Annotated in this window: 58 protein-coding genes and 1 riboswitch (1 of these 59 only partly in view); of the genes, 41 read left to right on the top strand and 17 right to left on the bottom strand. The window is 57.6% G+C overall.

Going from position 1 to position 55049, the window contains the following annotated elements; translation table 11 throughout:
• From ACR0DK_RS05600 to ACR0DK_RS05590, 3 genes are all read left to right on the top strand, one after another.
• On the top strand, window positions 1–1039 hold the 3' portion of the coding sequence (locus tag ACR0DK_RS05600) for a TRAP transporter substrate-binding protein (RefSeq protein WP_170393770.1). The gene continues 11 nt to the left of window position 1, outside the view; the window shows 1039 of its 1050 coding nt (coding positions 12–1050); the start codon falls outside the window, past its left edge; the stop codon is at window positions 1037–1039.
• 160 nt (window positions 1040–1199) lie between these two features.
• Window positions 1200–2507 (top strand): TRAP transporter large permease, encoded by a 1308-nt coding sequence (locus ACR0DK_RS05595; protein WP_170393768.1) that lies wholly within the window; start codon window positions 1200–1202, stop codon window positions 2505–2507.
• 13 nt (window positions 2508–2520) lie between these two features.
• Window positions 2521–2931 carry a universal stress protein gene (locus ACR0DK_RS05590; protein WP_170393765.1) on the top strand — a complete coding sequence of 137 codons (411 nt, stop codon included), beginning with the start codon at window positions 2521–2523 and terminating at the stop codon, window positions 2929–2931.
• Window positions 2932–3001: 70 nt separating this feature from the next.
• Here the strand turns inward: ACR0DK_RS05590 and ACR0DK_RS05585 are convergent, their stop codons facing one another.
• Window positions 3002–3301, bottom strand: coding sequence for a CcdB family protein (locus ACR0DK_RS05585; protein WP_170406924.1), 300 nt, complete (start codon window positions 3299–3301; stop codon window positions 3002–3004).
• Complete coding sequence (locus ACR0DK_RS05580; RefSeq protein ID WP_170406922.1) at window positions 3301–3531, bottom strand: type II toxin-antitoxin system CcdA family antitoxin; 231 nt, start codon at window positions 3529–3531, stop codon at window positions 3301–3303. The genes ACR0DK_RS05585 and ACR0DK_RS05580 overlap by 1 nt, the downstream gene beginning before the upstream one ends.
• Window positions 3532–3710: 179 nt before the next feature.
• Window positions 3711–3816: riboswitch (TPP riboswitch) on the top strand.
• 32 nt (window positions 3817–3848) lie between these two features.
• On the opposite strand from ACR0DK_RS05580, the gene thiB reads away from it, so the two are divergent.
• The 3 genes from thiB to ACR0DK_RS05565 are packed head-to-tail and all read left to right on the top strand — an operon-like array spanning window position 3849 to window position 7031.
• Window positions 3849–4829, top strand: a complete 981-nt coding sequence (thiB, locus tag ACR0DK_RS05575) for a thiamine ABC transporter substrate binding subunit (protein WP_170422511.1) — start codon at window positions 3849–3851, stop codon at window positions 4827–4829.
• Window positions 4805–6352 (top strand): thiamine/thiamine pyrophosphate ABC transporter permease ThiP, encoded by a 1548-nt coding sequence (locus ACR0DK_RS05570; protein ID WP_480568022.1) that lies wholly within the window; start codon window positions 4805–4807, stop codon window positions 6350–6352. Before thiB ends, ACR0DK_RS05570 begins: the two co-directional genes overlap by 25 nt.
• Window positions 6339–7031 (top strand): thiamine ABC transporter ATP-binding protein, encoded by a 693-nt coding sequence (locus tag ACR0DK_RS05565; RefSeq protein ID WP_480735108.1) that lies wholly within the window; start codon window positions 6339–6341, stop codon window positions 7029–7031. Before ACR0DK_RS05570 ends, ACR0DK_RS05565 begins: the two co-directional genes overlap by 14 nt.
• Here the strand turns inward: ACR0DK_RS05565 and ACR0DK_RS05560 are convergent.
• The 4 genes from ACR0DK_RS05560 to ACR0DK_RS05545 form a co-directional block, all read right to left on the bottom strand.
• Window positions 7019–7537: a putative molybdenum carrier protein gene (locus ACR0DK_RS05560; RefSeq protein ID WP_170732602.1), complete on the bottom strand. Its 519-nt coding sequence runs from the start codon at window positions 7535–7537 to the stop codon at window positions 7019–7021. The genes ACR0DK_RS05565 and ACR0DK_RS05560 overlap by 13 nt on opposite strands.
• Window positions 7534–8466, bottom strand: coding sequence for a 4-hydroxyproline epimerase (locus tag ACR0DK_RS05555; protein ID WP_480735106.1), 933 nt, complete (start codon window positions 8464–8466; stop codon window positions 7534–7536). Before ACR0DK_RS05555 ends, ACR0DK_RS05560 begins: the two co-directional genes overlap by 4 nt.
• A complete protein-coding gene (locus ACR0DK_RS05550) occupies window positions 8457–9416 on the bottom strand; it encodes a dihydrodipicolinate synthase family protein (protein WP_223118457.1) in 960 nt (319 codons plus the stop codon). The genes ACR0DK_RS05555 and ACR0DK_RS05550 overlap by 10 nt, the downstream gene beginning before the upstream one ends.
• 62 nt (window positions 9417–9478) lie before the next feature.
• Window positions 9479–10081, bottom strand: coding sequence for a helix-turn-helix domain-containing protein (locus ACR0DK_RS05545; RefSeq protein WP_170393747.1), 603 nt, complete (start codon window positions 10079–10081; stop codon window positions 9479–9481).
• Window positions 10082–10228: 147 nt separating this feature from the next.
• On the opposite strand from ACR0DK_RS05545, the gene glyA reads away from it, so the two are divergent.
• The 11 genes from glyA (at window position 10229) to ACR0DK_RS05490 (ending at window position 24050) form a co-directional block, all read left to right on the top strand.
• Window positions 10229–11482: a serine hydroxymethyltransferase gene (gene glyA, locus ACR0DK_RS05540; RefSeq protein WP_223118458.1), complete on the top strand. Its 1254-nt coding sequence runs from the start codon at window positions 10229–10231 to the stop codon at window positions 11480–11482.
• 11 nt (window positions 11483–11493) lie between these two features.
• Window positions 11494–12873 (top strand): dihydrolipoyl dehydrogenase, encoded by a 1380-nt coding sequence (gene lpdA, locus ACR0DK_RS05535; RefSeq protein ID WP_480735102.1) that lies wholly within the window; start codon window positions 11494–11496, stop codon window positions 12871–12873.
• Between the two features lie 14 nt (window positions 12874–12887).
• The gene (gene lipA / locus ACR0DK_RS05530; protein ID WP_170511646.1) at window positions 12888–13832 is read left to right on the top strand and encodes a lipoyl synthase; all 945 of its coding nucleotides are present in this window, start codon (window positions 12888–12890) and stop codon (window positions 13830–13832) included.
• Window positions 13833–13857: 25 nt separating this feature from the next.
• Complete coding sequence (locus tag ACR0DK_RS05525; protein WP_170393738.1) at window positions 13858–15231, top strand: alanine/glycine:cation symporter family protein; 1374 nt, start codon at window positions 13858–13860, stop codon at window positions 15229–15231.
• A gap of 75 nt (window positions 15232–15306) precedes the next feature.
• The gene (locus ACR0DK_RS05520; protein ID WP_170393736.1) at window positions 15307–15729 is read left to right on the top strand and encodes a universal stress protein; all 423 of its coding nucleotides are present in this window, start codon (window positions 15307–15309) and stop codon (window positions 15727–15729) included.
• Between the two features lie 16 nt (window positions 15730–15745).
• Window positions 15746–16840 (top strand): glycine cleavage system aminomethyltransferase GcvT, encoded by a 1095-nt coding sequence (gene gcvT / locus ACR0DK_RS05515; RefSeq protein ID WP_480735098.1) that lies wholly within the window; start codon window positions 15746–15748, stop codon window positions 16838–16840.
• Window positions 16841–16857: 17 nt separating this feature from the next.
• The gene (gene gcvH, locus ACR0DK_RS05510; protein ID WP_170393732.1) at window positions 16858–17223 is read left to right on the top strand and encodes a glycine cleavage system protein GcvH; all 366 of its coding nucleotides are present in this window, start codon (window positions 16858–16860) and stop codon (window positions 17221–17223) included.
• Window positions 17224–17334: 111 nt separating this feature from the next.
• The gene (gene gcvP, locus ACR0DK_RS05505; protein WP_480735693.1) at window positions 17335–20190 is read left to right on the top strand and encodes an aminomethyl-transferring glycine dehydrogenase; all 2856 of its coding nucleotides are present in this window, start codon (window positions 17335–17337) and stop codon (window positions 20188–20190) included.
• A gap of 198 nt (window positions 20191–20388) precedes the next feature.
• Window positions 20389–21543 carry a phosphoserine transaminase gene (locus ACR0DK_RS05500; protein WP_480735096.1) on the top strand — a complete coding sequence of 385 codons (1155 nt, stop codon included), beginning with the start codon at window positions 20389–20391 and terminating at the stop codon, window positions 21541–21543.
• A gap of 58 nt (window positions 21544–21601) precedes the next feature.
• Window positions 21602–23197 carry a phosphoglycerate dehydrogenase gene (serA, locus tag ACR0DK_RS05495; protein ID WP_170406884.1) on the top strand — a complete coding sequence of 532 codons (1596 nt, stop codon included), beginning with the start codon at window positions 21602–21604 and terminating at the stop codon, window positions 23195–23197.
• A 124-nt stretch (window positions 23198–23321) separates the two neighbouring features.
• The gene (locus ACR0DK_RS05490; RefSeq protein WP_170509011.1) at window positions 23322–24050 is read left to right on the top strand and encodes a metallophosphoesterase family protein; all 729 of its coding nucleotides are present in this window, start codon (window positions 23322–23324) and stop codon (window positions 24048–24050) included.
• 3 nt (window positions 24051–24053) lie between these two features.
• Here the strand turns inward: ACR0DK_RS05490 and ACR0DK_RS05485 are convergent, their stop codons facing one another.
• The 3 genes from ACR0DK_RS05485 to ACR0DK_RS05475 form a co-directional block, all read right to left on the bottom strand.
• Window positions 24054–25571 (bottom strand): malonate--CoA ligase, encoded by a 1518-nt coding sequence (locus ACR0DK_RS05485; protein ID WP_480735093.1) that lies wholly within the window; start codon window positions 25569–25571, stop codon window positions 24054–24056.
• Between the two features lie 78 nt (window positions 25572–25649).
• Window positions 25650–26354 (bottom strand): GntR family transcriptional regulator, encoded by a 705-nt coding sequence (locus ACR0DK_RS05480; RefSeq protein WP_480735091.1) that lies wholly within the window; start codon window positions 26352–26354, stop codon window positions 25650–25652.
• A 6-nt stretch (window positions 26355–26360) separates the two neighbouring features.
• A complete protein-coding gene (locus tag ACR0DK_RS05475; RefSeq protein WP_480735089.1) occupies window positions 26361–27716 on the bottom strand; it encodes a formimidoylglutamate deiminase in 1356 nt (451 codons plus the stop codon).
• Window positions 27717–27797: 81 nt separating this feature from the next.
• Between ACR0DK_RS05475 and hutI the strand changes: the two genes are divergently transcribed.
• The 8 genes from hutI (at window position 27798) to ACR0DK_RS05435 (ending at window position 35085) form a co-directional block, all read left to right on the top strand.
• Window positions 27798–29003 (top strand): imidazolonepropionase, encoded by a 1206-nt coding sequence (gene hutI, locus ACR0DK_RS05470; protein ID WP_480735088.1) that lies wholly within the window; start codon window positions 27798–27800, stop codon window positions 29001–29003.
• Window positions 29000–30535, top strand: coding sequence for a histidine ammonia-lyase (gene hutH, locus ACR0DK_RS05465; RefSeq protein WP_480735085.1), 1536 nt, complete (start codon window positions 29000–29002; stop codon window positions 30533–30535). Before hutI ends, hutH begins: the two co-directional genes overlap by 4 nt.
• Entirely contained in the window at window positions 30535–31326 is a 792-nt protein-coding gene (gene hutG / locus ACR0DK_RS05460) for an N-formylglutamate deformylase (RefSeq protein WP_223117171.1), read from the top strand. The genes hutH and hutG overlap by 1 nt, the downstream gene beginning before the upstream one ends.
• 1 nt (window position 31327) lies before the next feature.
• Window positions 31328–33010: a urocanate hydratase gene (gene hutU / locus ACR0DK_RS05455; protein WP_010440659.1), complete on the top strand. Its 1683-nt coding sequence runs from the start codon at window positions 31328–31330 to the stop codon at window positions 33008–33010.
• A 68-nt stretch (window positions 33011–33078) separates the two neighbouring features.
• Window positions 33079–33957, top strand: a complete 879-nt coding sequence (gene serB / locus ACR0DK_RS05450; RefSeq protein WP_480735083.1) for a phosphoserine phosphatase SerB — start codon at window positions 33079–33081, stop codon at window positions 33955–33957.
• A 39-nt stretch (window positions 33958–33996) separates the two neighbouring features.
• Window positions 33997–34326 carry an ArsR/SmtB family transcription factor gene (locus ACR0DK_RS05445; RefSeq protein WP_223117169.1) on the top strand — a complete coding sequence of 110 codons (330 nt, stop codon included), beginning with the start codon at window positions 33997–33999 and terminating at the stop codon, window positions 34324–34326.
• Window positions 34314–34742 (top strand): SRPBCC family protein, encoded by a 429-nt coding sequence (locus ACR0DK_RS05440; protein ID WP_480735081.1) that lies wholly within the window; start codon window positions 34314–34316, stop codon window positions 34740–34742. The genes ACR0DK_RS05445 and ACR0DK_RS05440 overlap by 13 nt, the downstream gene beginning before the upstream one ends.
• A 22-nt stretch (window positions 34743–34764) precedes the next feature.
• Window positions 34765–35085 (top strand): YciI family protein, encoded by a 321-nt coding sequence (locus ACR0DK_RS05435; RefSeq protein ID WP_170732582.1) that lies wholly within the window; start codon window positions 34765–34767, stop codon window positions 35083–35085.
• 3 nt (window positions 35086–35088) lie between these two features.
• Here the strand turns inward: ACR0DK_RS05435 and ACR0DK_RS05430 are convergent, their stop codons facing one another.
• Complete coding sequence (locus ACR0DK_RS05430; RefSeq protein ID WP_223117168.1) at window positions 35089–36087, bottom strand: asparaginase; 999 nt, start codon at window positions 36085–36087, stop codon at window positions 35089–35091.
• A 179-nt stretch (window positions 36088–36266) separates the two neighbouring features.
• On the opposite strand from ACR0DK_RS05430, the gene ACR0DK_RS05425 reads away from it, so the two are divergent.
• From ACR0DK_RS05425 to ACR0DK_RS05405, 5 genes are all read left to right on the top strand, one after another.
• Window positions 36267–36800 carry an invasion associated locus B family protein gene (locus ACR0DK_RS05425; protein ID WP_170399079.1) on the top strand — a complete coding sequence of 178 codons (534 nt, stop codon included), beginning with the start codon at window positions 36267–36269 and terminating at the stop codon, window positions 36798–36800.
• 176 nt (window positions 36801–36976) lie between these two features.
• On the top strand, window positions 36977–37147 hold the full coding sequence (locus ACR0DK_RS05420; RefSeq protein WP_480735079.1) for a hypothetical protein: 171 nt from the start codon (window positions 36977–36979) through the stop codon (window positions 37145–37147).
• Window positions 37148–37304: 157 nt separating this feature from the next.
• Window positions 37305–37625 (top strand): lysozyme inhibitor LprI family protein, encoded by a 321-nt coding sequence (locus ACR0DK_RS05415; RefSeq protein ID WP_170636411.1) that lies wholly within the window; start codon window positions 37305–37307, stop codon window positions 37623–37625.
• A 77-nt stretch (window positions 37626–37702) separates the two neighbouring features.
• Window positions 37703–38890, top strand: a complete 1188-nt coding sequence (rlmN, locus tag ACR0DK_RS05410; protein WP_170399071.1) for a dual-specificity RNA methyltransferase RlmN — start codon at window positions 37703–37705, stop codon at window positions 38888–38890.
• 224 nt (window positions 38891–39114) lie between these two features.
• Entirely contained in the window at window positions 39115–39738 is a 624-nt protein-coding gene (locus tag ACR0DK_RS05405) for a cytochrome P460 family protein (RefSeq protein ID WP_170425939.1), read from the top strand.
• A 3-nt stretch (window positions 39739–39741) separates the two neighbouring features.
• Here the strand turns inward: ACR0DK_RS05405 and ACR0DK_RS05400 are convergent, their stop codons facing one another.
• From ACR0DK_RS05400 to ACR0DK_RS05390, 3 genes are all read right to left on the bottom strand, one after another.
• Window positions 39742–41400 carry a U32 family peptidase gene (locus ACR0DK_RS05400; protein ID WP_480735076.1) on the bottom strand — a complete coding sequence of 553 codons (1659 nt, stop codon included), beginning with the start codon at window positions 41398–41400 and terminating at the stop codon, window positions 39742–39744.
• Window positions 41401–41463: 63 nt separating this feature from the next.
• Window positions 41464–41808, bottom strand: a complete 345-nt coding sequence (locus tag ACR0DK_RS05395; RefSeq protein WP_170406831.1) for a hypothetical protein — start codon at window positions 41806–41808, stop codon at window positions 41464–41466.
• Window positions 41805–42722, bottom strand: a complete 918-nt coding sequence (locus ACR0DK_RS05390) for a DnaJ C-terminal domain-containing protein (RefSeq protein ID WP_480735074.1) — start codon at window positions 42720–42722, stop codon at window positions 41805–41807. Before ACR0DK_RS05390 ends, ACR0DK_RS05395 begins: the two co-directional genes overlap by 4 nt.
• 157 nt (window positions 42723–42879) lie before the next feature.
• Between ACR0DK_RS05390 and ACR0DK_RS05385 the strand changes: the two genes are divergently transcribed.
• Window positions 42880–43263 (top strand): hypothetical protein, encoded by a 384-nt coding sequence (locus tag ACR0DK_RS05385; RefSeq protein WP_170399056.1) that lies wholly within the window; start codon window positions 42880–42882, stop codon window positions 43261–43263.
• On the opposite strand, the gene ACR0DK_RS05380 is transcribed toward ACR0DK_RS05385, so the two are convergent.
• Both ACR0DK_RS05380 and ACR0DK_RS05375 read right to left on the bottom strand, forming a co-directional pair.
• The gene (locus tag ACR0DK_RS05380; protein WP_480735072.1) at window positions 43264–44361 is read right to left on the bottom strand and encodes a cystathionine gamma-lyase; all 1098 of its coding nucleotides are present in this window, start codon (window positions 44359–44361) and stop codon (window positions 43264–43266) included. It lies immediately after the preceding gene.
• A gap of 3 nt (window positions 44362–44364) precedes the next feature.
• Window positions 44365–45207 carry an LOG family protein gene (locus ACR0DK_RS05375; RefSeq protein ID WP_170732575.1) on the bottom strand — a complete coding sequence of 281 codons (843 nt, stop codon included), beginning with the start codon at window positions 45205–45207 and terminating at the stop codon, window positions 44365–44367.
• Window positions 45208–45285: 78 nt separating this feature from the next.
• Between ACR0DK_RS05375 and ACR0DK_RS05370 the strand changes: the two genes are divergently transcribed.
• From ACR0DK_RS05370 to dapD, 5 genes are all read left to right on the top strand, one after another.
• Window positions 45286–46197, top strand: a complete 912-nt coding sequence (locus ACR0DK_RS05370; protein ID WP_480735069.1) for a threonine/serine dehydratase — start codon at window positions 45286–45288, stop codon at window positions 46195–46197.
• A 44-nt stretch (window positions 46198–46241) separates the two neighbouring features.
• On the top strand, window positions 46242–46841 hold the full coding sequence (locus tag ACR0DK_RS05365; protein ID WP_480735067.1) for a GntR family transcriptional regulator: 600 nt from the start codon (window positions 46242–46244) through the stop codon (window positions 46839–46841).
• A gap of 122 nt (window positions 46842–46963) precedes the next feature.
• Window positions 46964–47551, top strand: coding sequence for a biotin transporter BioY (locus tag ACR0DK_RS05360; RefSeq protein ID WP_480735065.1), 588 nt, complete (start codon window positions 46964–46966; stop codon window positions 47549–47551).
• Complete coding sequence (gene bioB, locus ACR0DK_RS05355; protein ID WP_480735063.1) at window positions 47544–48509, top strand: biotin synthase BioB; 966 nt, start codon at window positions 47544–47546, stop codon at window positions 48507–48509. Before ACR0DK_RS05360 ends, bioB begins: the two co-directional genes overlap by 8 nt.
• Before the next feature lie 92 nt (window positions 48510–48601).
• On the top strand, window positions 48602–49429 hold the full coding sequence (dapD, locus tag ACR0DK_RS05350; RefSeq protein ID WP_170399035.1) for a 2,3,4,5-tetrahydropyridine-2,6-dicarboxylate N-succinyltransferase: 828 nt from the start codon (window positions 48602–48604) through the stop codon (window positions 49427–49429).
• Window positions 49430–49481: 52 nt separating this feature from the next.
• On the opposite strand, the gene ACR0DK_RS05345 is transcribed toward dapD, so the two are convergent.
• Complete coding sequence (locus tag ACR0DK_RS05345) at window positions 49482–50663, bottom strand: aromatic ring-hydroxylating oxygenase subunit alpha (protein WP_480735061.1); 1182 nt, start codon at window positions 50661–50663, stop codon at window positions 49482–49484.
• Between the two features lie 142 nt (window positions 50664–50805).
• Here ACR0DK_RS05345 and ACR0DK_RS05340 point away from each other — a divergent pair, with 142 nt between their 5' ends.
• The 3 genes from ACR0DK_RS05340 to ACR0DK_RS05330 are packed head-to-tail and all read left to right on the top strand — an operon-like array spanning window position 50806 to window position 52023.
• Window positions 50806–51048, top strand: a complete 243-nt coding sequence (locus ACR0DK_RS05340) for a hypothetical protein (RefSeq protein ID WP_255611946.1) — start codon at window positions 50806–50808, stop codon at window positions 51046–51048.
• On the top strand, window positions 51048–51641 hold the full coding sequence (locus tag ACR0DK_RS05335; RefSeq protein ID WP_170406810.1) for a TetR/AcrR family transcriptional regulator: 594 nt from the start codon (window positions 51048–51050) through the stop codon (window positions 51639–51641). The genes ACR0DK_RS05340 and ACR0DK_RS05335 overlap by 1 nt, the downstream gene beginning before the upstream one ends.
• A 37-nt stretch (window positions 51642–51678) precedes the next feature.
• Entirely contained in the window at window positions 51679–52023 is a 345-nt protein-coding gene (locus tag ACR0DK_RS05330; protein ID WP_170399025.1) for a hypothetical protein, read from the top strand.
• Here ACR0DK_RS05330 and ACR0DK_RS05325 read toward each other — a convergent pair.
• Window positions 52020–53078: a transporter substrate-binding domain-containing protein gene (locus tag ACR0DK_RS05325; RefSeq protein WP_480735057.1), complete on the bottom strand. Its 1059-nt coding sequence runs from the start codon at window positions 53076–53078 to the stop codon at window positions 52020–52022. The two genes, ACR0DK_RS05330 and ACR0DK_RS05325, sit on opposite strands and share 4 nt — an antisense overlap.
• 207 nt (window positions 53079–53285) lie before the next feature.
• Here ACR0DK_RS05325 and dapE point away from each other — a divergent pair, with 207 nt between their 5' ends.
• Entirely contained in the window at window positions 53286–54425 is a 1140-nt protein-coding gene (gene dapE / locus ACR0DK_RS05320) for a succinyl-diaminopimelate desuccinylase (RefSeq protein ID WP_480735055.1), read from the top strand.
• A gap of 3 nt (window positions 54426–54428) precedes the next feature.
• Complete coding sequence (locus tag ACR0DK_RS05315) at window positions 54429–55004, top strand: TIGR04282 family arsenosugar biosynthesis glycosyltransferase (protein WP_480735052.1); 576 nt, start codon at window positions 54429–54431, stop codon at window positions 55002–55004.
• The last annotated feature ends 45 nt before the right edge of the window (window positions 55005–55049 follow it).

The raw sequence follows: 55049 nt of genomic DNA, 5'->3' as shown, positions 1-55049 counted from the left end.
CAGGTTTGTGCACACAACCATGTGGGCAGGCGCCATAGCCGTGACCGCAAGCATTGCCGTCGCACAAGATGGGCCGCCGGATGAAGTAACCGAGTGGACCTTCCAGCCCGCATTTGACCAGACCGATGCCGGCTGGGACAATGGCCTGATCCCTTGGGTTGAAGCAGTTGAAAAAGCGACTGAAGGCACGGTCAAAATCCGTGTTGAGCCCGCAGGGGCGCTGGTCAGCGGTGCAGAGGCCTTTGGCGCAGCGGCGGCTGGTCTGACCGATGGCTACGCGGGCTGGGGTTCAGTCTATGGTGGCGACATGCCCGAAGGCATGCTGGCGTTTGGCATGGCCATGGGCGCCGACAACACCGAAGAAGCGTGGGAAGTGATGTGGGGCAACCCCGACTACCGCGTTGGGGACATCGTGCAAGAGGCCGCCAACGCGCGGAACCTGCAGTGGGCAGGCTGGACCAACCAGGGACCGAACGCAATGTTCACCAAGTTCCGTGTCGAAAAACTGGAAGATCTGGAAGGCCGCAAGATGCGCGCCGGTGGACCCCAGGCCATCTTCCACTCGACCATGGGCGGCGCGCCGGTCTCGATGAACGGTGGTGAGATTTACACCGCAATCAAACTGGGCACCATCGAAGGCACCTACTGGGATACAGGCGGCATCGATGACATGTCGTTCCAGGAAGTTATCGACTATGCGATCATGCCCGGCTGGAACCCTGCTCAGCACCAGGAGATCTTCATCAACCTGCAGAGCTGGAACGCCCTGACCGACTGGCAGCGCGAAAAGATCAACGGAGTTTTTGAAGAAACCTATTTCGAAACCAGCCGCATGCATGCGGAAGGTGTCGAAGAAGCGCTTCAAATCCTGCGCGATGCCGGTGGTGAAGTAATCGAGCTGAGCGATGAAGAAGTTGCTCGTATGCGCGAGAAATCCATTGCCGAAGTGTGGCCGCAGGTTGCAGCCGCATCCGAGGGCAACGCCAAAGGCGTGGAAATCTTCAAGAGGTTCCTGGAAGACAAGGCGAACGCGCAATAATCCCGCGCAATGTCATCTTTCCAATATAGCTAAAACTCTTTCGCTGGCCTGATCGTCGGGCCAGCGGACCAGACGGGCGCATGTCAGTGTTAAAAGCACTGCTGACACACAACCCGGCAAAGACCGCGCGAACGGCCACTAGGTAGGGAAACTAAAGATCATGAGCCTCGAACTAATTACAGCGCTGTATTTCTTAATACTGTTTGGGATCCTTTTCATGGGGCTGCCGGTTGCGTTCGGCTTGGGCGGAACAGCGGTTCTATTTGCCCTGGTTTTCGAACCTCGCGCGCTGTTGTCCGTGCCCAGTGCATTCTATTCAACGCCTTGGAATTCGGTACTGGTCACAGTGCCATTGTTCTTGTTCATGGGCTCACTCATAAGATTTTCGGGGATAGCCGAAACGGCCTATGACGCCGTTTACAAGCTGATCGGCCACATTCATGGTGGTCTCGCGATGGGTACAGTTCAGGTCTGTACTGTTTTTGCTGCAATCACCGGCATCACACCACCGGCGACCACCACAATGGGTCAGATCGCCTATCCTTCGATGATGCGCTACAAATATGATCGCCGTATCGCGATCGGTTGTATCGCGGCAGGCGGTGCATTGGGTGCGCTGATCCCACCAAGCGTTCCGTTCATCTTCTATGGATTGCTGGCCAAGGTTTCGATCGGTGACCTGTTCATGGCGGGGTTGCTGCCCGGCCTGATGCTGGCAACTTTCTACACGATCTATATCGGCGTACGTTGTAAAATCCAGCCCGAGCTGGGCCCCGCCCTGCCCGCTGATCAGAAATTCACCCGCACCGAAAAACTGACCGCCGTTCTCAGCATCTGGCCGTTTGCCTTACTCATCATCATCGTTCTGGGCGTCATCTGGGGCGGTATCGCGACGCCGGCGGAAGCTGCCGCATTTGGTGCCGCAGGCGCCTTTGTCATCAACCTGATCTACGGCAAACTGACCTGGGAGGTGCTGAGGGAATCGTTGGTGTCCACCTTGAAGCTCAGCGGTATGGGGCTTTGGATTCTGATTGGTGCCACCGTCTATCTTAATGTGTTCAACACGCTTGGCAGCCAGGACCTGCTGACCAATCTGGTTCTTTCCATGCCCGGCGGTGCAACCGGCATCCTGCTGATGATGATGCTGATCATCCTCGTCCTGGGTATGGTGATGGATGATTGGGCCATCATCATGCTGTGCACACCACTGTTCATCCCGATTATCGACGAATTGGGGATCGACAAGCTGTGGTTTGGCGCGCTGTTCATCGTGAACATCCAAATCGCTTACCTGACACCTCCGTTCGGTTTTGTGCTGTTCTGGATCAAAGGGGTTCTGCCCAAGGATGTCAGCATGGGGGATGTCTACAATTCGGTTGGCCCGTTTGTGGCACTCCAGTTCGTTGGCCTGACCCTGATCTTCATCTTCCCGCAGATCGCCACCTGGTTGCCCAACATCCTGAAATAATCCGGAGGTACAGATGTATAACCATATCCTCGTTCCAGTCGCCCCTGATCACATCAACGACTGTGCCAAATCTCTGGATGCAGCAAGCCGCTTGCTGTCGGATGGCGGTACAGTATCGGTGCTGTCCGTTCTCGAAGAACTACCTTCGTATATCGGGTCGTACTTTCCGCCCGAGCAGGTTCAGAAAAGCGTTTCTGATTTTGAGGACAAACTGAACGCATCGATGGAGTCTCCGAAGATCGGCACTCATGTTGTTACAGGTCATCCAACAAATTCCATTCTGGATTGGGCCGAGGAACACAAAGTGGACTGCATAGTGGTTGCGTCACACCAACCGGGCCTTTCGGACTATCTGATCGGTTCAACGGCTGCACGTGTGGTCCGTCATGCACATTGCAGTGTCGTGGTACTGCGCGACAAGTAGAGCAGAAGCATAACACCTGACAGGTGTTATGCGCGCAAAGTGGCTGGCCAATGAGGCCAGCTATTGTCGTTCAGAACCCTTGCATCAGCATGTCTACAGCCACGGTGATCTGCTCGAAATCATCTTTCAGATGACCCACTGGTGATTTGAGGAGTCCCACAGGAACAGCAGCCATGAACTGGGTCATCATTACAACCAGCACACCATCTATCAGGAACTCAGGGTTGAGGCGGGTCGCTGGTTTCGGCGCATGTGCTTTTGGTAAAAGCGGCACCACCATGCGGGTATTCAGATCGCTCAAAAGATCGGTTTGCACATCCAGAAGATAGCCATCGCCGGATGGGTTGGGGAATACATCGTATTTCGGCATCAGAACTGACGAAAGCGGTCCAAGGGCAACCCGTGCCGTTCAACATACGAGTTTGAGCTTTGCAGTGCCTCCGCGTTTTCGGCCCTCCACTGTGCTGCCTTCGCAGCGGCAACGGCGGCACGCACTCCTTCTTCGGCGGCACGCGACAGGTTCACGTTCAGCGCTCTGGCCTCGGTGAGCAAAGCGCTATCAAGTGATAGATTGGTCGGTTTGCGTGGTTGAGCGTTCATTCTGTCTTGGTCTCCATGTGCCTGAGAATATCAATATACTATATGCGCGTCAAATATGCGCATATCTCCTAAAGGAATTCTCTGGCTTCGTGGCTCGTTCTTATGGTATTTCATTCAATGCTTATTGAACGAGAACCTAACGATTTCGGTTGAAATCGTCCTCTCATCCCCCTAATCACGACCCTACCTCGGGGTGCGCTAAAGACCGCGCTGAGATGCCAATTGGCAAACCCGTTGAACCTGAACCGGCTAGAACCGGCGGAGGGAAAGGTACAGGTTTCATCCATCCTTACCCTCTCGCCGCATTGGAGGATGATATGAAACATCTGGCAATTGCTGCGGGAATACTGACTGCGACTTCGGCTGTGGCAGCCGATAAGCCCACGTTGACCGTGTATACTTACGACAGCTTCGTTTCGGACTGGGGCCCCGGCCCGAAGGTCGAAGAGGCGTTTGAAGCGCAATGCGAATGCGACCTGAACCTTGTCGGCGTCGAAGATGGCGCGGCACTGCTGTCACGCATTCGGCTGGAAGGCGAAAACAGCGACGCCGATATTGTATTGGGTTTGGATACCAACTTGATATCGGCAGCTAAAGAAACCGGCCTGTTTGCACCTCATTCAGTCACTGCCGAGTATGCACTGCCCATCGAGTGGACCGACACAGTTTTTGCCCCCTACGACTGGGGTTACTTTGCATTTGTTCACAATGCAGATTTTGCCGCTCCTACCAGCTTCCGAGAGTTGGCAGATAGTGACATCAAGATCATCATTCAGGATCCGCGTTCATCGACACCGGGGCTGGGTCTTCTGCTGTGGGTCAAGGCCGCGTATCGCGATGAAGCCCAAGAAATCTGGGCTGACCTTGCTGACAATATCGTGACGGTGACCAAGGGCTGGTCCGAGTCATATGGCTTGTTCCTTGAAGGTGAGGCCGACATGGTTCTAAGCTATACGACCTCGCCAGCCTATCACCTGATTGCCGAGGAAGATGCCAGCAAAGCAGCGGCAGCCTTTGACGAAGGCCATTATATGCAGGTCGAGGTTGCGGCCAAGCTAGCCAATTCCGATCAGCCCGAGCTGGCAGATCAGTTTCTGAACTTCATGGTGTCTGACGCGTTTCAGACGATCATTCCAACGACCAACTGGATGTACCCTGCCGTAACTCCATCTTCCGGTCTGCCCGAAGGTTTTGAAACTCTAACGATCCCTCAGAAGTCTCTGCTGTTTGATCAGGACCAAGCCGCCATTGCGCGGGAACAGGCGCTTTCGGAATGGTTGGGCGCACTCAGCCAGTAAACCCACTCCCCGGTGTCAGTGCGGCGGCCATCGTTGCCGCACTGATATTGGGCACGTTGTTCATGGTGGCGGTGCGGGCAGATGCAGGCGGCGGGTTTGGTCCAGCCGACTGGGCAGCCTTACGCTTCACCCTGTTGCAAGCAACACTCTCTGCAGTGTTCAGCGCTGGTCTGGCTATTCCGGTCGCCCGCGCGCTGGCCCGCCGCCGGTTCACCGGCAGGCGCGTCCTGATCACGCTGTTGGGTGCACCTTTCATCCTGCCGGTCATCGTCGCCATTCTGGGATTGCTTCAGGTCTTTGGCCGGGCAGGATGGATCTCGGACGCGTTGGGCTATTTCGGTCTGCCGCCCATTCGAATCTATGGGCTGCACGGTGTCGTTCTGGCCCACGTATTTTTTAATCTACCTCTGGCAACACGCCTGATCTTGCAGGGTTGGCAGGAGATCCCTGCCGAGCGTTTCCGGCTAGCGGCCCAACTTGGGTGCGAAGGAATGGCAATGTTCCGTTTGATCGAACTGCCAATGCTTCGCCGCATTCTGCCCGGAGTGTTGGCCGTGATCTTCGCCATTTGCCTGACCAGTTTTGCTGTTGCCCTGACGCTGGGTGGAGGGCCGCGCGCCACCACGATTGAACTCGCGATCTATCAGGCCTTTACATATGATTTTGACTTAGGGCGCGCCGCCTTATTATCCGCTTTGCAACTTGTCCTGACTGCAGCGGCTGCGTTGGCAGCCTTAAAGTTCTCGCGCGGCGACGGGTTCGGTACCGGCCTGAATCGTGAGATCCGGCGCTGGGATGGCCGAGGACCGCTGCTGGATGCGTTTTGGATTATCACCGCCGCCGCGTTCCTGCTGCTACCTCTGGCATCCGTCACGATTTCGGGTATCGCTGGGCTGTTTGAGATGCCGGTTTTGGTGTTCCGTGCCGCTATAATTTCAATCTGTGTTGCCGCCGCCAGTACCATCCTCCTATTACTGCTGGCCCTGCCCATGGCGACAGCCGTCGCGACAGGCCGGTTCGGCATCGTCGAACTTGGCGGACTTCTTGGCCTCGCCGCCTCGCCCTTGGTCATTGGTACGGGTCTCTTTATTCTGATCCGCCCGCTGGCCAATCCTACAACTCTTGCGTTGCCGGTAACCGCGCTTGTGAACGCGGTCATGGCCTTGCCCTTCGCCCTTCGAATTTTGGTTCCCGCAGCGCGCGATGTGTTGGAACGGCACGGGCGGTTGGCACTGGCCCTGAACATGAACAACTGGTCCTTTTTCTTGCGTGTCATGCTTCCACGCCTGCGCCCCCAGATCGGTTTTGCCGCGGGCCTGACGGCGGCACTGTCCATGGGTGATCTGGGTGTGATCGCTCTGTTTGCGGATGCGCAGATCGCGACGTTGCCTCTGCAGATTTATCGACTTATGGGCGCATACCAGATGCAGGCCGCAGCAGGAGGCGCGCTGCTGCTGCTTATACTATCGATGGGTGTTTTCTGGGTTCTGGATCGAGGGGGGCGCTGGCATGCTGAAGCTTGACAATTGCATCATTGCAAATGGCAATTTCCAGTTAAGCGCTGACTTTGAGGTCAAGGCCGGATCCAGCGTTGCGATCATCGGTCCGTCGGGGGCGGGAAAATCAACGCTTCTTGAAACTATCGCCGGTTTTCGAGACCTGAGAAGTGGGCACATCCACTGGAAGGATCATGACCTATCGACATTACCACCAGGCAGTCGACCGATTGCAATGCTGTTTCAGGACGGAAACCTGTTTCCTCACCTGAGCGCCGAACAGAATGTCGCCCTGGGCCTAAGGCCCAATGGAGGTTTGACTGCAGACGACCAACACCACATTCAATCGGCCCTCGGCCGCGTTGGCCTGCAGGAAATGGCGGCCAGAAAGCCCGCCGAATTGTCAGGTGGTCAGCAAAGCCGCGTGGCGCTGGCGAGGATCCTTGTGCAAAAGCGTCAGGTGTTATTGCTCGACGAACCTTTCGCCGCCCTTGGCCCTGCCCTGAAAACAGAGATGCTCGATCTGGTCGCTGAATTAGTCGCCGAGACCAAAACCACCCTGCTTATGGTCAGCCACGACCCACGGGATGCGCTTCGGATAACCGACCAAACCGTATTGGTTGCGGATCAAATCGCACATCCACCTGCTGAGACCGAGACACTCTTCAACAATCCTCCGCCAGCGCTGCGCGATTATTTGGGCTGAATGAACTGATCCAGACAAGCGTCCAGCACCTCGTGCACACGCGGACCAATCTCGGGGGCCTCCGAAGCGCGCGGGCCTGCAATGTTCAGAACAGTAACAGGGTTGGCGCTCAGCCAATCCCGCACCTGTAGCGCGCAATTGGCCTCTCCTTTTCTGATGTCCACCACCAGATGCGGTTTTTCAGCATCAACCGCAAACTCAACCGTTTTCAGTGTGCCGGGACTGTCTGATCCGTCGATAAAAACAAGCGTGGCGTCACTCGCAAAGACGTTGAGCCTTGTCCGTTCAGCGACATCTTCAGACTTCGTTTCAACAAGCCCGCTGAGATGCGCCGGAATCAGCCCATCCTCATTGGTTCGGCCCTTCGGCACCCAGCCGCCGTAAGGGATGCCGTTTGCGCGGGCAAACTCCAATGCGGCAGTGTCTACGCCGGTTTGTCCACCTGATACGATTTTCTGAACACAACGCCCGAATGGGATTCCGTCTTGCTCGTCTCCCTGCGTCAACGCGCAATACCAAATTGAAACGGATCATTCTGCGCAAAGAAAAGCTTACCCTCTGCCATCACATGCGCCTGGCCAGTTAGCTTGGGGACAATGCCTCCGCCCTGCCCCGGCTGATAGGACAGCCTGTACGAACTTCCGATGATGCTTTCCTGAACGATTTCTTCTCCAGCGGACAAGCGCCGACTGGCCGCGAGGCAGGCCAGCCGGGCCGAGCTGCCGGTGCCGCATGGCGAACGGTCATAGTCATCGTCGGGGCACAGAACAAAGTTTCTGCTATGGATACATGCATTCGGTGAGGTGCCCTGAAAGATCACATGATCAACCGGCTCGCCATTTTCCCCGCCAACTTCTTGCGCAATGCAGGCTTCGCGAATTGCGATAGCCATGTCGGTCAGCGGGCGAATGTTCTCAGGCGCAATCGGGATCGGGCTTGGTTCAACAATGAAGAACCAATTGCCGCCATAAGCAACATCGCCGGTGACGGGGCCATACCCTGCAGTCGCGACCGTCACGGAATGAAGAACGCGGCGGCTTTCAATGTTGGTGACCTGCACGGTGTTGGCGTCCAGCAGATCAATCTTAACCTCACCTACCGGAGTTTCGATTCGGTGCGCGCCAACCTCGATCTGTCCAAGATGCGCCAATGTTACGCCCAACCCGATCGTCCCATGGCCGCACATGCCCAGTACCGCATCCGCGTCAAAGTAGATCACGCCCGCTTTGCATTCAGCACTGACCGGTTCGACAAGGAGCGCCCCGACCATGCCGGGCTGGCCGCGCGGCTCCAGTAGAACAGACTTGTAGAACCGCTCATGTTCCGTTGCCAGTCGCTTGGCGCGTTCAGCCAGTGATCCTGAACCCAGATCAGGCCCCCCTTCCAGAATGACCCGTGTGGGCATTCCACCGGTATGGCTGTCAATCACATGCATTCCGCAATGACCCCACCCTGACGAACCCAATCGGTAAACCACGACTTAAACAAATTGTACTGTTGCTCGCAGTAATTTCTCTGGGCGTCGGATAACACGTCGGTTTCATTGAAATGCAGGCGGTATTCTTCGTCGCCGTTCAGCACCAGCAGATGCTTGTAGTAAAGAACAAGATCCGTGCCTTCGTCAAAACTTGCCAGAACGCCAAATGCCTCGTCCAGTTCGCGCGCACGCAACCGTGCTTCGGCATGTCCCTCTGCTGCCTTTTTCGAAAGCGCCGCAAGCAACAATGCCTCTTTGGGCAGCGCCGTTCCTATCCCGGTGATCGATCCGGTGGCGCCGCAATTCACAAACCCATGGTAGACTTCAGTATCGACGCCTACCATCAAAGTGACCTGATCGTCCTGCGATGTAATATGTTCGGCGGCATAGCGCAGGTCGCTCTTGCCCCCGAACTCCTTAAAGCCAACCAAATTCGGATGCTCGGCCCGCAGTGCAAAAAACAAATCCGCACGAGTGGCAAACCCATAGACAGGGCTGTTGTAGATGATCGCAGGCACGTCCGGTGCCGCAGAAAGAATAGCCTTGAAATGGTTCTTTTGCGCGGCAACCGATGAGCCTCGTGACAGAACCCGAGGGATAACCATCAACCCTGCCGCGCCGACCTTCTGTGCATGTGCTGCGTGCGCCACAGCGGAATTCGAGTTGATGGCACCCGTCCCCACGACAACCGGCAAGCCAGCGTCGACCAGTCGTTCCACGCCCTCCATCCGTTGGGCATCCGTCAGAAGCGGCCAATCCCCCATCGAGCCACAATAGACGACAGCGGACATGCCGGCCGCGATCATCTCTTTGCCCTTTTTGACCAGCGCGTCAAAGTCAGGTGTCCTGTCGGCCTTACACGGCGTCATAAGGGCAGGCATAGTTCCAGTGAAAATAGTCCGGTCCATGAGATATCCGTTTGCTCAGGTTAGTATTGGTATTCTGCGCGAAAGCGCCGTGGCCTAACGTGTCATTCCAGCGAAACCCACAGGACCCTGGCGTCTTCCTTACTCGTAGAAATACAGCCATGCCCCATACCGCTATCGTAGTACAGAGAATCTCCGGGTTTCATCGGTAAGGGGCGGTAATGCTCGGATACGAATATCAACTCGCCACTGATAACGTACATAAATTCTTCGCCTGTGTGCCTGATCCAGTTCTCATATTCTGATATGTCACGCGCTTTTATCGTCGCGATATAAGGAAGCATTCGCTTACTGGTCAGGTCCGAGCACAGCAATTCGTGCATGTAGGTCGGCGTATTTCTTATCTCGCCTTGCCCTTTCGGCGTAAAATCACGTCGCCCCGAAATTCCCGATTGTGCGGACTGCAAGAACAGCTGTGGCGTGTTCATGTCCAAGGCCTGTGTCAGCCGCCGCACGATCTCGAAACTTGGACGTGTCTGGTTGTTTTCGATCTTTGAAAGTGTTGATCGACCGATTCCCGCTTCGCGCCCGGCCTCCTCCAATGTCCAGCCTTTTGCGCGGCGTGCATCCCGGATCGACCGACCCAAAGCCGCCCCCTCGTCCTGTTCTTCCGGTCCGGCACCATCTTTCAGGTTGTCCTCAGACATGGGAATCTCCTTGTTTTATCAAAGCTTACTCATTTCCCCCGAGCCAAACAACTTTACTGTGATGAAATTTTTGTTGCCTTGCGTACACTAATTCCACTATAGGAAACAAAATTTCGTACACTGGAAACGAGATTACAGGAGGAGATCATGTTCACAAAACCGCTCACCGAGGCTGATCCCGTCATCGCAGCATCGATCGCACGCGAGGGCATGCGCCAGGCTGAACAGATCGAACTGATCGCTTCCGAGAACATCGTCTCTCAGGCAGTGATCGATGCGCAGGGTTCCGTACTTACAAACAAATACGCCGAGGGCTATCCGGGTCGCCGCTATTATGGCGGGTGTGAATATGTGGATGAGGTTGAGGCCGAAGCCATTGACCGATTGAAGAAGCTGTTTGGCTGCGAATATGCAAACGTTCAGCCGCACTCGGGCGCGCAAGCCAACGGGGCGGTTAAGCTGGCACTACTCAGCCCGGGTGACACGATTCTTGGTATGTCGTTGGATGCTGGGGGTCACCTGACCCATGGCGCAAAACCTGCCCAGTCCGGCAAGTGGTTCCGTCCGGTTCAATATGGCCTGACCCAGGCCGGGCTGATTGACTATGATCAGGTTGAAGAATTAGCGAAAGCCGAAAAGCCCAAACTGATCATTGCAGGCGCATCGGCCTATTCGCAAAAGATCGATTTCGCACGCTTCCGCGCCATTGCCGACGAAGTTGGCGCATGGCTTCTGGCAGACATGGCCCACATCGCCGGCTTGGTTGCGACTGGCCTGCACCCCTCGCCCATCGGGCACGCACACATTGTTACGTCGACTACGCACAAGACGCTGCGCGGTCCGCGCGGTGGGATTATTCTTACAAACGATGAAGCGCTGGCAAAAAAGATCAACTCGGCTGTTTTCCCGGGTCTGCAGGGCGGCCCCCTGATGCATGTGATCGCAGGCAAAGCAGTCGCATTTGGTGAAGCGCTGCAGCCTGAATTCAAAGAATATATGCAGCGCGTTGTCGACAGTGCCTCGGCACTGGCCAACGTGATGATGGCGCGCGGGTGCGACATCGTTTCGGGCGGCACTGAAAACCACCTTATGCTGGTTGATCTGCGCCCAGTCGGCGTAACCGGCAAAGACGCCGAAGCGGCGCTAGAGCGTGCAGGATTCACCTGCAACAAAAACAGCGTTCCGGGTGATCCCGAAAAGCCCACTGTCACCAGCGGCATCCGTCTCGGTACGGCCGCAGGCTGCAGCCGTGGGTTTGGACCAGAAGAGTTCAAACAGATTGGCCACATGATTGGTGATGTGCTGGACGCGCTGGCACAATCGTCTGACGGTGACGAGACCGTCGAAAAGGAAACCCGTGAAAAGGTCCGCGCGCTCTGCGCAAGCCACCCGATCTACTGAAAGAAGACCAAATGACTTACGATCTTATTGTCATCGGGGGCGGTCCGGGCGGCTATGTCGCCGCGATCCGCGCGGCACAACTGGGCCTGAAAGTTGCCTGCGTCGAAGGACGTGGCGCACTTGGCGGGACCTGTTTGAATGTGGGGTGCATACCCTCCAAAGCGTTGCTGACCTCCTCGGCCAAATATGCCGAACTTGCGCATCTCTCCTCCCACGGTATTGCGGTCGAGGGGGCCAGCATCGATGTGCCCGCAATGATGGGACGCAAGGACAAGATCGTAGGCGACCTGACCAAGGGCATTGCGTTTTTGTTCAAAAAAAACGGCGTAGATCTGATCGAAGGGTGGGCCAGAATTCCGGCCGCTGGTCAGGTCAAGGTGGGTGACGAAGTCCATGAGGCCAAGAACATCCTCATTGCCACTGGTTCCGAACCTACCCCGTTGCCAGGAATTGAGATTGACGAGCAAGATATCCTCAGTTCGACGGGCGCGATTGCGCTGGAGAGTGTGCCCGAGCATCTGGTGGTGATCGGTGCCGGTGTCATCGGACTGGAACTTGGGCAAGTTTGGGCGCGTCTCGGAGCCAAAGTTACGGTCGTCGAATATCTAGACCGCGTGCTGCCCGGCATGGATGGTGAAATTGCCAAACTGGCGCAACGCGCGCTGTCAAAACGTGGCCTGAAATTCCAGCTGGGCCGGGCACTGAAATCCGTCGACAAAACGGATACTGGTCTGACACTAACTGTGGACCGCGTCGGCAAGGACAAAGAAGAAGTGATCGAGGCCGACAAGGTGTTGATCGCCGTGGGTCGCCGCCCAGTCACACGTGGCCTTGGCTTGGAAGAGCTGGGCGTGGCCGTGAACCAACGCGGTTTCATTGAAGTTGATGGCGCATTTCAGACATCTGTCCCGGGCATCTACGCCATCGGTGATTGCGTTCCCGGACCTATGCTGGCGCACAAGGCCGAAGAAGATGGTGTCGCCTGTGTTGAGATGCTGGCAGGCGAAGCTGGCCACGTCGATTACAACACCGTCCCCGGCGTGGTGTACACCGACCCCGAAGTCGCCTCGGTTGGTTTGACCGAAGAAGCACTGAAAGAATCCGGTGCCGAGTATTCGGTCGGCAAATTCGCCTTCATGGCGAACTCACGCGCGCGTTCGACCGGTGAAACAGACGGTGCAGTGAAGGTTCTGGCAGACCCGAACGGCCAGATCCTGGGTGCGCATATATGCGGAGCCCATGGCGGCGATCTGATCGCTGAACTGGTTCTGGCGATGACAAAGGGCGCAACGGTGTCCGAAGTCGCTGCAACCTGCCATGCGCACCCGGCCATGGGCGAGGCCGTCAAAGAAGCCTGCCTCGACGCCCTGGGCCGCGCGATCCACGCATAAGGGAGACCAGCCAGATGACCATCCAGCTTCGTCCTCGCCACCCGGAAAAAGCCAAAAAGGCCGACAGTGTCATCCCGCGCAAGCCTAAGTGGATTCGCAAGAAAAAGGGCGACAGCGCTGAATACTATGAAACACGACGCCTCATGCGCGAGCATGATCTGGCAACGGTCTGCGAAGAAGCCGCCTGCCCCAATATCGGCGAATGCTGGTCCAAGCGTCACGCGACCATGATGATTATGGGTGAGGTCTGTACGCGGGGTTGTTCGTTCTGCAATGTCTCAACGGGTCGCCCGGATGCTCTGGATGTGTTTGAACCCGGGCGAGTCGCCGCCGCCGTCAAGAAACTGGGCCTGCGTCATGTGGTGATCACCTCGGTCGATCGCGATGATCTGGCAGATGGTGGGGCCGAGCATATCGCTCAGACCATCCGTGCCGTGCGCCATCAGAACGCCGGTACGACTGTCGAGGTTCTGACACCCGATTTTCTTGGAAAAGGCACTGCGTCAGAGATCGTATTTGAAGCGGCGCCAGACGTTTTCAACCACAATCTGGAAACTGTGCCGCACCTTTATCCAACTGTGCGACCGGGTGCACGCTATTACACCTCGCTGCGTCTGCTGGATGATGCCAAACGCGCGAACCCGGAGCTTTTTACCAAATCTGGCCTGATGGTCGGGCTTGGCGAAAGTCTGAACGATGTCCGTCAGGTCATGGACGACCTGCGCGCGGCCAATGTCGATTTCCTGACCGTCGGCCAATATCTGCAACCGACCCCTAAACACCATCCGATTGACCGGTTCTGGACACCGGAAGATTTTGCCCAACTGGAACAGATCGCGCGTTCCAAGGGCTTTTTGCACGTGTCGGCAACGCCGCTGACCCGATCATCGTTCCACGCGGACGAAGACTTTGCCGCCCTCAAGCAGGCCCGCCAGCGGGCTTTGGCGAACAGGGCATAAACCTAACGCAAATGGGAGGGAAACCATGGAAGCGTTAAATTCAATCGTAGGGGCCATCAATGGCGTCGTGTGGGGGCCGCTGATGCTGGTTCTCATTCTCGGCGTTGGCTTCTTCCTGCAGGTCGGCCTGAAGTTCATGCCGATCCTGCGCATTGGCACGGGCTTCAGCCTGTTGTTCAAAGGCCGCGAAGGTCAGGGCGAGGGCCAGATCAGCCCGTTCAACGCGCTGATGACCTCGCTATCTGCGACTATCGGTACGGGCAACATCGCTGGTGTGGCCACTGCTGTCTTCCTGGGCGGTCCGGGTGCCTTGTTCTGGATGTGGATGACCGCCCTGGTGGGCATGGCCACCAAATATGCCGAAGCTGTCTGCGCGGTGAAATACCGCGAAAAAGACGAGCTTGGTAACTATGTCGGCGGCCCGATGTACTACATCAAAAATGGCCTCGGCGCGAAATGGGCCTGGCTGGGTGTTGCATTTGCTCTGTTTGGCGCAATCGCGGCGTTCGGCATCGGCAACGGCGTACAGGCCAATGGTGTTGCACAGGTTCTGGAGTCGAACTTCGGCCTGAACACTTCGGTTACCGGCGTTGTCCTGATGGTTCTGACCGCGGCCGTGATCCTGGGCGGCATCACCCGCATCGGTGCGGTTGCAGGTAAACTGGTTCCGTTCATGGCGATTGCCTACATCGTCGCAGGCCTGCTGGTTCTACTGATCAACATCGGTAACATCGGCTCCGCTCTGTCGCTTGTTTTCACCTACGCCTTCACCCCGTCGGCCGCCGAAGGTGGTTTCGCGGGTGCTGCCGTTTGGGCCGCGATCCGCTTTGGTGTGGCACGTGGTGTTTTCTCGAACGAAGCCGGTCTGGGTTCCGCTCCGATCGCACACGCCGCAGCCGAGACCAAAGGTCCGGTCAACCAGGGCCTGATCGCGATGCTGGGTACGTTCATCGACACAATCATCGTCTGCACCATCACCGGTCTGGCGATCATCTCGTCGGGTGCGTGGACATCGGGTGAATCCGGTGCAGCACTAACCAGTCACGCGTTCGAACTGTCGCTGCCGGGTATCGGTGGGTATCTCATCGCCATCGCTCTGTCGATCTTTGCCTTTACCACCATTCTGGGCTGGTCCTTCTATGGTGAGAAATGTGTTGAGTTTCTGCTAGGCGTGAAATCCCTGATGCCCTACCGCGTCCTGTGGATCGTCATGATCTATTTTGGCGCAACAGCGGATCTGGGCTTCATCTGGCTGCTGGCCGATACGCTGAACGCGATGATGGCCATTCCGAACCTGATCGCCCTGGCGCTGCTGAGCCCGATCGTCTTCAAACTGACGAAAGAGTTCTTCGCTTCGGGCGGCAAGTCCGAAGAGCCAGGCGGCACACCCGCCGAATAATCTCGGATGAAAATACGGGGGGCCATCCCGGCCCCCCGGCTTCAAACAGAATTCCATTTCTCGAGGAGAGACGTGATGGCCACGAAAATCCTGCTGCCGATTGATCACACCGACGACCGTTCGTGGAAGAACGCCCTGCCGCTCGCACAAGAACAAGCAAAGTTCTACGGTGCCGAATTGCACGCGATTGCCGTCATTCCTGAGATCATCCAGTTGCCGAACCTGCCCGCCAACTATGGCGCAGGCGCAAAAGACCACGTGCGCAATGCGGTGCAGGCCATACTGGATCACAACGGTGCATCTGATGTGGCGATCCATATCGAAGAAGGCAGCGTCTATCGTGAGATACTGAAGCTCGCCTACAAAGAGGGCTTTGATCTGATCGTCATGGCTTCGACCAAAGGCGATTTTCCGAACTACGAGATTGGCCCGAACCTGGCCCGTGTCGTGCGCAACGCGCATTGCACCGTCACGGTTGTTCGCGACCAGTCCCGCTGATTGAAAGGTTAGTCTGATGACCGAATTAAAACGCACGCCTCTTCACGCTTTGCATGTTGAGTTGGGGGGTAAGTTGGTTGATTTTGCGGGATGGGAGATGCCTGTTCAGTATCCTTTGGGGATTATGGGGGAGCATAAGCAGTGTCGTGAGAAGGCGGCGGTGTTTGATGTGTCTCATATGGGTCAGGTGATTTTGCGGGGCGAGAATGTGGGTGAGAAGCTGGAAGCGCTTTGCCCGCAGGCCTATGCGACGCTGAAGGAAGGCAAGGCGCGGTACGGGTTCTTTACGAACGCAGAAGGCGGGATCATGGATGACCTGATCGTGTCGAATGCGGGCGATCATTACTTTGTGGTGGTGAACGCGGCGCTGCGGCATCAGGACATTCCGCATATGCGTGAGCACCTTGAAGGCGTCGAAGTGATCGAGATTTTCGACCGCGCGCTGGTGGCGGTTCAGGGCCCTGCGGCGGAAAACGTTGTGGGCGAACTGTGCCCCGCCGCGCGTGATCTAAAGTTCATGGAAACCACGGTTGCCGATATCAACGGTGTTGAGTGCCGTATCTCGCGGCTGGGCTATACCGGCGAGGATGGCTACGAGATCTCGATCCCCGAGGACAAGGCGATCGAGATCACCAAAGCCTTTCTGGCGCATGAGGATTGCGAGGCGGCCGGTCTGGGCGCGCGCGACAGCCTGCGGCTTGAGGCAGGTCTGTGCCTTTATGGCAATGACATCGACCAGAGCACCTCGCCGGTCGAGGCCTCGCTGGGCTGGGCGATGCAAAAGCGCCGCAAGGAAGAGGGCGGTTTCCCGGGCGCGGACCGCGTGCAGAAGGAACTGGCCGAAGGTCCCGCCAAAAAGCTGGTGGGCATCAAGCCCGAAGGCCGTGCGCCTGCGCGTCAGGGTGTGGAAGTGCGGTGCCTTGAGGGCAACAGCATCGGTCAGATCACCTCGGGCGTGTTTGGCCCCACGGTGGGTGGACCGGTGGCGATGGGCTATGTGAGCAAAGGCCATGGCGAGCCGGGCGAGAAGGTGAACCTGATCATCCGGGGCAAGCCGCAACCGGCTGAGATCGTGGCGCTGCCCTTCGTCAAACAGAATTACAAGCGTTGAAGTCAGGAGAGAGAGACATGGCAACCTATTATTCCGAAGAGCATGAATGGCTGAGCGTTGACGGCGACACCGCCACGCTGGGCATCACCAAACACGCCGCCGAGCAGTTGGGTGACGTGGTGTTCGTGGAACAGCAGGAAGCAGGCGACGAGTTCGAAAAAGGCGGCGAGATCGGCGTGATTGAATCCGTCAAGGCGGCGTCCGAGCTTTACGCACCGGTCGACGGCGAGATCACCGAGGTGAACGAGGCGCTGGCCGACAATCCCGGCGCGCTGAACGAAGACCCCGAAGGCGAGGCCTGGATCTACAAGATCAAGATCGCGGACGCCTCGCAGCTCGAAGACCTGATGGACGAGGCCGGCTACAAGGCCTTCATCGGTTAACTCAGGCGGCGGGTCCGTGCGCGGCCCCGCCCCTTCATCTGTTTCCAAATACTTCCGCCGGAGGCTCCTGCCGTCTCCGCCGGGCCTGACCTATCCTTGAGGAGCGCACACATGGCCTTCAAACTGACCGATTACGAAGCCTATGACTTCGCCAACCGCCGCCATATCGGGCCCAGCCCGACCGAGATGCGCGACATGCTCAAGGTGATCGGCTTCAAGACACTGGACGAGCTGATCGACGCCACCGTCCCGCCGGCGATCCGGCAGAAAGAGCCGCTGGACTGGGGTCCGGCGATGACTGAGCGCGATGCGCTCTTTCACATGAAAGAAGTGGCGAGCAAGAACAAGGTTCTGACTTCGCTGATCGGTCAGGGCTATTATGGCACCACCACGCCGGCGCCGATCCTGCGCAACATTCTGGAGAACCCGGCCTGGTACACGGCCTACACGCCTTATCAGCCCGAGATCAGCCAGGGCCGACTTGAGGCGCTCTTGAACTTCCAGACCATGGTCAGCGACCTGACCGGGCTGGACGTGGCCAACGCGTCCTTGCTGGACGAAGCGACTGCTGCGGCGGAAGCCATGGCGATGGCCAAGCGCGGTGGCCGGTCCAAGGCCAACAATGCAGCCTTCTTTGTCGACAAGAACTGCCACCCGCAGACCATCGCGGTGATTAAAACGCGCGCCGAGCCTCTGGGCATCGAGGTGCAGGTGGCTGATCCGGACACGCTGGATGCGGGCGCGGTCTTTGGCGCCATCTTCCAGTACCCCGGCACCCATGGCCATGTGCGCGACTTCACCGCCGAGATTGCGGCCCTGCATGAACACAAGGCGATTGCCATCGTCGCCGCCGATATCCTGTCGCTGGCGCTGCTGAAGTCGCCCGGCGAGATGGGCGCGGATATCGCCATCGGCTCGACCCAGCGCTTTGGTGTGCCGATGGGCTATGGTGGCCCGCACGCCGCGTATATGGCGACCACCGACAAGCTGAAGCGCTCGATGCCGGGCCGGATCATCGGTGTCAGCATCGACAGCCGGGGCAACAAGGCTTACCGCCTGGCGCTGCAGACCCGCGAACAGCACATCCGGCGTGAGAAAGCCAACTCGAACGTCTGCACCGCGCAGGCGCTGCTGGCGGTGATTGCCTCGATGTATGCCGTGTATCACGGCCCCGACGGCATCAAGGCCATCGCGCAATCGGTGCACCGCAAGACCTCGCGTATGGCCGCCGGTCTGGAAGAGGCAGGCTTTGCTGTGGAGCCGGAAGTGTTCTTCGACACGATCACGGTTGAGGTTGGCCATCTGCAGAAAACGGTCATGGAGGCCGCTGTGGCCCGGGGCGTCAACCTGCGTAAGGTCGGCGACACGAAAGTGGGCATCAGCCTGGACGAACAGACCCGGCCCGAGACCATCGAGGCGGTCTGGGGGGCCTTCGGCATCGACCGCAAGGATGACAGCTCGAACGTGGCCTATCGCCTGCCGGATTACGCGCTGCGCGAAAGCGAGTACCTGACCCACCCGATCTTCCACAAGAACCGGGCCGAGGCCGAGATCACGCGCTACATGCGCCGTCTGGCCGACCGCGACCTGGCGCTGGACCGGGCGATGATCCCGCTGGGCTCGTGCACCATGAAGCTGAACGCCACGATCGAGATGATCCCGGTCACCTGGCCCGAGTTCGGCAACCTGCACCCGTTCTGCCCCGAAGATCAGGCGCAGGGCTATCATGAGATGATCGATGATCTGAACGACAAGTTGTGCCAGATCACCGGCTATGACGCGATCAGCCAGCAGCCCAACTCGGGCGCGCAGGGTGAATACGCAGGCCTCTTGACCATCCGCAACTATCACTTCGCCCGGGGCGAAGGGCAGCGCAATGTCTGCCTGATCCCGACCTCGGCGCATGGGACCAACCCGGCCTCGGCGCAGATGGTCGGCTGGCAGGTTGTGCCTGTGCAGGCGGATGAGAAGGGCAACATTGATCTGAATGACTTCCGCGCCAAGGCCGAAAAGCACTCCGATCATCTGGCCGCCTGCATGATCACCTACCCCTCGACCCATGGCGTGTTCGAGACCACCGTGCAGGAGGTCTGCCAGATCACCCATGATCACGGCGGTCAGGTTTATATCGACGGCGCCAACATGAACGCCATGGTGGGTCTGTCGCGTCCCGGAGACATCGGCGGTGACGTCAGCCACCTGAACCTGCACAAGACCTTCTGCATCCCCCATGGCGGCGGCGGCCCCGGCATGGGTCCGATCGGCGTCAAAGCGCATCTGACCGAGCACCTGCCCGGCCACCCGGAATACGGCACTGCCGTGGGTCCGGTCTCGGCGGCGCCCTTTGGGTCGCCCTCGATCCTGCCGGTTAGCTGGGCCTATGTGCTGCTGATGGGCGGCGCGGGTCTGACGCAGGCCACGAAAGTGGCGATCCTGAACGCTAACTACATCGCGGCGCGGCTCAAGGATGCCTACCCGATCCTCTACACCTCGGAAACGGGTCGCGTGGCGCATGAATGCATCCTCGACACCCGCCCGCTGGACGAGGCGGCCCATGTCAGCGTCGATGACATTGCCAAACGTCTGGTGGACAGCGGCTTCCACGCACCCACCATGTCCTGGCCGGTGGCCGGCACCCTGATGGTCGAGCCCACGGAATCGGAACCCATGGACGAGCTGGACCGCTTCTGCGACGCCATGCTGTCCATCCGCTCCGAGGCGCAGGACATCATCGACGGCAAGATCGACGCGGAAAACAACCCGCTGAAAAACGCCCCCCACACGGTGCGCGATCTGGTCGGCAACTGGGACCGCCCCTACACCCGTGAACAGGCCTGCTTCCCCCCAGGCTCCATGGGCGTCGACAAATACTGGTCCCCCGTCAACCGCGTCGACAACGCATACGGCGACAGAAACCTCATCTGCACATGCCCTCCAATGACCGAATACATGGACGCAGCAGAGTAAACCTCAATCAATAAACCCCCGCCAACTGGCGGGGGTTTTCGCCCATCGGAAACCTGTGTTCCGATCTGAGCCCATTTCCAGTGTCGTTTTCCGCTGATGAAGCGTCTTTTACGCTTGCTGCAGGTGCAAACGACCCATACCTCTGTGCGTGGGACACCCCTCCCCAACGAGGGGCGTGTATCTGGAAGGGTAATACACATGACTATCGAACAACCGGCGACGCGGCCGGCCAACCCGCGTTTTTCCTCGGGCCCCTGTGCCAAACCCCCCACATTTGATCTGACGAAACTGGCGGATGCCGCCTTGGGCCGCTCGCATCGGGCTGCTGTTGGCAAGGACAAGCTGAAGGCGGCCATTGAAGGCACGCGAGAGATTCTAGGCATTCCAGCGGATTATCGCATCGGCATTGTACCAGCCTCGGACACCGGTGCGGTTGAGATGGCGCTTTGGTCTTTGCTGGGTGAGCGCAAAGTTGAAATGCTGGCCTGGGAAAGCTTTGGCGCGGGTTGGGTGACTGATGTGGTCAAGCAACTGAAAATCGACGCTGAAGTGAAAACCGCCGAGTACGGGCAAATCGTTGATCTCGCGTCCGTCGATTTCGCCAACGATGTGGTGTTCACATGGAACGGAACGACTTCGGGTGTGCGGGTCCCAGATGGCGACTGGATTGCCGATGATCGTCAGGGTCTGACGATCTGTGACGCGACATCCGCTGCGTTCGCGATGGACTTGCCATGGGACAAGTTGGATGTGACAACGTTCAGCTGGCAGAAGGTACTAGGCGGAGAGGCGGCTCATGGGATGCTGATCCTGTCTCCGCGCGCGGTCGAGCGCTTGGAGAGTTACACCCCGTCATGGCCATTGCCGAAGATCTTCCGCCTGACCAAAGGTGGCAAGCTGATTGATGGGATATTCACCGGCGCGACGATCAACACACCCTCAATGCTCGCGGTTGAGGATTACCTTTTCGCGTTGGACTGGGCGCGTTCAGTCGGAGGCTTGCAGGGGCTGATTGCTCGTGCGAATGCCAATGCTGGCGCGGTTCATGCGTTCTGCGACCAAAATGACTGGATCGCCAATCTGGCCGAAGACTCGACAACTCAATCAAATACGTCGGTCTGTCTGAAGTTCACCGATACGCGCATTCAAGATGGTGCCGTTTTTGCCAAAGCCGTCGCCAAACGGCTTGAGGCCGAAAACATTGCGCTTGATATCGGTGCCTATCGCGACGCGCCTGCGGGTCTGCGCATCTGGTGCGGCGGCACGGTTGAGACATCAGATATCGAGGCGATGCTGCCCTGGCTTGCATGGGCTTTTGAAACCGAGATTGCAGCGCAAACCGAAGCTGCCTGACCTTTTCTACCGGGCCGCATCCGGCCCGGACCTTCCACAATGTTCAAGGACCAAAAATATGGCTCCCAAAGTACTCGTCTCTGACAAGCTGAGCGAAACCGCCGTACAAATCTTCCGCGACCGTGGCATCGACGTGGATTTCATGCCCGATCTGGGAAAGGACAAAGACAAACTGGCCGAGGTGATTGGTCATTATGACGGCCTCGCCATCCGTTCTGCCACCAAAGTCACGCCAACCATTCTGGAGAAGGCAGACAAGTTAAAAGTTATTGGTCGTGCCGGGATCGGCACCGACAATATCGACAAGGATGCGGCCTCGAAAAAAGGCGTCATCGTGATGAACACACCGTTCGGCAACATGATCACCACCGCCGAGCATGCCATCGCGATGATGTTTGCCGTGGCGCGGCAAATCCCCGAGGCCAGTACCTCGACCCATGCGGGCAAGTGGGAAAAGTCCAAGTTCATGGGGATTGAGCTGACCAACAAGACCCTGGGCGTGATCGGCGCGGGCAACATTGGTGGCATCGTATGCGAGCGTGCTTTGGGTCTAAAGATGAAGGTCGTCGCCTATGATCCCTATCTTGGCGAAGAGAAAGCCGCGCAGATGGGTGTGGAAAAGGTCGAACTGGACGAGCTTCTGGCCCGCGCTGACTTTATCACTCTGCACGTGCCGCTGACCGATCAGACGCGCAATATCCTCAGCCGTGAGAATCTGGCCAAGACCAAGAAAGGCGTGCGCATTGTCAACTGCGCCCGTGGCGGTCTGGTCGACGAGGACGCGCTGGCCGAGGCGTTGCAATCGGGTCATGTCGCCGGTGCGGCCTTTGACGTGTTCAGTGAGGAACCGGCCAAGGAGAACGCCCTGTTCAACCTACCCAATGTGGTTTGCACACCGCACTTGGGTGCGGCCACGACTGAGGCGCAGGAGAACGTGGCGCTGCAAGTGGCCGAGCAGATCTCGAATTACTTGCTGACCGGAGCGGTCGAGAACGCACTGAATATGCCCAGTGTGACAGCAGAGGAGGCCAAGGTCATGGGGCCGTGGATCAAGCTGGCCGGGCATCTGGGCAGCTTCATTGGTCAGATGACGGATGAGCCGATCAAGGCAATCAACATCCTCTATGACGGTGTCGCTGCGAACATGAACCTGGCTGCGTTGAATTGTTCGGTCGTTGCCGGAATCATGAAGAAATTCAATCCCGAGGTGAACATGGTCTCGGCCCCGGTTGTCGCGAGAGAGCGTGGCATCCAGATATCGACGACCAATCAGGACAAATCCGGTGCGTTCGAAGGCTATATCAAGGTCACTGTGGTGACTGAAAAGCGTGAACGCTCAATCGGTGGCACGGTGTTCAGCGACGGCAAGCCGCGGTTTATTCAGATCAAGGGCATCAATATCGATGCCGAGATCGGGGCGCATATGCTCTATACGACTAACGAAGACGTGCCGGGCATCATTGGTGCTTTAGGACAGACCATGGGCGAGAACGATGTGAACATCGCGAACTTTACTCTTGGACGATCCGAAGCCGGCGGTGAGGCGATTGCGTTGCTTTATGTTGATGAACCGGTACCAGCCGAGGCGCGCGCCAAACTCGCCGAGACAGGTCTGTTTACTCAGATCAAACCGTTGGAGTTCGACGTGGCCTAACGGTCGCTGTTGAACTTCTGTGACAGATTGATGCCCGCGCTTGTCCAAAGCGTGGGCATCGCCTTTTCAAAGTGCTGATTTTGCGCCAGAAGTGCGGCAATCACCATTGCCCGAGGGGAAGCTGATGACCAATCCGATCTACGCAATTGGAGATTTGCACGGCCGCGTGGATGAGTTCGAGCGCTCCTTGGCGCTGATCGAACGCGATGGCGGCCCCGATGCCGAGATCGTGTATCTGGGCGATTACGTTGATCGGGGCCCCGACAGCCGGGGCGTTCTGGATCGGCTGATCGCTGGTCGCGATGCGGGCAAGCGGTGGATCACTCTGCTGGGCAACCATGACCGGATGTTTTCATGGTTCCTCGAAGATGTCCCGCGTCACGATCCGCATATGTTGGTCGGGTATCATTGGCTGCACGAGCGGTTGGGTGGTGTCGAAACACTACAAAGCTATGGCGTGTTCTTCGATCAGCAGACACGGCTCGAGGATCTGCATGCAACAGCGCGGGGTGCGGTTCCCGATGCGCATCGGATATTTCTACAAGGGCTCATCGCCATGCATCAAACGCGCGAGATTGCTTTTGTCCATGCGGGCATTCGGCCCGGTATTCCGCTGAGCGAACAACGGGAAAATGATCTGGTCTGGATCAGGCAAACCTTTCACAACCACCGAGGTCCTCATCCGAAACTGATCGTCCATGGGCATACGCCGGTGGATCAATCAACGCATTACGGCAATCGCATCAACCTGGATAGCGGCGCAGGGTATGGCCGCCCGGTTGGCGTTGCGGTGTTCGAAGGACAGGATTGCTGGTTGTTGACGGACAAGGGTCGCGTTGCGCTTTTGCCTTGAATATCAGGTCTTGGTGAAAAGGTCTTTGCAGCGGTCACGCAGGATGTTCTTTTGCACCTTGCCCATTGTGTTGCGGGGGAGCTCGTCCAGCAGGATCAACTGGCGGGGATGTTTGAACCGGGCGAGCGCGTCCCGGACCGCACCCATGATGGCCTCGATGTCTGGCGTGTGACCGGGGGCAGGGACCAGAATGCCAATCGGGGTTTCTCCGAAATCCGGATGCGGGACGCCAATTACCGCGCTTTCCAGCACGCCGGGTTGTTCGTCTAGCAGCAGCTCGATCTCTTTGGGGTAGATATTATACCCGCCCGAGATGATCAGGTCTTTCTCGCGCCCGACGATATGGACATAGCCGTCCTCGTCGATTCGACCCAGATCGCCAGTGATGAAGAACCCGTCTTCACGCAGTTCTGCGGCGGTTTTGTCGGGCATTTGCCAGTAGCCCTGAAACACATTGGGACCGCGCACCTCGATGATGCCGATCTCACCATCTGCTAGGGTTTGACCTGTTTTGGGGTCTGTGACCTTCAGTTCAACATCCGGCAGGGGAAATCCGACCGTTCCCGCACGGCGTTCGCCGTCATAGGGGTTAGAAGTGTTCATGTTCGTCTCGGTCATGCCATAGCGTTCCAGAATGCGATGACCTGTACGGTCTTCAAATTGAACGTGGGTATCTGCCAGCAAAGGCGCTGAACCTGAGATGAACAGCCGCATATCCTGAGTCAGATCTTGGGCGAAGCGGTCGTCGCTTAGCAGGCGGGTGTAAAACGTCGGCACCCCCATCATCGCCGTTGCCTGTGGCATCAGGCGTAACATATCTTCCAGGTCGAACTTCGGCAGAAATATCATCGACCCGCCCGATGCGAGTACGACATTTGTCGCAACAAACAGTCCATGCGTGTGAAAGATCGGCAGCGCGTGCAACAGCACGTCATCATCTGTGAATCGCCATTCCTGCACAAGGGTCTCCGCGTTCGACAGCAGATTCGCCTGCGTCAGCATTGCCCCTTTCGAACGCCCCGTCGTGCCTGAAGTATATAGAAACGCAGCCAGATCATCTTCGGATCGGTGGGCCGGCTGAAAGGCCGGAAGCATCCCAAGTGCACGCCGCATCAGGCTACCTGAACCGTCGGCGTTTAGCGTTTCAAGCCGGGCATTGTTCTTTTGCACGATCTCGGCAAGCCTTGCCTCGTTTGCCTCATCGCACACCACCAGTGAGGCTCCGCTGTTTTCGATGAAATAGCTTAGCTCTTGCGTCGTATAGCCCGTATTGAGAGGTAGAAAGATCAGCCCCGCTTGGACACAGGCGGCATAAAGCGCCAGTGCCTCAACGGATTTCTCCACCTGCACCGCCACGCGGTCGCCCGGTTCCATTTCCAGTCCTGTCATGGTGTTGGCCAGACGGGCCGCCGTGTCCAGAAACGTGGCATGGGTCAAAGTCTGACCATCCGGAAGGTGCAAAAATGGCGTATCCTTGCCTGCATGGATGCCCAGCAAACGATCATAAAGCGGGTTGCCCATCCCGATATCCTTTCCAGCAGACGCGCACATTCTGCAGCAAATCTGTCGTGGAATTGGGGAAGCGTAAAGCCCGGACAATCAGAACTCGGTTGTCATCCGATATCCGGCTGCAAAATACATCTTGGCAAACGTTACCGGCTGACCCTGCAGCCATGTGATACGCTCGGCAGTAAAAACGGGTTCACCCTCGGGAACGTCCAGAAAACCGGCCAAAGTGGTATCGGCGCGGCTGGCCAGAAAGGTCAACTCGACATTGGTGAACGGGACAGTTTGCAACAGCCAGTCATTGGGTCCGACGCTAGAGAAATCTGCCTGCGTGACCTGAGGTACGCTGTCTATCACGATCCAGCGGTCTTCGAACTGAAACGGCGAATTGCCGGAGAAATGCATGCATCGCAAGTGCATCACACTTTGATCAGCACGTAGGGCCAACCGGGCCGCCAGCCAGTCTGGGGCGATCTGCGTTTCACATGACACAAGAGCGTAGCGATAGGTTCCGCCCGCCGCTTCGATTTCATCTCGGACCAGAGGAATTGTGAAGCGCGCCTGTCGCTGCGGTGCGCTAAGGACCCGGGTGCCTGCCTTTCGGCGCCGTTCAAGAAACCCTTCATCCGCCAGTTCCCGCAGTGCTCTGTTGACTGTGGTGCGGGTGCACGAAAACTCGACCGCTAATTCTTGCTCATTGGGAAGCAGAGCGTCGGGCTGCAATTCGCCCGAGCGGATGCGGCGCAGGACGGTTTGCTTAATGTCTTTGTAGCTGGTTGTGTCGCTGGTTTGGGTCATATCAGTTCAGATGTCTTCCAAAAGGTCATTCATCGCGGCACGATAATTGTTCAGGATCGCATCGCGGGCGATATGCCGCCCGCCGCGCACCTGATGTCGCCCGGCAGACCAAAGGTCGGTCACTGTTCCGTCAGGCGCGGCAAAGCTCAGGCCGTCACTCAATTGATCGTCGCGCAAAGTACACAGGGTGGGGTGACTTCGATCGATCGCAACCAGATCGGCCAGATGACCTATTGCGATCTCTCCGGCGTCGCGCCCCAGCGCCTGTGCGCCACCGCGGGCGGCTCCGGTATACAGCGTTTGACCGACCGAGCCTTCGCCACGTACCAGCACAGTGCGGGCCTTGTCGCGCAGACGTTGAGAATACTCCAGCGTACGCAATTCCTCGGGCAGTGAAATGCGCACATTCGAGTCTGAACCGACACCAAAGGCACCGCCCTGCTCGATGTAGACGGCACCATTGAAAATACCATCCCCCAGATTGGCCTCTGTGATTGGGCACAGACCGGCCACAGCCCCGGATCGGGCAAGAGCGCGGGTTTCATCGTCTGTCATATGAGTGGCATGGATCAGGCACCATCGTTCGTTCACATCCAAGTTGCTCAGCAGCCAATCTACCGGTCGCTGACCCAGAGCGGCTTCTACATCCGTGACCTCCTTCTCTTGTTCAGAGATGTGGATGTGCACCGGGCCTCGTGGGGTAGCGTTCAGCACTTGCCGTAGATCATCAGGCGAGGTCGCACGCAGAGAGTGCGGCGCGATGCCGATCTGGCTGTCTGCATAAGGCATCAGCGACTTACAGTCCTCGACAAGCTGCAGGAACCTTTCCACATCATTGCCGAACCGCAATTGACCACCGGTCAGAGGCTCTTGCGCGACGCCGCCATAGGTGTAGAGCACCGGTAGATGTGTCAATCCAATCCCGGTTTGGCTGGCTGCCAAGAAGATGCGCTGACTCAGCTCAGACAACTGCGCATAAGGCGTGCCGCCGGGTTGGTGGTGGACGTAGTGGAATTCCCCGACCGCAGCATACCCGGCTTCCTGCATTTCCATATAGACCAATGCGGCAATGGACTCGATCTGTGCAGGAGTGAGGCGGTCCAGAAATCGGTACATCAAAGTACGCCAGGTCCAGAAGCTTTCGCGCCCTGCTACGCGCGTTTCGGTCATGCCCGCCATGGCGCGTTGAAAGGCATGGCTGTGCAGGTTCGCCAAAGCGGGCAGCAACACGTCGACCCGAGTGTCTTCGGGTTTTGGCTCGGTCCCTGATTTCAGCGCAGCGATCCGACCGTCCTCGATTTCGACTCGTAGGTTGTGCACCCACTCAGAGCCTAACAGGGCCGTTTTAGCATGAACCGTCATCGTAATTCCATTTTGTGTAGACTTTATATTTTTAGCCGTATACGAAAAAATCAAGCGCAGGGGGAGCCCAAAAGAATCGCCATGACGAAAAAAACTGTTCTTCGTAGCAAACATGTAGCCACCATGGGGGGCGACCAACCCTATGGGATGATCGAGGATGGTGCGATTGCCATCGATGGGTCGGAAATCGTTTGGGTTGGCGCTCGGTCGGCAATGCCGCCGTCATATGCCGAGTGGCCGCTAAACGACTATGGTGACCGCTTGATCACGCCTGCTCTGATTGATGCTCATACTCATGTTGTGTTTGGCGGCAACCGCGCGGTTGAGTTCGAAATGCGCCTGAAGGGCGCGACCTACGAAGAAATTGCCCGCGCGGGTGGAGGCATCCTGTCGACCGTAAACGGCACGCGGGCAGCAACAGAAGAAGAGCTGCTTGCAGGCGCGCTTTCGCGCGTGGACGCATTGCTGGCCGAAGGTGTGTCCTGCATCGAGGTGAAGTCGGGTTATGGGCTCGATACCGAAACCGAACTGCGTATGTTGCGCGCGGCGCGCCGAATTGCGCGGGAGCGCCCTATTCGGGTCAACACCAGTTTTCTTGGCGCACATGCCGTTCCGCCAGAATATGCGGGTCGGGATGACGCCTATATTGACGAGGTCTGCATTCCGACACTGCGCGCGGCCCATGCCGAAGGGCTGGTGGACGCGGTGGATGGGTTCTGCGAAGGCATTGCATTTGATCCCACACAGATCGAACGGGTTTTTGTTGTCGCGCAAGAGCTTGGCCTACCGGTGAAGCTGCATGCTGAACAACTTTCAAATCTAGGTGGGGCTAAGCTGGCAGCAGCTTACGGAGCGATATCCGCTGATCATATCGAATATCTGGACGCCGACGGCGTTACCGCCATGGCTGGGGCCGGAACGGTCGCGGTCCTGCTGCCCGGCGCGTTTTATACGCTGCATGAAACGCAAGCTCCGCCGATTGAATTGTTGCGCCAGAAGAATGTTCCCATAGCACTGGCGACCGATTGCAATCCGGGATCCTCACCCCTGACTTCTCTGCTGCTAACAATGAACATGGGGTGCACGTTGTTTCGCATGACGCCTGAGGAAGCATTGGCAGGTGTTACCCGCGTCGCGGCCCGTGCTTTGGGTCTGGATGATACCGGCGTGATCGCGCCCGGATTGCGCGCTGATCTGGCCGTCTGGGATGCCACTCACCCTGCAGAACTGTCCTATCGCATCGGTTTCAACCCTCTGCATAAACGTATTTTTGGAGGTCTGGAATGACACCTCTGTTGCTTGTCCCTGGTCAGGTTTCGCTGGATCAGCTTGCTCAGATCTACTGGACCGAAGCCGCCATTTCGCTGGACGCCGCCTGCCGACCCAAGGTTGAGGTCGCTGCTGCACGCATTGCGCAGGCTGCCGAAGGGACCGAGCCCGTCTATGGCGTCAACACCGGCTTTGGCAAACTGGCGAGTCACAAGATTGCGGCCAAAGATACCTCAACCCTGCAGCGCAACCTGATCCTCAGCCATTGTTGCGGGGTGGGTCCGGCAGTGCCGCGTCGTCTGGCGCGGCTGATGATGTCACTGAAGTTGCTGTCATTCGGCCGAGGTGCTTCGGGTGTCCGCTGGGAACTTGTCGAATTGCTACAACAGATGCTGGCGTGTGGTGTGACACCTGTGATCCCGGCACAGGGTTCAGTCGGCGCGTCTGGCGATCTTGCGCCACTGGCCCATATGACCGCTGTGGTGATCGGTGAGGGCGAGGCAGAAGTGAACGGTGTTGTTATGCCGGGTGCCGAGGCTCTGAAAACAGCTGGGCTAGAGCCGATTCAACTTGGTCCCAAGGAGGGCCTTGCATTCATCAACGGGACGCAATTTTCGACTGCCTTTGCTCTGGCCGGATTGTTCGAAGGTTGGCGTTCAGCACAAAATGCGCTGGTGATTTCGGCGGCTTCAACTGATGCGATCATGGGATCCACCGCCCCTCTGCAACCTGAGATTCACGCGCTGCGCGGGCATCGTGGGCAGATCGAAGCGGCGGCGGCGATGCGGGCCACTCTGGAGGGCTCTGAGATCCGCGAAAGTCACCGTGATGGGGATACGCGAGTGCAGGATCCATATTGCATCCGCTGCCAACCACAGGTGACCGGCGCAGCGATGGATGTGATCCGGCAGGCGTCCGCAACTCTTGTAACTGAGGCCAACGCGGCCACTGATAATCCGCTGGTTCTGACCGATCCGGATGCAATTGTTTCGGGCGGGAATTTCCACGCCGAGCCGGTAGGCTTTGCCGCCGATATGATTGCTTTGGCCCTGTCAGAGATCGGGGCGATCGCACAGCGTCGGATCGCATTAATGGTCGACCCGGCGCTTAGCTTTGATCTGCCGCCCTTCCTGACGCCCGAGCCGGGGCTGAACTCGGGTCTGATGATCGCCGAGGTCACGACGGCTGCGTTGATGAGCGAGAACAAACATCTGGCCAACCCATGTGTGACCGACAGCACACCTACATCGGCCAATCAAGAAGACCACGTCTCGATGGCTGCCCACGGGGCGCGGCGTTTAGGCCGGATGGTTGATAATTTGAACTATATTCTGGGGATCGAACTGCTCTGCGCCGCGCAAGGCATCGAGTTCCGCGCACCTCTTGCGACCAGCAAAGCGCTGACCAGCGTGGTTGGGCGTTTGCGCGACGATATCCCGTCGCTTGGCGATGATCGCTATCTGGCGCCTGAATTGGAAACCGCGAAGTCCCTAGTCGAAAGCGGAACTATTTTGCAGGCAGCTGCAATGCCCATGCCGGAGCTGTCGTGATGCAGGTTTTCAGTGTTCAGCGTGGCGATGGGCCCATCGTGCTGGGACAGCCGCATGGCGGCACGTATGTGCCCGACGACATTGCTGCGCGACTGAATGCGAATGGGCAGGCGCTGGCGGATACGGATTGGCATATCAATCAGCTCTACGATGGGCTCGTTGCCAACGCGACGGTCGTGCAATCCCATATCCACCGCTATGTCACTGACGCTAATCGAGACCCTGCGGGCGTATCATTGTATCCTGGGCAGAACACAACAACTCTGGTGCCGTTGACCGATTTTGACGGTCAGCCGATCTGGGCCGAGGGGCAGGAGCCCTCAACCGATGAGATTGAAGCGCGACGCATCGCTTACCACGCGCCCTACCACAACGCGCTTGAGCAAGAGCTTGAAAGGGTGCGGGCAATACACGGCGTTGCGATCTTGTTTGACTGCCACTCGATCCGCAGCAAGATTCCGTTCCTCTTTGAAGGCACCCTGCCGGATATGAACATCGGCACCGATGGTGGCGCGACCTGTGCCCACGGCATTGAGGCCGCGGCCTATGAATTTTCGCATTCCTCCCCTTACAGCACCGTCCTGAACGGGCGATTCCGAGGGGGTTGGACGACCCGATACTATGGCCGTCCTGATGAAGGCCAACACGCGATCCAGATGGAACTGGCGCAATCTACCTATCTGTCCACCGAAACCCCTCCGTGGGCGTTTGACCAGGCAAAAGCCAAGCGCCTGCGTCGCTGGTTGGTGGATATTCTCGACGCCATCCAAGACACTGCATTGGAGCTTTGACATGACCGATCCTCGCAAGAATACCCGCGATATCTATCCGCCCACCGGCCCCGAACTGAACGCAAAAAGCTGGGTGACCGAAGCGCCGTTGCGGATGATGATGAATAACCTGCATCCGGATGTGGCCGAAAACCCGCACGAGCTGGTGGTTTATGGCGGCATCGGTCGCGCGGCGCGGACATGGAACGATTTCGACCGGATCGTCGCAGGGCTGAAAGATCTGGAAGAGGATGAAACCCTGATCGTCCAGTCGGGCAAACCGGTGGCGATCATCCGCACCCATAAGGATGCGCCTCGGGTTCTGATCGCCAACTCAAACATCGTGCCTCATTGGGCCAATTGGGATCACTTCAACGAGCTCGATAAGAAGGGGCTGATGATGTACGGCCAGATGACGGCCGGTTCGTGGATCTATATCGGTACGCAGGGCATCGTACAGGGCACCTACGAAACCTTTGCCGAGGCTGGCCGTCAGCACTATGGCGGCGACTTGACTGGCAAGTGGATTCTGACCGGCGGTCTGGGCGGCATGGGTGGCGCACAGCCTCTGGCGGCAGTGTTCGCCGGGGCCAGTTGTTTGGCGGTCGAGTGCAATCCGGATTCTATCGATTTCCGCCTGCGCACCAAGTATCTGGACGAAAAAGCCGAGACTCTCGACGAAGCGCTTGAGATGATCGACCGCTGGACCAAGGCGGGCGAGGCGAAATCTGTGGGTCTGCTAGGCAATGCGGCTGAGGTGTTCCCCGAAATTTATGCGCGGATGCAGGCCGGTGGCATGCGCCCCGATATCGTCACTGACCAAACCAGCGCCCATGACCCGATCAATGGGTATCTGCCGATTGGCTGGAGCATGGCGCAGTGGAAGGACAAGCGCGAAACTGATCCTAAAGCGGTTGAAAAGGCCGCCCGTGCCTCGATGAAACAGCATGTCGCTGCAATGGTCGATTTCTGGAACGCGGGCGTTCCGACGCTGGATTACGGCAACAACATCCGTCAGGTGGCGCAGGATGAAGGCTTGGAGAATGCCTTTGCATTCCCCGGCTTTGTGCCCGCCTATATCCGGCCGCTGTTCTGCAAGGGCATCGGCCCGTTCCGCTGGTGTGCATTGTCGGGTGACCCCGAGGATATCTACAAGACCGACGCCAAGATGAAGGAGCTGTTCCCCGAGAACGAGCATCTGCATCGTTGGCTGGATATGGCACAGGAACGCATTGCGTTTCAGGGTCTGCCCGCACGTATATGCTGGATCGGCCTTGGAGATCGCCACCGCGCGGGGTTGGCCTTCAACGAAATGGTTGCCAATGGCGAGTTGAAAGCGCCTGTTGTCATTGGGCGTGATCACTTGGACTCGGGCTCGGTCGCCAGCCCGAACCGCGAGACCGAGGCGATGCTGGACGGCTCGGATGCAGTGTCGGATTGGCCGCTGTTGAACGCTCTGATCAATACGGCCAGCGGTGCGACCTGGGTCTCGCTGCATCACGGCGGCGGCGTTGGTATGGGCTTCAGCCAGCACGCGGGTGTGGTGATCTGTGCAGATGGTACCGAAGATGCCGCACGGCGATTGGAGCGTGTTCTGTGGAACGACCCTGCCTCAGGCGTCTGGCGTCACGCAGATGCGGGGTATGAGATCGCGAAAGACTGCGCTCGCGAACATGGGCTGCGCCTGCCTGGTATTCTCGGTTAGATCAATCTGCCTCTGGTGAAAATGCTGCACCTGCGATATCCCGCAGGTGCGCTAATCGGAGGCCTGACATGTATGTAGCTACTCTGCTGACCAACCCTGCGGCCCCTTCTTTAGAGGCGACGCTGGTTGAGTCGTTGCGGAATGCATGGGGCGGGGATGATGCGAACTGGCTGAGCCTCGATGAGGCGGCCGAGTTTTCCCTGCCAGAAATTCCCGACAATCGCTGGGACGTTTGGGGCGAGTTGCAAGAGATGGGCGTGGACCTGGTCGTGCAAAAAGCTGACGGTCGCCGGAAAAAGATGCTGCTGGCCGATATGGACAGCACCATGATCCAACAGGAATGCATCGATGAACTGGCTGATGAGGCTGGTGTCGGTGATCGGGTCAAGGATATCACCGCGCGTGCAATGAACGGCGAGCTGGATTTCGAAGGTGCGCTGACTGAGCGTGTGGGCTTGTTGAAAGGGCTGGATGAAAGCGTGATCGGCAAGGTTCTGAATGAACGGATCACGCTGATGCCCGGCGGCAAGGCGTTACTTGCCACGATGCGCGCGAATGGGGTCTATGCAGCGCTGGTCTCGGGTGGGTTCACGGCTTTTACGGCTAAGGTCGCCGAAGAGCTTGGGTTTGATGAGAACCGGGCGAATACATTGCTGGCTGAGGATGGCAAGCTTACCGGCGACGTGAAGCGGCCCATTCTTGGGCGACAGGCCAAAATAGAGGCATTGGAGCAGATCACAACACGCCTAGGTATCTCCGAGGTTGACGTGATTGCCGTTGGCGATGGAGCGAATGATCTGGGAATGTTGGGTCGGGCGGGGACGGGTGTCGCGTTGCACGCCAAGCCTTCGGTCGCTGCCGAATGTGATGTCCGCATAAATCACGGCGATCTGACAGCGTTGTTGTATCTGCAGGGCTATGGCAGGTCAGAATTTCAAGGCCTCTAAGGGGCTTCCTTTAATTTAACTATTGTGTTAAATAAAGCCATGAATACGCTTCTGGTCACATTCTCCGCTTTGTCTGATGCCACTCGGTTCTCGATTGTCGAGCAACTGATGGACGAAGGCGAACTGCCCGTCGGTAATTTGATAGAAGGCAAGGGCATGTCAGGGGCCGCGATCTCGCGCCATTTGAAGGTTTTGCGCAAGGCCGGGTTGGTGCAGCAGCGGGTACACGGCACGCAACGGATGTACTCGGTGCAGCCCGAGGGTCTGCGCGCGATAGCCGAATGGACGATTTCGAAACGACATTTCTGGGAAAGCAGCCTCGACCGTTTGGAAGAGCTTATTGAAAGGGAAAATTCATGGCCGACCTGAAACTGGAACGAGATTTTCCCGTTAGTCCCGAGGTCCTGTTCGCATGGGTCAGCGATGGTGCGAAACTTCGGCAGTGGTGGGGGCCCGAAGGGTTGCATGTACCGGAACATGATCTCGACTTTTCGCGCATTGGTCCCTGGTATTCGGTTATGCAGAATGGCGAGGGTCAGCAGTTCAAAGTCTCGGGTCACGTTACCCATATCGATCGACCAAAATCTGTTGGATTTACGTGGGCTTGGCATGACGATCAGGACCAGCGCGGTGCGGAAAGCCATGTGACCTTTTCGGTTACCGCGACCAACAGCGGATCACGGCTGGTGGTTGATCACCGTGAACTTGTCGATGCCGAATCGGCCACGAACCACAACGAAGGCTGGACATCGTCGCTGCGCAAACTCGAAGCACTTTGCAAATAGGTTTTCATCAGGGAGGAGCGATATGCCCCAATATTTGTTTGTTTATCACGGGGGTCACACCCCAACCGATCCCGCCGAGATCGAGGCGACCATGGCCGCTTGGGGCGCTTGGTTTCAGGAAATCGGCGGCTCATTAGAGATTCCGGGAAATCCTGTAGGCCAGTCCTACACGGTCAGCAGCGGAGGGGTTGAAGACAATGGCGGATCAAATCCGGCCTCAGGTTTCACGGTGGTGAAGGCCGACAGCATTGAGACTGCAACCGAATTGGCCAAAGGCTGCCCGATGGTCGTGAATGGCTCGGGCTCGGTCGAAGTGGCCGAGGTGCACGAGATCGAGATGTAAGCCTCAGCCGGGGAATCCCGGTGAGGGTTTGATTACACCACATTCCAGCCCGCGGCGGCTGTATTGCGTGGCGTTCATGAATTTGCGGGTGGCCGGGTGATCGGCCTCTAGCACACCTAAATGCACTAGAATCGCGGCGATGGCGCATTCGCTGGCGCGGGTAGTGCCGTCAGTGATTTTTAGCGCAACGCCCATGCGCTTTTCAGGGATGATGGCAACAAAGACGGCCTCGGCCCCTGTCTTGATTGCAACGCGCCCGTTCATCGCTCGCATCAACTCGGTACAAGCGCGAGTTTCACCTGCGACAAGTTCGGGATGTTTCACCATTGCTTCTGTGAGCTGTACCGCTGCTTCGCTGGAACGGTCCGAACGGTCTGCCGCAGAGGCAAACCAAGCCATTGATCGCGCAAGCCCTACCAGTGATGTCGCAAAATTCGGCGCCGAGCACCCGTCGATTCCGTAGGTGGGACTGGTTTCGCTTGTGGTTTCTTCGATGGCAGACAGGCAGGCCTGCTGAACTGGATGGTCGATTTCCAAGTATTCCGGCCCGGCCCCCATATGCTGCGTCAAAGTCAGGAAACCGCAATGCTTGCCTGAGCAATTGTTGTGAATCTGGCAGGGTGTATCGTCTGCAAGAATCAACCCGTCGCGGGCCGCCATGTCGGCAGGTTCCTGCGGGCCGCAGCGCAGATCGGGCTCGGACAGACCGAGATGATCGAGCCATGCGGACACGCGGTCAGTATGGATATGCGCCCCGTTATGTGAAGCACAGGCCAAGGCCAGATGTTCGCTGTTCAAACCGTATTTTGCAGCTGCTCCCGAGGTGATCAGCGGCAGGGCCTGGATCATTTTGGCCGAGGAACGGGGATAGATCACCGCGTTTGGATCACCCCAGCTGCGCACGATCTGACCACTATCGTCACAGATCACTGCATGGCCCATATGCAGGCTTTCCAACAGTGACCCGCGCCAGAGTTCTGTCATCGGTACGGCTTGTGTCATGTCCACCCCATCAATCATGCGCAAAAATCTGCCAATCGCCCTTTCGCCTGTGGCGAAACCTGCGTTAGTGTGTGTATGTCGACAATCATCGGAATACGCAACTGATCAGACGAACCGGCAGAGTTCGCACGTATTTCCGATGGGTATGAGGTAATAGGTCGGGCTAGGAGGCTGAACCGATGGGATTAAAGCTCGTCCGCGTGATCGCGGGCCTGTGCATGGCAGGAATGGCGACAACGGCAATTGCGCAGCAGGCGACCAGTACCAATCGCGTCGCTGCAAAAACGGACTGGAGCGTGTTTGTCGAGGACGACCCAACCGAATGCTGGAGCGTATCTGCCCCGAAAGAGACCGTGAACACACGCGGTGGCCGGGTCGTTTCCGTTCGGCGCAGCGATATCCTGCTGTTTGTGTTCTATCGCCCGAATGCCGAGGTTAAAGGGCAGGTGACCTTTACCGGCGGCTATCCGTTTGCGTCTGGTTCTACTGTCAATCTGGTTGTCGATGGCAGCGAGTTCGAGCTGTTCACCGATGGTGAGTGGGCATGGCCTGCGACCGCCTCGGATGATGCCAAGATCGTCACAGCGATGAAGCGCGGAAGTGAGGCGGTGCTGACCGCCCGTTCGGAACGTGGTACGCAGACCAAGGACACCTTCTCGTTACTGGGCTTTACGGCCGCGATTGAAGACGCGGAAACGCGCTGCACGAACTAAGCCACAAGCAGATCAAATTCCGAAACCCCGCTTTCCGGCGGGGTTTTATTTGTTTGGTCCGATCCTGTGTGTTTTCAGAAATTTACGCCACGTAGAGTGGTGTTTCTTGATTCGTGTCAAAGCCTGCTTCCCCGTTTTCTGAACTAATTAGTTCAGAATTTGTTGAGGAGTCGACAATGAACTTAAGCAAAAACCTGGCAGCGCTCTTGATGGCGTCTGCGGTGATCCTTGCAGGTTGTGAGAAAGGATCGGAAACCTATCCGATAACGGGTGAGCAATGTGGTCCGGAAGATCCCGTAAAGACCCTGGATGCAGAAGATTGCTACATCCCGCCAGCAGTAAACTAACAACAATGGGCCGCTTAAGTTTCTGCTTTAGTGGCCCATCTTGATTGGGCGCGCATCTTGATCTGTGATAGACAGATATCTCTGTCTGGAGGATTGATGGATGCGATGGGCGTTTGTTTTTTTGATGTTTCCGATATCCGCAATTGCGGATCCAACTATGGAGTGTATTGACGCCGGTTCGCAGGTGGAAATTGGATCTTGTGTTTCGGATATGGAATTGCGGGTAAACACAGCGATAGACTCCAGCTATTCGCTGGCGCTCGGCTCCGCACAAGAACTGGACGAGGTCACCGGACGGGTCGTCGCTGTGCCTGCGCTGGAGGCCTCGCAAAACGCGTGGGTGGCCTATCGCGATGCGCAGTGCGAAGCGGTAGGTGCTTCGTTCGGCGGAGGATCGGGTACGGGGATCGCCATCACAGCCTGTCGGGTTGACCTTGGCCGGGCGCGGGTTGACGAATTGTTGCGTTACGCAAATTGAAGCACGAATTCTTTTGATCTTTACGTGTGTTCCTATATAGAGGCGCATCCCAAGCCAGAATCCACCGAGATACGCCAATGTCGCCCAAAGCGCCGATCACTCAAGACGTCATGACCATCCCCCGCAAACTGCCCGAGGGGAAGATGAACCTTGTCGGTTTGACCCGCGATCAATTGCGTGAGGCGCTAATTGAACACGGCACGCCCGAAAAGCAGGCGAAGATGCGCACGGGGCAGATTTGGCAATGGATCTACCAATGGGGTGTGCGTGATTTTGGTGAGATGACCAATCTGGCCAAGGCCTATCGCGCGCAACTGGCCGAGCAGTTCGTAATCGAAATCCCCGAAGTCGTGACCCGTCAGGTCTCAGAGGACGGCACCCGCAAGTATCTGTGCCGTATCGCGGGCGGGCACGAGGTTGAGGTTGTCTATATCCCTGAAGATGATCGCGGAACGCTATGCATCTCATCTCAGGTGGGCTGTACGCTGACTTGTTCCTTCTGCCACACGGGCACGCAGAAATTGGTGCGCAACCTGACAGCGGCCGAAATTGTCGGGCAGGTCATGATGGCGCGTGACGATCTTGAGGAATGGCCAACACCGGGTGCGCCCAAAGATGAAACACGCCTGCTGTCAAATATCGTGCTGATGGGTATGGGCGAGCCGCTTTACAACTTTGAAAACGTCCGTGACGCAATGAAGATCGCGATGGACCCCGAGGGGATTTCTCTGTCCCGTCGCCGCATCACGCTTTCGACCTCGGGTGTTGTACCCGAGATCGCGCGCACGGCTGAAGAAATTGGATGCCTATTGGCGATCTCGTTCCACGCTACCACTGATGAAACTCGCGACGTACTTGTTCCGATCAACAAGCGCTGGAATATCGAGGAACTGCTGCAGGCGTTGGCCAGCTATCCCAACGCCTCGAATTCTGAACGGATCACGTTCGAATACGTGATGCTGGATGGCGTGAACGACAGCGACGAAGACGCGCATCGCCTGATCGCTCATATCAAGCGCCATAACATCCCGGCCAAGATCAACCTGATCCCGTTCAACGAATGGCCGGGCGCGCCCTACAAGCGCAGCTCGAACAATCGCATCCGCGCCTTTGCCAACATCATCTATCAGGCGGGCTATGCCTCACCCATCCGCAAAACGCGGGGTGAGGATATCATGGCGGCCTGCGGCCAGTTAAAATCGGCCACCGAACGGGCCCGGAAATCGCGAAAGCAGATCGAGGCTGAAGCCGGGCTAAACCGCTAAGGGCATGCGCCGTGGCTTCACGCGAAAAACTTAATGAATTGAGTGCTGTTTCCTTGTTCAAAATTTGGTATCTTCGGCGCAGACCCGCTCTGGATGGGGAACTCACCGACAGACACAAGGTGGTGAGATTGCCGGGGCGGTGCTGGTAACACCAATTAAGGCCGCTACCATTTTCTGAAGCAAAGCGGCATTTAGGCGAACTGATCAGTCAGGGAGGCCACAATATGATTGTAAGTCACCGGCAAGTCTTGGGTATCGCGGCTGTTCTGGCGATCTCGGGATTTGTTCTCCACGCGGCATCTGCTCAGACCAAAGATCAGGATGCGCATTTGGCGATTGAAAACCCAGCCGATCTGACCAAGGAGCAAGCGCAGAAACACTATCAGTCATTGATACGACGCATGTCGCGGGGTTATGCGGCGGCACAGATGGACTTGATCCGAAACTATCAGAACTGGCCTTTGTTCAACGATGCGCCCTACATCTCGGCCACGCATGGGCAGCGCTATGTCAACAGCTATGCGAACCGCATGGCCCACAACTACGGCACATTGCAAGAAGGCGAAGAGCTGCCTGCGGGCTCGGTCCTGGCCAAAGACAGCATGACTGTCACAGATGAGGGCAATATCCATCCCGGTGCCCTGTTCGTGATGGAGAAACTGCCAGAAGGCACCAACCCGGAAACAGCCGACTGGCGTTATATCATGGTGATGCCGGACGGTTCGCTGTTCGGTGATACGATGGGCTTTCGCGCGTCAGAGGTCGATTACTGCCATGTCTGCCACGAGGCCGTCGCGGACCGGGACTATACGTTTTACGTACCCGAAGAGTATCGTGTCGCAGAGTGATCTTCAGGCCGCCGGGTCCGGCAGCTTCAGCTCAGTCGCTTCCTGACGACTGAGTTGCTCACCCTGTTTGCGTTTGGATAGGACCTCGCGGGCGAGCGCGTATTTCTCATCCTGCCAGAAGATCAAACAGCCGTTGCAGCCTTTGCCGCAACATCCCTCGGTTCCGATACGATTGGTTTTGAAGCGGCGCTCATTGCCGTCTTCGCCGATTTTCTCGACCAGCTCGTCACGACGGCGGGTATAGGCCTTAGGGTTGTCGCGACCTGAGGTTTCCAGCCCCTGAACCAGCTTGTCAAACCGAATGCGACTCCAGTGTTCGTCGGTCAGGGCACGTTCTTTGCGCAGGACGGAGTAGACCGGGAAACGGGTGCGCAGATCGTCGATATCCTCGTGATCGAACAGGGTGAAGGGAAGGCGGATGATGGTTTTGGTATTGCCATGCACAACGTTCAGCCGCGCCCCATCATGAGCGCGTTCAAAGTCATAGACCCGCAGCAGAACCGTCTCGCGCGAAATCGGAGAGACGAAATCCAATACATCCCCCGGTTCCAGCTTGTTTTTCACCTCGACCAGAAAGGCATCCTCGGTCACCTCGGTGACGATCCCGGCATATTCCCACTGCGCAATCGAGGCTGTGTGTTCGTAATCATGTGCATAATTGGTCAGGCGGCCTTCGTGGAAAGCCAGCGTGTAGCCGCGGTTCCCGACTGTTTCGAGTTCACGCATATAGGGCTTCGGGTCCCAGTTCTCGGGGTCGGCGTGATAGTCGTCGATGGCCATACGATAGGCGCGCGCGACGATGGCGGCATAGTATTCCGATTTGCCGCGCCCTTCGACTTTCAGACTGTCGACACCGATCTTCAAGTATTCATCCAGCTTGGGCATGATGCACAGGTCGCGGGAATTGAGGATGTAGGATCCCCGATCATCCTCTTCGATGGGCATCAAATCACCGGGGCGACAGCCTTCTTCCAGCAGGAATTCGAATAGGTCGGCGTTTTCATCGGTAATGCGCAGCTCCTGATGCGTTCCGTCTTTCAGACGCAGTTTCAGGCCATAGTTCCAGCGGCAGGAATTGGCGCAGTTGCCCTGATTGGCCCCGCGTTCGGCCATGAAGTTCGACAGTAGGCAGCGGCCCGAATAGGTCATGCACATGGCCCCGTGCACAAACGCCTCAAGCTTGATATCGGGGCATTTCTCGCGAATCTCGACCAATTCGGGGTATGAGACTTCGCGGGCCAGAACCACAAGCTCGGCCCCTTGATCCTGCCAGAACTTCACCGACAACCACGAACAGATATTGGCTTGCGTCGAGATATGCAGCGGCAGTTCCGGCGCGCGTTCGCGGACGTATTGGAACACTCCGGGGTCGGCGATGATCAGCCCGTCAGGTTTCACCGTGCGGACAGTGTCGATGTATTCGTCCAGCTTCGGAATGTCCTTATTGTGCGAGAACAGGTTCAGTGTCAGGTACGCGCGCCGGCCATGGTTGTGGCAGAACTCGACCCCCTCGATCACCTCTTCCAGCGAGAACTCGGATTTAGTGCGCAGCGACATATCCGGTGTGCCCAGATAGACCGCATCCGCGCCATACAGGATAGCGAGTTTCAACTTACGCAGATTGCCCGCAGGCATCAGCAATTCGGATCTGGACTGGGTCATGGGGATACCGGGCTAAGGATCAAGGGCGCCTTCTACGCCAAAATCCCGGCTCCCAAAACCCCGTTAACTGCGACGGAATCGCGCTGTTCCGATCACTTCGATCAGTTGTTGGCGAACCGGTTCCGGTTGCGCCTCGACCGCGTTCAAAACCTCGCGCAGTTCGGCGCGCAGCCCATGCATCTGGTCGATCAGAGAGATCATCATCGACAGTGCATCGGCCTCCATATCGTACTGGTCATGCAGTTCGCATGCCAGTTCCAGACGAGCAACGTCGATACGCTGATATCGCAGCCCTTGCTCCGATTGCTCGGGGATCACGATCTCAGCGGCCAGATATTCGGTCAGGCGATCCGAAGTCAGGCGGGCGATGGCGTCGATCAGTTCGGCTTCGGTCAATGTGCGGCTCATGACGGCATTCCTTTGCGCGGATCATAGCCGTGGGTTTCGCGCCATGTCTCCATGAAGTGCTTCAATTCATCGTCTACCTTGTCTGGCATTGCGACGGTCAGTTCTATGAACTGATCGCCCCGCTCGGACGAGCCGCGTTTCTTGACCCCTTTGCCACGCAGGCGCAGGGTTTTGCCGCTGCTGGTCCCCGCTGGGACACTGACATTGACGCCACCGTCGATGGTAGGGGCGGGAACCTTGCCACCCAGAACGGCCTCATCAATGGTGATGGGCAGCGTGATGTGGATGTCATCGCCTTGACGGTCGAACACCGGGTGATCGGCAACCGAGATCGTCACAAGCGCATCGCCGGGAGGCCCATCGCCGTACCCCGGGGCCCCTTTGCCACGCAGGCGGATGGTTTGCCCGGTCGTGATGCCCGCAGGTATCTTCACTTCAATCCGGTTCCCATCTGGCAGGGTCAATTTCTGGCTGGCTCCGAAAACGGCGTCAAGAAAGCTGATCTGCAGCGAGTAGTTCAGGTTGTGGCCCGGTGCATGGAATTCCTGCGTGCGCTGTCCATATCCACCCCGCCCGCGCATGAATTCGGCAAAGATGTCGGACATATCGTCCTGTTCAGCCGCGTGACCGCGATAAGGGTTGCCAGCAGCCTCGGCATATTCGCGATAATACTGCTGCTGCGGACGTTCCTGACCCGACGCATCAATTTCGCCATTGTCGTAGCGTTTGCGCGTCTCGGGGTCTTTCAGCAGGTCATAAGCAGCAGCAGCGGCTTTGAACTTGGCCTCTGCCTCGGCATCGCCCGGCTTGAGGTCCGGGTGGCATTCTTTGGCGATCTTCCGATAGGCTTTCTTGATCTCGGCTTCGCTAGCGTCTTTGGCGACGCCAAGTACGGAATAGGGATCGTCGCTCATCTTGCCTCTCGTCGATGTGGGGTTTGCCCTTGATGAATGTATTTTATCAATTGATTTCAACAGGTCAAAAAGTAGAGGCGGCTGAATTGTCTCGTAAATCTGTTAAGTTCTGCTAACATCAAGATGTTTCAGATTGATCATTGACGGAGATCACCCCATGACGCGCAGGCTCAAATCGGTGCTGGCATTGCTGGCTGGGAACGCCATCGGGCTGCTATTGGCCAGTTTGCTGCTGTCAGAGTTTGCGATCCGACCGATTTCCTTCATCGTGGTGGTAGTCGTGTTCACCCTGGTCCAGGTGATAGCCGAACCGCTGATCCTGAAGCTGGGGGAAAAGAAGGCACCGGCGCTGAAGGGCGGAATTGCCTTGATCGTAACCTTTGTTGGCCTTCTGGTCACCGATCTGATCACATCGGGTCTGACCATTGGCGGTATCTCAAATCTATTGGCCGCAACCTTGCTGGTATGGTTGGGCGCTCTGATCGGCAGTATTGTGCTGCCGATCTACGTGTTTCCCGAACTGCGCGACCCTAAGAAATAGTCATATCGCGTCTAAACTGGCCTCGATGGCCTGCCACAACTCGTCCACCGGTTCGCACCCCACGGACAGGCGGATGAAAGCAGGATCGACAGCATCCCCCCAACGGGCGCGCCGCTCGGCTGAACTGTGGACGCCGCCGAAGGATGTAGCCGGACGCAGCAGTGGGCAGCTATTGATGAACTGTTCGGCTTTGGTCTCGGTCTCAAGCGTGATGCTTAGCAGAAACCCGAAGCGCGTGGTTTGAGCCGTCGCCAATGTGTGCGCCGGATCATCGGTCAGTCCGGGATAGCGGATCTGTTTCACGGCCGGGTGCGCCGCCAGCCGTTCAGCCAGTATTTGTGCTGAGCTACACATCCGATCAAACCGCACATCCAGAGTCTCCAAACCCCGATGTAGCAACCACGCTTCATGTGGCCCCGGGATCGCACCGGAGACGCGGCGCCATTCCTCAACTCGCTCCATGATTTGCGGATTGCGGCTGGCTAAATGACCCATCAACAGGTCCGAATGCCCACCCATCGCTTTGGTGTCTGAACTCACAACCACATCGACGCCAAGGTCCAGTGGGCGCTGGCCCAATGGGGTCATCGTTGTGTTGTCGGCGATGGTGATGCCGCCGGCCTCGCGCACGGCCTCGGCGATTACTGGCAGATCAAGCATGTCCAGACCGGGGTTCGAGGGGCTTTCTAGAAACACCACATCGAATTCATCAAAGCCACCTTCGGCAAAGTCGGTGGTTGGGCGTTCGATAACCGAGACGCCCAGATTTGACAGGAACCGATCAGCCAAAAGGCGCGTCACATAATACCCGTCGGACGGGATCAGCAGCCGCGACCCGGCTTGGACCGTCGCAAACAAGGCCGCCGAAATCGCACCCATACCCGAAGGAAAGCTGAGGCAGGGTGCATCTTCGAGATGCGACAGAACGTGTTCCAGATGCACCCAGGTCGGGTTATCGACCCGGCCATAGCTGGCATGCCCATCCGGCGCGCCGGGCAGATGGTACATGCTGCTTTGGGTCAACGGCAGGGCCACAGGCTCGCCCTTGTTCAGCGCATTCCCGCGCAGGTGCAACATTTCTCCGGTCTTCGGGCTCATGGCTCAGCGCCCCGGTATTTCATCGCGTGGGGGCGCGGGTTCCCAGTTCTCGATGATCTCGACTGCCTCTTGCGCAGTGTCGACAAAACGGAACAGGTCAAGATCCTCGTCCGAGATCGTGCCCGCATCGGCCAGCGCTTCCCAGTTGATAACCTTTTCCCAGAACTCACGCCCGAACAGCAGGAAAGGGACGCGGTCCATGCGGCCGGTCTGGATCAAAGTCAGGGATTCGAAGAGCTCATCCATGGTGCCGAAGCCGCCGGGGAAGATGGTGATGGCGCGAGCGCGCATAAGGAAGTGCATCTTGCGGATGGCGAAATAGTGGAAATTGAAGCTGAGATCAGGCGTCACGTATAGGTTCGGAGCCTGCTCGTGCGGAAGCACGATGTTCAGGCCGATCGAACACCCGCCTGCATCCTGTGCACCACGGTTGCCCGCTTCCATCACGCCGGGGCCGCCACCCGTGACGATCACGTTCTCGCGGCAACCTGTCCGATTTGACTTCTCGGTCATCAGACGCGCAAACTCACGCGCTTCATCGTAGTATTTCGACAGCCCGGCCAAGGTCTCGGTCCGCGCCGTGTGTTTCTGGGTCGGCTCCGGAATGCGCGCGCCACCGAACATGACGATGGTCGAGGTGATCTCACGCTCGGTCATGATCATCTCGGGCTTCAACAGCTCCAGTTGCAGCCGCACGGGGCGCAGCTCATCCCGGCACAGGAAGTCATCATCAGCGAAGGCAAGGCGATAGGCCGAAGACCGCGTCTGCGGGGTATCTGGTACCTCGCTTGCGGTCGAGCGGTCGGTCTGTGCGTCGCGAAAGGGGCTGAGGCGATCTTCTCTCATATGCGGGGTTCCCTGCTTGCGTGTTTCCAAAACAGCTATAGGGTTCGCGGGCAGAGTGCCAGTCACGGAAAGACAAGAATGGATTGGAAAAGTGAAATATTGGCAGCGCGGGACCGCATTGCCGGACACGCACAGGTCACGCCAGTGATGGAAAGCCAAATTCCGGGCTATCCGGTTGAAATGAAACTTGAACATATGCAGCACACCGGCAGCTTCAAAGCGCGCGGGGCGTTCAATACCCTGCTCAGCATGGATGTGCCTGCGGCAGGCGTCGTGGCGGCTTCCGGTGGCAACCACGGTGCGGCAGCGGCTTATGCCGCGCAATCACTGAGCTACCCAGCGAAGATTTTTGTGCCCGAACTTGCAGGTCCCTCCAAGATTGCGCTGATCAAGCGGATCGGGGCTGATCTGAGTGTTGTTTCGGGTGAATACGCCAATGCACTGACCATGGCGCAGGCGCATGAGGAAAGCACCGGCGCCATGCAAATCCATGCCTATGATGCGCTAGCGACGGTGGCAGGGCAGGGGACATGTTTTGCTGAATGGGACGCGCAGGGCTTGCAGGCGGACACAGTATTGGTGGCCGTGGGCGGCGGTGGGCTGATTGCCGGAGCTTTGGCATGGTTTCAGGGTGCGCGCAAAGTCGTGGCGGTCGAACCGGAAACCTCTTGCGCGCTGAATGCGGCGTTGGCTGCGGGCGAACCGGTTGATGTTTCCGTTTCGGGCATCGCAGCGAACGCACTGGGCGCACGGAGAATTGGTGATATTTGCTTTCGGCTGGCCCAAGGTATGAGTTCGGTTCTGGTTTCTGACGATGCGATATCGCAAGCCCAGAATGCTCTGTGGCAGACGCATCGAATACTGGTTGAACCGGCAGGGGCTGCTGCGCTTGCCGCACTGATTTCGTGCGCTTACCAGCCGGAGCCGGGTGAGCGTGTCGCAGTGCTGATTTGCGGCGGGAACATCGCGCCAGATCCGCTAACAGGTTGAGAATACGGCTTGTAGATGTTGTTCATGGATTTTATCTATAATTCATGACCGCGACCATTGCCGACACAATCTATAATGCCCTGAGCCAGAAAATCATCACTGGCGATCTTCCTGCCGGTGAAAAGCTGCGTCAGGACCATATCGCGCGCGACTTTGAGACCAGCCATGTTCCGGTGCGCGAAGCACTGCTGCGGCTTGAGGCGCATGGATTGGCCAAAAGCGAGCCGCGAAAGGGCATGCGCGTCACCGCGTTGGACCCTGCCGAAGTGCGTGAGGTGATCGAAATGCGTGTCGCGCTGGAAACGCTGGCAATGCAGCATTCCGTGCAAAACATGACTCCATCTGCTCTGAAGGCCGCTGATGATGCACGAAAGGCGTGTGATGAGGCAGAGAGCATGCCTCAGTGGGAGGCGCGGAACAGGGTGTTTCATCGTGCCATCCTGACACCTTGCGGGTTGCCCCGTCTTTTGCATGCCGTCGATGATCTGCACATTGCCAGTGCCAGGCACCTGTTTGCACATTGGCGGCCCAAATGGGTGCAGCGCGTCGATACGGATCACGCTGCGATCATTCAGGCACTGAAGAGCAAAGACGTTTCCGCCGCAACCTCGATACTTGTGCGCCATATCCGTCGTGCAAGCTGATACTTTCTGCCTTTGAAACTACAATCTGTGCATCCCGTACAGATTTGACTTGATTTTTAATAGATAAAAATGATGATCATCTTCGAAACGATGAAATATTATCTATAAAAAAGAGAAAGACAATGAAAGCCACTCTGCAATCCACCCTTCCGGCCGCCGGAGCAATAACCCCTGCGGGTCAGATCCTTCGTGTCGCGATGGGTATTCTTCTTTTGACCGCCAGCGCCAAGGTCCAGGTGCCATTTTGGCCTGTGCCCATGACCCTTCAAGTCGCCGCTGTCATGGCTATCGCCGCGGCATTTGGGCTGCGTCTCGGTTCTGCAACCGTGATCGGCTACATGGTCGCCGGGGCAGTGGGTTTGCCCGTGTTTGCCGGAACGCCCGAAAAAGGCATCGGGCTGGCCTATATGATGGGCGGAACCGGAGGTTATTTGCTGGGTTTCGTGGTCGCCTCGGTCATGGTTGGATGGGCCGCGGACAATCTGCGCAAACTGTTTCTGGTTCCGGCGATGCTGGCTGGACTTGCGGTGATCTATGCGCTGGGTCTGGGTTGGTTGGCTCAGTTCGTGCCTGCAGACAAGGTTCTGGTTTTCGGTTTCAGCCCTTTCATTCTGGGTGATCTCGTGAAGATTGCATTGGCAGCCGTTCTCGTGATTGGCCTGCCGACGGGTCTGATGCAGAAAATCCGTGGGCCGCAGCCAGATGCTTGATACCGGGCAAGATATCCGCAGCGATTGGACCGTGGATGAAGTGGAGGCGCTGATGCGCCTCCCACTGTTGGATCTGGTAGGTCGCGCAAATGTAGTTCACCGGACATATCACGATCCAAACGACATCCAAAAAGCCAGCCTGCTGTCGATAAAAACCGGAAGCTGTCCCGAGGATTGCGCCTATTGCCCGCAATCCGCTCATCATCGCGAGGTCGAGCTGACCAAGGAAAAGCTCATGAACCCTGCGCATGTCATCTCGCTTGCCAAACGGGCGCGCGATGCGGGGGCTGAACGGTTTTGCATGGGTGCTGCATGGCGTCAGGTGCGCGACGGCGAAGAATTCGACAATGTGCTGGACATGGTGCGGGGCGTGCGTGATCTGGGCATGGAGGCTTGCGTCACCCTGGGCATGCTCAAGCCACATCAGGCCAAACGATTGGCCGAGGCGGGACTTACGGCGTACAATCATAACCTGGATACTTCGCCGGAATTCTATGGCGAGATTATTGGAACTCGTACCTATCAGGATCGTTTGGAGACCCTCAGCTATTGCCGGGACGAAGGTATTGATCTGTGCTGCGGCGGCATTATCGGTATGGGTGAAAGCCTGCGGGATCGTGCCTCGCTGTTGCAGGTCCTTGCGAATTTTGACCCGCATCCCGAAAGCGTACCGATAAACGCGCTGATCCCGATCAAAGGCACGCCGCTGGCGCACCTAGAAAAAGTAGGCATTTTTGATCTGGTGCGCATGGTTGCGACCGCGCGGATCGCCATGCCGCAAACACGGGTGCGCTTGTCGGCAGGACGGTCGGACTTTTCAACTGCCGAGCAGGCTTTGTGCTTTCTGGCTGGCGCAAATTCGGTTTTCTACGGCGATGTGTTGCTGACCGCACCCAATGCCGGAACCCAAAATGACCGGGATATGTTTGCCGCACTCAGCGCACTTACCGATGATTGACGCAAACCGAGGTATCCGCGTCGCATTGCGCCATGGGTCTCGCTTGCGTATAGGCCACATCAACGTGAACAGATTCTCTAGGGAGACGCCCCATGTCCAATGCGCAACTGGAAGCCGCCATCGAAGCCGCCTGGGAAGTACGTGACACAATCACCCCTGCGACCACCGGCGAGCAACGAGAAGCAATCGAAGATACGCTGAGCGCGCTGGACAGCGGTTCGCTGCGAGTGGCTGAAAAGCTCGACAGTGGTGATTGGCACGTGAACCAGTGGGCAAAAAAAGCAGTTCTGCTGGGGTTCCGCATCAAGGACATGGAAATCCAGACCGGAGGCCCGCAAGACGGCGGCTGGTGGGATAAGGTTGACAGCAAGTTCGCCGGCTGGGGAGAGAACCAGTGGCGCGCGGCAGGGTTCCGCGCCGTGCCAAACTGTGTGGTCCGCAAGTCGGCCTATGTCGCACCGGGTGTGGTGCTGATGCCCTCGTTCGTGAACCTTGGCGCTTATGTCGATGAAGGCACGATGGTTGATACCTGGGCCACCGTTGGTTCCTGCGCGCAGATCGGCAAGAACGTGCACTTGTCGGGCGGCGTAGGCATTGGAGGCGTACTGGAGCCGATGCAGGCCGGTCCGACCATTATCGAAGACAACTGCTTTATCGGTGCGCGTTCGGAAGTGGTCGAAGGCTGCATCGTCCGCGAGGGTTCGGTTCTGGGCATGGGCGTATTCATCGGTAAATCCACCAAGATCGTGGACCGCGAAACCGGTGAAGTCATGTATGGCGAGGTTCCGCCATATTCGGTGGTTGTTGCGGGCTCGATGCCGTCCAAGAACAATGTAAGCCTGTATTGCGCGGTCATCGTGAAACGCGTCGATGAAAAGACCCGTTCGAAAACCGGGATCAATGAGCTACTGCGCGACTGATCCCGTCGTTTCAGTTTGAATAGGCCGCAGAGTGCATGCTCTGCGGCCTTTCTTATTTTGGCATGAACTCCAGCACTGTTTGCTGAAAGAAATCAATCGCCGCCTCACCTCCGGCCCCTTTGGCCAGAGGGCCGATTTGATATCGGGGCGATTGGAGGGCGCGCTGCATCTTTTCGCAAACCCAGACATCCTCGGTCTGAAAATCCCCCGTCTCCAGTGGGTGCTGGGTCCAGTGAGAGGATTTGATCCGACCGGATTCCGGGTCGTATCCGGGTATGTCCGCCGCGCGATGCGTATAGGTGAACCAGCCTTTAGGCGACCAGTTTCTGACCCGCAGAAGTGTTGTGTTGGCATCCACTGGTTCCATGGTCGATATCGAAAACCCCCAGGGGTTTGGCGTCAGGATCGTGGTCGGAAACAGCATGTAGACCCCGCCATAGCCCGGCGTTTCGGCATTCCGTACCGTTTTCAGGCCGGACCCTTTGGCCGAGCTTTCAACAAACTGAGGGATACGATGTTTGACGCCTTCGCGCTCGGTCGACCACCAGACCATGTTGTGGCCAAAAACCTCCCAAAGATTCTTGTCATGGGTTGGCCCGCCCAACGTGTCTTTGTGCAGATAGGCCAGGTGATAGCCGTCTATTGCATTTTCAAAGAAGACCTTCCAATTGCAGTTGATCTCATAGACCACGTCGTCGGGGTTCTCTTGTAGCTCGCTTGATGCCAGATCATGAGGCCAAGGTATTTGAGCCAGATCGCCAAGCCACGCGTCAAAGCTTTGATCCGGTTCTGGGTGAACAAAAACAAGGTTGCGGAAGACACCGACTGAGGCACCGAACAACGCGGTTGCCTTCTTGTCCAGATCCGGAAAGCACTCGCGCTGGGCTGGTACGCCGCGCAAAGCGCCATCCAGATTGTAGACCCAGTTGTGATAAGGGCAGACAATGGTTTTGCCTGCGTTGCCGCAACCTTCCAACAACTCGGTTCCGCGATGGCGGCATTGGTTGTGGAAGGCGCGCAAGTCGCTATTTGCGTCCCGTATGACGATCAGAGCGTAGGCCCCGGCCTGAATCGTCCTGAAATCGCCGGGTTCGGTGAAATCCATAGTCACGCCGGCAAAACTCCAGCACTTGCTGAACAGGGTTTTCTGTTCGGCCTCATACCAACTGTCCGAGACATATGCCTCACGCGGCAGTTGTTGCTTGGGTTGATCCGGAAGTGCGTCAGGCGGCATTGTTGAGTCCGTTTATTGTCAAAAATGATAATCATCAATATTGACAATAAACCTTCGAATGTCCAGATTTCACCTTAAGATTTTTCTGAACCCGCTTGGAGGCAGGATGACTTTTATTCAAACCCTGAGGAATCAAAGGTGGATGACACTGCTAATTCTGGCGGCGCTTCTTGTCTCGACCTTCGCCGGGTATTACGGCCTTTGGGGTCTGTTGTTCATATTTTGGGGGCTCTTGGCGGTGCGCTCGGGGCAGGCCTTCTTGATCGAACCGATAAACCGCGCGACAGATCCGGCACTGTTCTGGTCGCTGACGGGTTTGTGGATCGGTTTGGGCGTTCTCTACGTTCTGGCGGATGTTTTTCCACCAGTTGCGAACGGATTCTGATGCCCCGTCCCAGTATGAAAGACGCCAGATCCGAGCAAATCCTGAACGCATTTATGCGTTGTGTCGCGCGGTACGGGCTGGATGGCTCGACCTTGGCGCGCATATCAGAAGAGGCGGGCGTCGGGCGGCCATTGCTGCGCCACTATCTGGGCAACCGGGATGAGATGGTTCGCAAGCTGCTGGATCACGTCCTGAAAGTCTTCGCGGATCAGGTTGAGGCGCTCTTCGACACTCTGCCGTGCACTGATCGGGTTGCAGCGATGCTGGACGCTTTGTTCGGACGCGGCACCTATTCTTCGGAAAGTGCTGCGGTGTTTGCCGCTTTGGTCGCAGCCTCAGAAAGACACGCGGATTTGCGAGAACCCTTGCTTGGGTTTGTCTATGACTTCGAGGCAAGGATCGCTGCTGAAATCATGAACGAACTGCCTGCTGCCAATATGCAAGGGGTCCAAGCCGTGGCAGCGGGTATGTCCGCAATTTATTTCAATACGGATGCTGTGATGCCATTGCGACCCCGGGCGGAATGGCGCGACACGCAGCGCGTGGCAGCGCAGATGCTGTTGGACCACCTATACGACAGCACCTGCGACTGAGTTGACCGTGCCATCGGGCCAGCGTATTGCGGGCACTATGGAAAAGCAGAAAAAACCTTCGCGCCAGCAAGTCTATACGTTGTTGGTTCAGATCGGTCGCAAAGATGGCGACGGCCTGCCCGAAGGCGCGACCGGGGCGGCGTTGATGTGTTTTGCCAGCGGCGTGGACGAGGCCGAAGCCGTGCGCGAGACAGTAGCGATCCTGAAGCAGGCCGATACTGCACCGCTGGATGTCACCGGCTATGGCACCCTGGCCGAGCGTGAGGCGCAAGGACATGATATCGATCCGGATGAGCGGGCATTGATGCAACGGGCGCTGGATGAAAACGCGGTTATCGTGGCACAGATGACGCCATTCTTCGGCGACGAGGAAACTGCTTAGTTTCTTACCCCGAACCACTTGCGATAGATTTCGTCATAGGTGCCGTCTTCGCGCAGGGACAGCAGCGCCTGATTGACGTCTTCGACCAATGGCGATCCGGTTGGAAATGCGATCCCATAGTTTTCACGCAGGAAGATGCCCCCGGTCATTGTCGCCATTCTGCGCCCTTCGTGGCTTGCATAATAGGACAGGATCGGAGCGTCGAAAACGACCGCATCCAAATCCTTATTCTCAAACGCGTTCAGCATGTCCTGCAGATCGCCATAGCCGGTATAGTCGATCTCGCGCCGGTTCAGAAAACTGGCGGCGGTTGAATCGGAAATCGTCCCGACCTGTTTGCCGTAAAGGTCGTTGACCGAATTGACGCTGCCGGTGATTGCGTCCACCGTCATCACCGAGGTGATCCGGGCCGTGAAAACGGAGACGATGAATAGGGATGACACCACCAGTACTACACCCAACAGGCGGCCAAACGGGGTGCGCGGCATCCGCTCTTCGAAGCCACCGTTCACCACCAGGTTGAGGGCCCACCAGAACGACGGGAACCACGCCTCATTCAATTTGCGATCAAAGTAGGGCTGCGCGCGTTTCTCAAAGCTCCACATCAGCATGCCGCCACCAAGCAGGATCGCAAAGGCCAGCCCGATGGCGATGAACAATTCCCGAGACAGCAAAGCGTGCAACAGCGATGGCTGGCGAGCGGCCTCTGATGGGACCATGATCTGTAATCCGGCCTCAAATATCGGTTGCGTGAAATCCATTCGGGTTTCCCGCAAGGCGGTGATCGATATATTTGCGATCGCCAGATCGGCAGAACCATCCTGAACCGCGCCCAACATTTCTCCAAATGTCTCGACGCGGTTGACCGAGTATTCCCAGCCGAGTGATTCAGACAGTGCCGCCAGAAGATCCATCGAGAAACCGGTCTGGGCACCGTCCTCGACAAATGAGAACGGAGGACGGGTTACCGTTGTAACCGTAAGAGACTGGGCCTGGCTTTGCTGCGCAAGAGTCGCGAAAGTCAGGCAGATCAATGCGAATAAGACACGCTTCATGTGGAATCACCTGTTTCGCGGCCCTCTAACTCACTTAAGGGCAGCGCGGCAAGGCAGCCGCTGGGTCAACGCTCATGTTTTGTTGGGGTGCAAAATCAAGCCGCTTGGGCATTCGGTCTCGGAATTCGACTATTCGGGGTTGGCAATCCGGGCAATTCGTTGAATCTGTGCAGGAACACAGGCACCCCTAAGGACAAGAGGCCCAATATGACCGATCCAGTTGAGCTGACAGCAAATCTGATCCGTTGCCCATCAGTCACACCTGATGAAGGCGGGGCATTGGTCTTGCTGCAGCAGGTGCTGGAGGAGGCCGGATTCTATTGCACTCGCGTAGATCGAGGTGGAACCTGCAACCTCTTCGCCCGGTGGGGGCAGAAGGGTCACGCGCGCAGCTTTGGCTTTAATGGTCATACGGATGTGGTTCCGGTAGGGGATGAGGCAGCCTGGACCATGCCTCCTTTCGGCGCCGAGGTCCGGGACGGGGTGATGTACGGCCGGGGCGCGACGGATATGAAATCGGGCGTGGCAGCATTTGCGGCAGCGGCTATCGATTTTGTGCGTGACACGCCCCCGGATGGGGCAGTGATCCTGACGATCACAGGTGATGAAGAAGGCGACGCGCTGGATGGCACGGTCGCTTTGCTGGATCATATGGCCGCAACGGATGAGCGGATGTCGGTTTGTCTGGTGGGCGAACCCACTTGCCCGAACACGATGGGCGAAATGATGAAGATCGGCCGGCGCGGTTCGATGACTGCGTGGTTCACTGTGACCGGAGTGCAGGGGCATTCGGCCTATCCGCATCGGGCGAAGAACCCGGTGCCCGCGATGGCACGGCTGATGGATCGGCTGGCCAGTCACGAGCTAGATCAGGGGACCGATCACTTTGACGCTTCGACCCTGGCGGTTGTCACGATCGACACCGGTAATCCGGCGACAAATGTGATCCCGGCGCAATGCTCTGGGACAGTGAATATCCGCTTCAACGACATGCATTCCGGGTCCAGCTTGAGCAATTGGTTGCAATCCGAGGCAGACGCCGTTGCGAAGGTGTTCGGCGTCGAGGTCGAGACCCGGATCAAGATTTCAGGTGAAAGCTTTCTGACCCCTCCGGGGGCATTGTCTGATCTGGTAGCTCATGCTGTTAAGGCAGAAACCAATATCCGTCCCGCGCTTTCGACCACCGGCGGGACCTCGGATGCCCGCTTCATCAAAGATCATTGCCCGGTGGTCGAGTTTGGTCTGGTCGGGCGCACCATGCATCAGGTCGATGAATGTGTCGAAGTGGCGCAAATTCATCAACTCAAGGCGATCTACTTCCGTATTCTGACGGATTACTTCGCCTGATCCATGCAGAAAACGCTGGTCATCATGGTGAAAGAGCCACGTCCAGGGCGGGTCAAGACCCGTTTGGGGCGCGATATCGGCATGGTTGGGGCTGCTTGGTGGTTTCGGCACCAAACGCGTTCCCTGATCCTGCGTTTGCGCGATCCGCGCTGGCAGATTGTACTGGCGGTCTCTCCGGATAGGGAGGGAATGAACAGTCGGGTCTGGCCTGTTGATTTACCCCGGAAGCCTCAGGGGCGCGGAGATCTGGGCGACCGCATGAGGCGGATGTTGCGCGGTGCTCCCGATGGTCCGGTGTGCCTGATCGGTGCGGATATTCCGGGCATTACACGGGGTCACATTGCGCGGGCCTTTCGCGCGTTGGGCCGGGCTGAGATGGTGTTCGGGCCCGCCCCGGATGGTGGCTATTGGCTGGTCGGTGCGCAGCGCTATGGGGCGCTGCCCTCGGGGCTGTTCCAAGACGTGCGTTGGTCGACGAGACATGCGTTGGCCGACACGTTGGCTTCGATTCCCGGGCGTCGGGTGGCGTTGCTGGATCATCTGCGCGATGTGGATACCGTGGCCGATCTGCACGGCTGACATGAGGCACCGCTTTTTGACCATGACGCGGTCGCATGCCCGTGC

This window comes from Ruegeria sp. CE6, from assembly GCF_056537485.1.
This window is presented reverse-complemented; position numbering and strand designations above follow the sequence as displayed.

Excerpts from the sequence above, each read along its gene's own strand:
- ACR0DK_RS05570 (WP_480568022.1), top strand. The coding sequence starts at position 4,805 with ATGGTTGGGCGCACTCAGCCAGTAAACCCACTCCCCGGTGTCAGTGCG.
- ACR0DK_RS05555 (WP_480735106.1), bottom strand. The coding sequence starts at position 8,466 with ATGCATGTGATTGACAGCCATACCGGTGGAATGCCCACACGGGTCATT.
- ACR0DK_RS05370 (WP_480735069.1), top strand. The coding sequence starts at position 45,286 with ATGGATTGGAAAAGTGAAATATTGGCAGCGCGGGACCGCATTGCCGGA.
- hutG (WP_223117171.1), top strand. The coding sequence starts at position 30,535 with ATGCAGGTTTTCAGTGTTCAGCGTGGCGATGGGCCCATCGTGCTGGGA.
- lipA (WP_170511646.1), top strand. The coding sequence starts at position 12,888 with ATGACCATCCAGCTTCGTCCTCGCCACCCGGAAAAAGCCAAAAAGGCC.
- ACR0DK_RS05525 (WP_170393738.1), top strand. The coding sequence starts at position 13,858 with ATGGAAGCGTTAAATTCAATCGTAGGGGCCATCAATGGCGTCGTGTGG.
- thiB (WP_170422511.1), top strand. The coding sequence starts at position 3,849 with ATGAAACATCTGGCAATTGCTGCGGGAATACTGACTGCGACTTCGGCT.
- gcvT (WP_480735098.1), top strand. The coding sequence starts at position 15,746 with ATGACCGAATTAAAACGCACGCCTCTTCACGCTTTGCATGTTGAGTTG.
- ACR0DK_RS05545 (WP_170393747.1), bottom strand. The coding sequence starts at position 10,081 with ATGTCTGAGGACAACCTGAAAGATGGTGCCGGACCGGAAGAACAGGAC.
- ACR0DK_RS05550 (WP_223118457.1), bottom strand. The coding sequence starts at position 9,416 with ATGGACCGGACTATTTTCACTGGAACTATGCCTGCCCTTATGACGCCG.
- serB (WP_480735083.1), top strand. The coding sequence starts at position 33,079 with ATGTATGTAGCTACTCTGCTGACCAACCCTGCGGCCCCTTCTTTAGAG.
- hutH (WP_480735085.1), top strand. The coding sequence starts at position 29,000 with ATGACACCTCTGTTGCTTGTCCCTGGTCAGGTTTCGCTGGATCAGCTT.
- ACR0DK_RS05330 (WP_170399025.1), top strand. The coding sequence starts at position 51,679 with ATGGAAAAGCAGAAAAAACCTTCGCGCCAGCAAGTCTATACGTTGTTG.
- ACR0DK_RS05425 (WP_170399079.1), top strand. The coding sequence starts at position 36,267 with ATGGGATTAAAGCTCGTCCGCGTGATCGCGGGCCTGTGCATGGCAGGA.
- bioB (WP_480735063.1), top strand. The coding sequence starts at position 47,544 with ATGCTTGATACCGGGCAAGATATCCGCAGCGATTGGACCGTGGATGAA.
- hutI (WP_480735088.1), top strand. The coding sequence starts at position 27,798 with ATGACGAAAAAAACTGTTCTTCGTAGCAAACATGTAGCCACCATGGGG.
- rlmN (WP_170399071.1), top strand. The coding sequence starts at position 37,703 with ATGTCGCCCAAAGCGCCGATCACTCAAGACGTCATGACCATCCCCCGC.
- ACR0DK_RS05480 (WP_480735091.1), bottom strand. The coding sequence starts at position 26,354 with ATGACCCAAACCAGCGACACAACCAGCTACAAAGACATTAAGCAAACC.
- ACR0DK_RS05590 (WP_170393765.1), top strand. The coding sequence starts at position 2,521 with ATGTATAACCATATCCTCGTTCCAGTCGCCCCTGATCACATCAACGAC.
- gcvH (WP_170393732.1), top strand. The coding sequence starts at position 16,858 with ATGGCAACCTATTATTCCGAAGAGCATGAATGGCTGAGCGTTGACGGC.
- ACR0DK_RS05380 (WP_480735072.1), bottom strand. The coding sequence starts at position 44,361 with ATGAGCCCGAAGACCGGAGAAATGTTGCACCTGCGCGGGAATGCGCTG.
- ACR0DK_RS05415 (WP_170636411.1), top strand. The coding sequence starts at position 37,305 with ATGGAGTGTATTGACGCCGGTTCGCAGGTGGAAATTGGATCTTGTGTT.
- glyA (WP_223118458.1), top strand. The coding sequence starts at position 10,229 with ATGTTCACAAAACCGCTCACCGAGGCTGATCCCGTCATCGCAGCATCG.
- ACR0DK_RS05595 (WP_170393768.1), top strand. The coding sequence starts at position 1,200 with ATGAGCCTCGAACTAATTACAGCGCTGTATTTCTTAATACTGTTTGGG.
- ACR0DK_RS05340 (WP_255611946.1), top strand. The coding sequence starts at position 50,806 with ATGACACTGCTAATTCTGGCGGCGCTTCTTGTCTCGACCTTCGCCGGG.
- ACR0DK_RS05390 (WP_480735074.1), bottom strand. The coding sequence starts at position 42,722 with ATGAGCGACGATCCCTATTCCGTACTTGGCGTCGCCAAAGACGCTAGC.
- hutU (WP_010440659.1), top strand. The coding sequence starts at position 31,328 with ATGACCGATCCTCGCAAGAATACCCGCGATATCTATCCGCCCACCGGC.
- ACR0DK_RS05365 (WP_480735067.1), top strand. The coding sequence starts at position 46,242 with ATGACCGCGACCATTGCCGACACAATCTATAATGCCCTGAGCCAGAAA.
- ACR0DK_RS05435 (WP_170732582.1), top strand. The coding sequence starts at position 34,765 with ATGCCCCAATATTTGTTTGTTTATCACGGGGGTCACACCCCAACCGAT.
- ACR0DK_RS05475 (WP_480735089.1), bottom strand. The coding sequence starts at position 27,716 with ATGACGGTTCATGCTAAAACGGCCCTGTTAGGCTCTGAGTGGGTGCAC.
- ACR0DK_RS05485 (WP_480735093.1), bottom strand. The coding sequence starts at position 25,571 with ATGGGCAACCCGCTTTATGATCGTTTGCTGGGCATCCATGCAGGCAAG.
- ACR0DK_RS05385 (WP_170399056.1), top strand. The coding sequence starts at position 42,880 with ATGACGCGCAGGCTCAAATCGGTGCTGGCATTGCTGGCTGGGAACGCC.
- ACR0DK_RS05520 (WP_170393736.1), top strand. The coding sequence starts at position 15,307 with ATGGCCACGAAAATCCTGCTGCCGATTGATCACACCGACGACCGTTCG.
- ACR0DK_RS05360 (WP_480735065.1), top strand. The coding sequence starts at position 46,964 with ATGAAAGCCACTCTGCAATCCACCCTTCCGGCCGCCGGAGCAATAACC.
- ACR0DK_RS05375 (WP_170732575.1), bottom strand. The coding sequence starts at position 45,207 with ATGAGAGAAGATCGCCTCAGCCCCTTTCGCGACGCACAGACCGACCGC.
- ACR0DK_RS05585 (WP_170406924.1), bottom strand. The coding sequence starts at position 3,301 with ATGCCGAAATACGATGTATTCCCCAACCCATCCGGCGATGGCTATCTT.
- dapE (WP_480735055.1), top strand. The coding sequence starts at position 53,286 with ATGACCGATCCAGTTGAGCTGACAGCAAATCTGATCCGTTGCCCATCA.
- ACR0DK_RS05345 (WP_480735061.1), bottom strand. The coding sequence starts at position 50,663 with ATGCCGCCTGACGCACTTCCGGATCAACCCAAGCAACAACTGCCGCGT.
- ACR0DK_RS05565 (WP_480735108.1), top strand. The coding sequence starts at position 6,339 with ATGCTGAAGCTTGACAATTGCATCATTGCAAATGGCAATTTCCAGTTA.
- ACR0DK_RS05500 (WP_480735096.1), top strand. The coding sequence starts at position 20,389 with ATGACTATCGAACAACCGGCGACGCGGCCGGCCAACCCGCGTTTTTCC.
- dapD (WP_170399035.1), top strand. The coding sequence starts at position 48,602 with ATGTCCAATGCGCAACTGGAAGCCGCCATCGAAGCCGCCTGGGAAGTA.
- ACR0DK_RS05430 (WP_223117168.1), bottom strand. The coding sequence starts at position 36,087 with ATGACACAAGCCGTACCGATGACAGAACTCTGGCGCGGGTCACTGTTG.
- ACR0DK_RS05440 (WP_480735081.1), top strand. The coding sequence starts at position 34,314 with ATGGCCGACCTGAAACTGGAACGAGATTTTCCCGTTAGTCCCGAGGTC.
- serA (WP_170406884.1), top strand. The coding sequence starts at position 21,602 with ATGGCTCCCAAAGTACTCGTCTCTGACAAGCTGAGCGAAACCGCCGTA.
- ACR0DK_RS05315 (WP_480735052.1), top strand. The coding sequence starts at position 54,429 with ATGCAGAAAACGCTGGTCATCATGGTGAAAGAGCCACGTCCAGGGCGG.
- gcvP (WP_480735693.1), top strand. The coding sequence starts at position 17,335 with ATGGCCTTCAAACTGACCGATTACGAAGCCTATGACTTCGCCAACCGC.
- lpdA (WP_480735102.1), top strand. The coding sequence starts at position 11,494 with ATGACTTACGATCTTATTGTCATCGGGGGCGGTCCGGGCGGCTATGTC.
- ACR0DK_RS05400 (WP_480735076.1), bottom strand. The coding sequence starts at position 41,400 with ATGACCCAGTCCAGATCCGAATTGCTGATGCCTGCGGGCAATCTGCGT.
- ACR0DK_RS05445 (WP_223117169.1), top strand. The coding sequence starts at position 33,997 with ATGAATACGCTTCTGGTCACATTCTCCGCTTTGTCTGATGCCACTCGG.
- ACR0DK_RS05405 (WP_170425939.1), top strand. The coding sequence starts at position 39,115 with ATGATTGTAAGTCACCGGCAAGTCTTGGGTATCGCGGCTGTTCTGGCG.
- ACR0DK_RS05490 (WP_170509011.1), top strand. The coding sequence starts at position 23,322 with ATGACCAATCCGATCTACGCAATTGGAGATTTGCACGGCCGCGTGGAT.
- ACR0DK_RS05580 (WP_170406922.1), bottom strand. The coding sequence starts at position 3,531 with ATGAACGCTCAACCACGCAAACCGACCAATCTATCACTTGATAGCGCT.
- ACR0DK_RS05395 (WP_170406831.1), bottom strand. The coding sequence starts at position 41,808 with ATGAGCCGCACATTGACCGAAGCCGAACTGATCGACGCCATCGCCCGC.
- ACR0DK_RS05420 (WP_480735079.1), top strand. The coding sequence starts at position 36,977 with ATGAACTTAAGCAAAAACCTGGCAGCGCTCTTGATGGCGTCTGCGGTG.
- ACR0DK_RS05335 (WP_170406810.1), top strand. The coding sequence starts at position 51,048 with ATGCCCCGTCCCAGTATGAAAGACGCCAGATCCGAGCAAATCCTGAAC.
- ACR0DK_RS05325 (WP_480735057.1), bottom strand. The coding sequence starts at position 53,078 with ATGAAGCGTGTCTTATTCGCATTGATCTGCCTGACTTTCGCGACTCTT.